This is a genomic window from uncultured Aquimarina sp., assembly GCF_947496855.1.
GTDB lineage: Bacteria > Bacteroidota > Bacteroidia > Flavobacteriales > Flavobacteriaceae > Aquimarina.
In genome coordinates, this window is the sequence record NZ_CANMED010000009.1 from 1 (window position 1) to 57,671 (window position 57,671).

44 protein-coding genes (1 of these 44 running past the window's edge) are annotated in these 57,671 nt (G+C 32.2%); 17 read left to right on the plus strand and 27 right to left on the minus strand.

Going from position 1 to position 57,671, the window contains the following annotated elements; genetic code table 11:
- Positions 1-225: 225 nt before the first annotated feature.
- The 16 genes from Q0921_RS23600 to xerA all read right to left on the minus strand — a co-directional run bounded on the left by Q0921_RS23600 (position 226) and on the right by xerA (position 14,344).
- Entirely contained in the window at positions 226-900 is a 675-nt protein-coding gene (locus Q0921_RS23600; protein ID WP_299261419.1) for a hypothetical protein, read from the minus strand.
- A gap of 230 nt (positions 901-1,130) precedes the next feature.
- The gene (locus Q0921_RS23605) at positions 1,131-1,649 is read right to left on the minus strand and encodes a gliding motility-associated C-terminal domain-containing protein (protein WP_299261421.1); all 519 of its coding nucleotides are present in this window, start codon (positions 1,647-1,649) and stop codon (positions 1,131-1,133) included.
- Between the two features lie 172 nt (positions 1,650-1,821).
- Positions 1,822-2,298 carry a hypothetical protein gene (locus tag Q0921_RS23610; protein WP_299261422.1) on the minus strand — a complete coding sequence of 159 codons (477 nt, stop codon included), beginning with the start codon at positions 2,296-2,298 and terminating at the stop codon, positions 1,822-1,824.
- Between the two features lie 84 nt (positions 2,299-2,382).
- Positions 2,383-3,078, minus strand: coding sequence for a hypothetical protein (locus Q0921_RS23615; RefSeq protein WP_299261423.1), 696 nt, complete (start codon positions 3,076-3,078; stop codon positions 2,383-2,385).
- A 222-nt stretch (positions 3,079-3,300) separates the two neighbouring features.
- Positions 3,301-4,587, minus strand: coding sequence for a hypothetical protein (locus tag Q0921_RS23620; protein WP_299261424.1), 1,287 nt, complete (start codon positions 4,585-4,587; stop codon positions 3,301-3,303).
- Positions 4,588-4,793: 206 nt separating this feature from the next.
- Positions 4,794-5,243 (minus strand): hypothetical protein, encoded by a 450-nt coding sequence (locus tag Q0921_RS23625; protein ID WP_299261426.1) that lies wholly within the window; start codon positions 5,241-5,243, stop codon positions 4,794-4,796.
- Between the two features lie 219 nt (positions 5,244-5,462).
- Positions 5,463-6,257, minus strand: coding sequence for a hypothetical protein (locus Q0921_RS23630; RefSeq protein WP_299261428.1), 795 nt, complete (start codon positions 6,255-6,257; stop codon positions 5,463-5,465).
- Positions 6,258-6,471: 214 nt separating this feature from the next.
- Positions 6,472-6,864, minus strand: coding sequence for a hypothetical protein (locus Q0921_RS23635; protein WP_299261430.1), 393 nt, complete (start codon positions 6,862-6,864; stop codon positions 6,472-6,474).
- Positions 6,857-7,321: a hypothetical protein gene (locus tag Q0921_RS23640; protein ID WP_299261432.1), complete on the minus strand. Its 465-nt coding sequence runs from the start codon at positions 7,319-7,321 to the stop codon at positions 6,857-6,859. The genes Q0921_RS23635 and Q0921_RS23640 overlap by 8 nt, the downstream gene beginning before the upstream one ends.
- A 217-nt stretch (positions 7,322-7,538) precedes the next feature.
- Complete coding sequence (locus Q0921_RS23645; RefSeq protein ID WP_299261434.1) at positions 7,539-8,132, minus strand: hypothetical protein; 594 nt, start codon at positions 8,130-8,132, stop codon at positions 7,539-7,541.
- Positions 8,133-8,328: 196 nt separating this feature from the next.
- Positions 8,329-9,024, minus strand: coding sequence for a CPBP family glutamic-type intramembrane protease (locus Q0921_RS23650; RefSeq protein WP_299261436.1), 696 nt, complete (start codon positions 9,022-9,024; stop codon positions 8,329-8,331).
- Positions 9,025-9,401: 377 nt separating this feature from the next.
- Positions 9,402-9,986, minus strand: a complete 585-nt coding sequence (locus Q0921_RS23655) for an isoprenylcysteine carboxylmethyltransferase family protein (protein WP_299261438.1) — start codon at positions 9,984-9,986, stop codon at positions 9,402-9,404.
- Positions 9,987-10,039: 53 nt separating this feature from the next.
- Positions 10,040-10,456: a Fur family transcriptional regulator gene (locus tag Q0921_RS23660; RefSeq protein ID WP_013994522.1), complete on the minus strand. Its 417-nt coding sequence runs from the start codon at positions 10,454-10,456 to the stop codon at positions 10,040-10,042.
- 2 nt (positions 10,457-10,458) lie between these two features.
- Complete coding sequence (locus Q0921_RS23665) at positions 10,459-12,621, minus strand: TonB-dependent receptor (RefSeq protein ID WP_299261446.1); 2,163 nt, start codon at positions 12,619-12,621, stop codon at positions 10,459-10,461.
- A 76-nt stretch (positions 12,622-12,697) separates the two neighbouring features.
- On the minus strand, positions 12,698-13,015 hold the full coding sequence (locus tag Q0921_RS23670) for a DUF6660 family protein (RefSeq protein WP_299261448.1): 318 nt from the start codon (positions 13,013-13,015) through the stop codon (positions 12,698-12,700).
- A gap of 252 nt (positions 13,016-13,267) precedes the next feature.
- Positions 13,268-14,344, minus strand: coding sequence for a site-specific tyrosine recombinase/integron integrase (gene xerA, locus Q0921_RS23675; RefSeq protein ID WP_299261567.1), 1,077 nt, complete (start codon positions 14,342-14,344; stop codon positions 13,268-13,270).
- Between the two features lie 187 nt (positions 14,345-14,531).
- Between xerA and Q0921_RS23680 the strand changes: the two genes are divergently transcribed.
- The gene (locus Q0921_RS23680; protein WP_299261450.1) at positions 14,532-14,909 is read left to right on the plus strand and encodes a hypothetical protein; all 378 of its coding nucleotides are present in this window, start codon (positions 14,532-14,534) and stop codon (positions 14,907-14,909) included.
- Between the two features lie 103 nt (positions 14,910-15,012).
- Here Q0921_RS23680 and recG read toward each other — a convergent pair whose 3' ends face one another.
- Positions 15,013-17,115, minus strand: coding sequence for an ATP-dependent DNA helicase RecG (recG, locus tag Q0921_RS23685; RefSeq protein WP_299261452.1), 2,103 nt, complete (start codon positions 17,113-17,115; stop codon positions 15,013-15,015).
- A gap of 102 nt (positions 17,116-17,217) precedes the next feature.
- On the opposite strand from recG, the gene Q0921_RS23690 reads away from it, so the two are divergent.
- Both Q0921_RS23690 and Q0921_RS23695 read left to right on the plus strand, forming a co-directional pair.
- Positions 17,218-19,338: a M1 family metallopeptidase gene (locus tag Q0921_RS23690; RefSeq protein ID WP_299261454.1), complete on the plus strand. Its 2,121-nt coding sequence runs from the start codon at positions 17,218-17,220 to the stop codon at positions 19,336-19,338.
- 8 nt (positions 19,339-19,346) lie between these two features.
- Positions 19,347-20,270, plus strand: a complete 924-nt coding sequence (locus Q0921_RS23695; protein WP_299261456.1) for a patatin-like phospholipase family protein — start codon at positions 19,347-19,349, stop codon at positions 20,268-20,270.
- A gap of 130 nt (positions 20,271-20,400) precedes the next feature.
- On the opposite strand, the gene Q0921_RS23700 is transcribed toward Q0921_RS23695, so the two are convergent.
- The 8 genes from Q0921_RS23700 to Q0921_RS23735 all read right to left on the minus strand — a co-directional run bounded on the left by Q0921_RS23700 (position 20,401) and on the right by Q0921_RS23735 (position 33,099).
- Complete coding sequence (locus Q0921_RS23700) at positions 20,401-23,265, minus strand: PKD domain-containing protein (RefSeq protein WP_299261458.1); 2,865 nt, start codon at positions 23,263-23,265, stop codon at positions 20,401-20,403.
- Between the two features lie 737 nt (positions 23,266-24,002).
- A complete protein-coding gene (locus tag Q0921_RS23705) occupies positions 24,003-24,521 on the minus strand; it encodes a hypothetical protein (protein ID WP_299261460.1) in 519 nt (172 codons plus the stop codon).
- Positions 24,522-26,105, minus strand: a complete 1,584-nt coding sequence (locus Q0921_RS23710; protein ID WP_299261461.1) for an FMN-binding glutamate synthase family protein — start codon at positions 26,103-26,105, stop codon at positions 24,522-24,524.
- 11 nt (positions 26,106-26,116) lie between these two features.
- Complete coding sequence (locus Q0921_RS23715) at positions 26,117-27,400, minus strand: amidohydrolase (RefSeq protein WP_299261462.1); 1,284 nt, start codon at positions 27,398-27,400, stop codon at positions 26,117-26,119.
- Positions 27,401-27,413: 13 nt separating this feature from the next.
- On the minus strand, positions 27,414-27,950 hold the full coding sequence (locus Q0921_RS23720) for a DsrE family protein (protein WP_299261463.1): 537 nt from the start codon (positions 27,948-27,950) through the stop codon (positions 27,414-27,416).
- Positions 27,951-28,084: 134 nt separating this feature from the next.
- Positions 28,085-30,460 carry a PKD domain-containing protein gene (locus tag Q0921_RS23725; RefSeq protein WP_299261464.1) on the minus strand — a complete coding sequence of 792 codons (2,376 nt, stop codon included), beginning with the start codon at positions 30,458-30,460 and terminating at the stop codon, positions 28,085-28,087.
- Positions 30,461-30,646: 186 nt separating this feature from the next.
- The gene (locus tag Q0921_RS23730; RefSeq protein WP_299261466.1) at positions 30,647-30,934 is read right to left on the minus strand and encodes a hypothetical protein; all 288 of its coding nucleotides are present in this window, start codon (positions 30,932-30,934) and stop codon (positions 30,647-30,649) included.
- 239 nt (positions 30,935-31,173) lie between these two features.
- Positions 31,174-33,099, minus strand: coding sequence for a family 1 glycosylhydrolase (locus tag Q0921_RS23735; RefSeq protein ID WP_299261468.1), 1,926 nt, complete (start codon positions 33,097-33,099; stop codon positions 31,174-31,176).
- A 612-nt stretch (positions 33,100-33,711) separates the two neighbouring features.
- Between Q0921_RS23735 and Q0921_RS23740 the strand changes: the two genes are divergently transcribed.
- The 12 genes from Q0921_RS23740 (at position 33,712) to Q0921_RS23795 (ending at position 52,780) form a co-directional block, all read left to right on the plus strand.
- Complete coding sequence (locus Q0921_RS23740) at positions 33,712-36,042, plus strand: ATP-dependent helicase (RefSeq protein ID WP_299261470.1); 2,331 nt, start codon at positions 33,712-33,714, stop codon at positions 36,040-36,042.
- Positions 36,043-36,504: 462 nt separating this feature from the next.
- The gene (locus Q0921_RS23745; RefSeq protein ID WP_299261472.1) at positions 36,505-39,882 is read left to right on the plus strand and encodes a starch-binding protein; all 3,378 of its coding nucleotides are present in this window, start codon (positions 36,505-36,507) and stop codon (positions 39,880-39,882) included.
- 74 nt (positions 39,883-39,956) lie between these two features.
- Positions 39,957-40,412 carry a methyltransferase gene (locus Q0921_RS23750; protein WP_299261474.1) on the plus strand — a complete coding sequence of 152 codons (456 nt, stop codon included), beginning with the start codon at positions 39,957-39,959 and terminating at the stop codon, positions 40,410-40,412.
- 770 nt (positions 40,413-41,182) lie between these two features.
- On the plus strand, positions 41,183-42,973 hold the full coding sequence (locus Q0921_RS23755) for a type VI secretion system Vgr family protein (RefSeq protein WP_299261476.1): 1,791 nt from the start codon (positions 41,183-41,185) through the stop codon (positions 42,971-42,973).
- 25 nt (positions 42,974-42,998) lie between these two features.
- On the plus strand, positions 42,999-43,793 hold the full coding sequence (locus tag Q0921_RS23760; RefSeq protein WP_299261478.1) for a hypothetical protein: 795 nt from the start codon (positions 42,999-43,001) through the stop codon (positions 43,791-43,793).
- A gap of 2 nt (positions 43,794-43,795) precedes the next feature.
- Positions 43,796-45,508 carry a DUF4280 domain-containing protein gene (locus tag Q0921_RS23765; protein WP_299261480.1) on the plus strand — a complete coding sequence of 571 codons (1,713 nt, stop codon included), beginning with the start codon at positions 43,796-43,798 and terminating at the stop codon, positions 45,506-45,508.
- 36 nt (positions 45,509-45,544) lie between these two features.
- A complete protein-coding gene (locus Q0921_RS23770; protein WP_299261482.1) occupies positions 45,545-46,777 on the plus strand; it encodes a DUF3289 family protein in 1,233 nt (410 codons plus the stop codon).
- Between the two features lie 116 nt (positions 46,778-46,893).
- Positions 46,894-48,465 carry a TIGR02594 family protein gene (locus Q0921_RS23775; protein ID WP_299261484.1) on the plus strand — a complete coding sequence of 524 codons (1,572 nt, stop codon included), beginning with the start codon at positions 46,894-46,896 and terminating at the stop codon, positions 48,463-48,465.
- Positions 48,466-48,467: 2 nt separating this feature from the next.
- Entirely contained in the window at positions 48,468-48,992 is a 525-nt protein-coding gene (locus Q0921_RS23780; RefSeq protein ID WP_299261486.1) for a hypothetical protein, read from the plus strand.
- 321 nt (positions 48,993-49,313) lie between these two features.
- Positions 49,314-50,915 carry a hypothetical protein gene (locus Q0921_RS23785; protein ID WP_299261488.1) on the plus strand — a complete coding sequence of 534 codons (1,602 nt, stop codon included), beginning with the start codon at positions 49,314-49,316 and terminating at the stop codon, positions 50,913-50,915.
- Positions 50,905-51,333: a hypothetical protein gene (locus tag Q0921_RS23790; RefSeq protein ID WP_299261490.1), complete on the plus strand. Its 429-nt coding sequence runs from the start codon at positions 50,905-50,907 to the stop codon at positions 51,331-51,333. Before Q0921_RS23785 ends, Q0921_RS23790 begins: the two co-directional genes overlap by 11 nt.
- Before the next feature lie 133 nt (positions 51,334-51,466).
- On the plus strand, positions 51,467-52,780 hold the full coding sequence (locus Q0921_RS23795; RefSeq protein WP_299261492.1) for a hypothetical protein: 1,314 nt from the start codon (positions 51,467-51,469) through the stop codon (positions 52,778-52,780).
- 22 nt (positions 52,781-52,802) lie between these two features.
- On the opposite strand, the gene Q0921_RS23800 is transcribed toward Q0921_RS23795, so the two are convergent.
- Both Q0921_RS23800 and Q0921_RS23805 read right to left on the minus strand, forming a co-directional pair.
- Positions 52,803-53,456 carry a response regulator transcription factor gene (locus Q0921_RS23800; RefSeq protein ID WP_299261494.1) on the minus strand — a complete coding sequence of 218 codons (654 nt, stop codon included), beginning with the start codon at positions 53,454-53,456 and terminating at the stop codon, positions 52,803-52,805.
- Positions 53,440-55,356, minus strand: a complete 1,917-nt coding sequence (locus Q0921_RS23805; protein WP_299261496.1) for a sensor histidine kinase — start codon at positions 55,354-55,356, stop codon at positions 53,440-53,442. The genes Q0921_RS23800 and Q0921_RS23805 overlap by 17 nt, the downstream gene beginning before the upstream one ends.
- A gap of 314 nt (positions 55,357-55,670) precedes the next feature.
- Between Q0921_RS23805 and Q0921_RS23810 the strand changes: the two genes are divergently transcribed.
- Positions 55,671-56,972 carry a cytochrome ubiquinol oxidase subunit I gene (locus Q0921_RS23810; protein WP_299261498.1) on the plus strand — a complete coding sequence of 434 codons (1,302 nt, stop codon included), beginning with the start codon at positions 55,671-55,673 and terminating at the stop codon, positions 56,970-56,972.
- 3 nt (positions 56,973-56,975) lie between these two features.
- A protein-coding gene (locus Q0921_RS23815; RefSeq protein WP_299261500.1) for a cytochrome d ubiquinol oxidase subunit II crosses the window boundary here: on the plus strand, positions 56,976-57,671 show its 5' portion. The gene runs 342 nt beyond the window's last position; 696 of the gene's 1,038 nt are visible here — the first part of the coding sequence; the start codon lies at positions 56,976-56,978; its stop codon lies beyond the right edge, outside the window.

Below are 57,671 nucleotides of genomic sequence, written 5' to 3' on the forward strand. Positions count from 1 at the left end.
CATACTTGCTTAATATCCCGTAATTTATCCGAACTGATTTTTATGTATGGTAACGTTTAATATATGTGTCGTAGCAGATCAAAATGTTACCCTAATATCGATAAAAACTACGCATTGGTTGCTAACTTTTCCTTTTTGCAAGCATTGCGCCTTCATAAATATACAAGAACCATTCGATTCATCACTTAGCTGCTATGATCACATATATGTTGTTGTAAGCAGTTTTTAATTATAATAATGTATCCAATTACTTTCATAATTATCGTCAAAATTCTGTTTTGAGTCTATTTTAATTTCAATGTTTTCTCTTTTCCAGTAATTGAACTCATCGTATTCTTTTAGTAGGTCAAAATATTTGTCCTCAATTAACTTAAATTTAGTTGAATTTTTGATTTTATTCTTTTGTTTGTCTTTATAAACGAATAAAGTTGCATTTTCGAAACAGCGAGAAATTTTCCAAATTTCAGGAAGTTCTAATTCCTTATATATGTTTTCAATCCTTTTTTCAGGGATTAATAAGTTAACTTCTTCTTTAGCAAGTGGTTCAAAAGCAAAACAAACAACAAAAATATCATCTATTTTAGGGATTCTTTTAATAACTTTTAAGGAGTTTCTGATTTGAGTATATTTTTCTGCAATCTCCTTCTGTCTTATGTCAGGAACACCAGAAAGCCAATGCTCGCTCATTTTAAATTTCTGTTCTTCTTTGAGAGTTTCCACATTTACAGCAATTCTGATCCCGTTGTCATCCTCATTAAACTTTTCTTGAATATCAAGAACATTTACATTGTACTTTTCAGAAATCCATTTTGCAAGATTCTCAAATTTTTCATCAATTCTACTTTTTCCTTGCTTTATAAGTTTTGTCTTTTTGTATTCTATATCAAATGAAAATATCATTTTAATTAAGGTTAAATTGCTTACAACGTCTCTGTATATGAGCTGTGCGGGCGAAAATGGCTATTGCCATTCGGTTGAGCACGAGCTGATTTTTACAAATTCCGCTTTTTATTTTTTGTTTATATCAAAAGTCGGATTTGTAAAAATTCGACGACTCCCAAATATACCTTAACTTTTAATTAAGCGACAACTCCCGCATTGCTTATATACTTTGTTGCCCACAGTTTATCTCAGATTATTATTGGGTCAAAACTTCCATCTTCTAAGCAATCGTTGAAACTCATTCCATCAGCTTGACTTCCTTCACGAATGAAACAAACATAGCCATTCATTAAAAAAGTATTCTCATTCTCAACAACTATTTTATATCTATATGAGCCAAAAGGTAGTAGAGAGTTATCATTTTGATTTATACCATCGAAACCTGATTGTGTTCCAGGATATTCAGAAACAACATTATCATCTAAATCAAAAATTGTCACGAGACTATTTGGATAATTTCCAAGGTTATTGATTCTGAAAGTGTCATTAAATCCATCTTGATTCGGTGTGAATATTTCAATAGGTTCAATAATCCCCAAAGTTGATTGGTCTAAATTATCAATATTCGATGATTCAAAAGGATTTGTTCCGCAACAAAGAAAAGTTTCAGTTTCGGGTTCAGATGTAGATTCATCATCGTTATTACATCCACTTAGAAATAAAATTGAGCAAATTAAAGATAATAAAATAGTAGTTTTTTTAATCATAGTTTTGTTTTTTAAAATTGTGGGCAACGTTGTTGTATATGGTTTGTTGCGTGGTTTAAGCACCTAATTTAGCAAAAAAAACCGACCAAGAAAGTCCGCGAGGGCTTTCGTAAGTAGGCAATAAGCAAGCAATAAATTATATACGGTGTTGTAAAATCGTTTTCTATTCAATTCAATTTTCCAATATTATAGTTTCATCGTATATTTTCATATTCAAAAGTCCTATCGTTCCACAATTCGGTTTAATGTACTTTTTCGTATTCGGAATTCCGTGTTTATCTTTTTCCCAACTCGTATTGAATTTAAATTTCAAAGTGTCTAATTTCACGTCAATAATTTTTGATTGATGATTTACGATTTCCCATTCGTAATTTTCATTTTTCCAACAAATTCCGATTTCGTCTCCAATAAGAGGAATTCCACTTTTGTCAATTTTTATATATTCCGTTTTCGGAACAGAATTATGTTCTCCATTTATAAAATACCTCATTTCTCCTTGCGTAATGATAGTCACGCATTGTTTTTTGTCAGCAGAATAAATTTTAAAATTCGTTCTATTTGTATGGTCTCCAAACGCAATAAGAAAAACAGTTATTCCAACTACGAACATAACTACTGCTACTAAAATTATTTTCAATATAAATTTCAAATTCGAGGTTTTCGTAAATGTTTTACAACGTCTATTGTATGTTGCGTTTGCTTCCCGAAGGGAGCATATGCAATATACAAATTGTTAGCTGTTTTTGTTTTTTCCGATTATTAACATTATGTCAGCTATTGGGTAAGCCAAAGCGATAACTATTCCTAATATTCCATATAAAGTTTTCCCCTCAGGCAAAAATCCAGTTATTGAAAACCATAAAATCAGTAGGCAAAAAGGATAGAGAAGTAGTCTTGTCAAAACCTTTGTAAAAGTCCACTCTTTAACTTTTTCTGTTTTTAATTCCGTTTTTGGGTTATTTATTAGTTCAGGATTATTTTCTCGTTCGATGTTTTCTATGGAATCTTTTAGTTCGTCAGTCAAAAGTTTCGTCTCATATTTTTTAGATTTAGACAAAACTAAATGTAATAAAAGTCCGATTATGGAAATTCCAACTGTTCCAATAATTGCCATTTTAAAATTAGTAGTTAGAAACAAACCTGAAATGATTACAATTATAAATCCGACTGTAATTTTATTAAGTAGTTTATGATAAGGGTTTTTCTCCGTTTTAATTCCATTAAGTTTTCCGTTCTGGTGAAAAGTCAGGCGAAAAATGGGATATGCTCCTCTTAGAAATTGAGCAGATCTCCAAATTAAAAGTTCATTTGGTTTTATTTCTCCGCTGTATTTTGTTGTGTTATAAAAAAATGCATCATTCCAATGATTTTTAAGATTACTTTTTTTGTTCTGAACTATCAATTTTTCGATGTCTTTTCTATCTGCCACAAAGTTGGATTTAAATTACAGCTAACGGCTAGTATAAGGAACGTAGGGCAGTTGATAAGCACTTACGTTTCGGTTTATTACTTAGCTAAATATAAATATTTTGCTTTTATCTTTTCTATTATAAACTCCAAATTTTATATTTAGCGGACTTTGTTAATAATCACAGACCTTTCGGTTTAGAACAAACGCCCTATGTTTTTTATACCTTGTTAGCAATAGTTTTTAAGTTTCAAAAAACATAAATGAACTATAGTCATAGTCAGGGTTTAATTCATCAACCTTTTCTTTAATTAAACGGTTACTCCATTTTGCATAGCGTCTACCGTGTACTTGTCCATTATTATTTATTTCCTTTATTAGTTCAGTTAATTCTAGTATTGTGAATTCTGATAATAATGGTTGAATAAGATTATCAAACCTTGAATCAGCTTGGTCATAATTTCTACTCTTACCATACATCATAATTACAATTTCTTTTGATTGATTTAAAAGCCCTTGACCTTTATAAATATTAAAAAGTTTAATTATGGTTTCAGTCTTAATTAGCACATTAAAATCATCATTATTTTTACCCTTTAAATACGTTAAGTGTTTAGATAAAGTTTCATTTAAAAACCAAGCTAAGAAAACATAGTTTTCGTCCTGATTAATTTTGCTCTTAATTAAGGTTTTTGAGCTTTCATTTAGATTGTCTATTATTCTAGGATTATTATTTAAGAATCTTAAGATTAAATCGAAAAAATCTAAATTTAAATTATTACTAAAATACTGATTGTCGTCCTTAACGAATTGAATTAATTCATCATAATTTCTTTTTAAAATTATGTTTAGTGCTTTAAAATTTATTTCTCTATTTTCATCACATTGTATATTATCTGATTTAAAGACTATTTTCCATAATGAACGAAAAATTTCTTTTTCAATTGCCGGATTTAAATTTTCTAAATACTTAGACTTTAAATGAGTTTCAATGTCTTTTTCTGTAATAAGAATATCTTTAATTTCGGATAAGTTTGTTAAAAACTCATTAAATATTTTTTTAGATAAAAGAGCAGGTTTAGTTAGTAACCCTTCAAGTATATTAATAATATGGGCTCTAACTGTTTCTTGGTTAGGGCTATATAGTTTGTAATCTTGAAGCATTACTGGATGAGCACATAAATGTCTATGTTTTTGAAGGTGTAAGATATTTTCATAGTCAGAATGCTCGAATATATTTGTTTTCTCTTTGATTAGTTCCACCAATTTATTTTCCCATTGAGATGATGTTGGATTTCGTTTTTGTAATTCCTCTATCTCACTAAGAATTGATTTTGCACTTTCATCATTAAATTGGTCTTTTAATTCTTGTAATTTGAATACTAAATCACAAATAACAATAGAGTACAACATTACAATTGCAGAACGGAAATTTTTGGAGTAATATGAGCGAATTACTTCTTCGAAATATTCTTTGCTTTTTGAGTTTTTTATTTGTTCGTGAAGCAAATCTATTGAGTGTATTCTCATTTTAGGTTTTAATTATTGCTAACGTTTAGCTATGCGTAGTGCGGGAGCAAAAAATCACAAGTTTTCGAGCCAGCACTTAGCTAAAGTTTATATTTTTTTCTTTTCTAAAATACTAAATTTAAATCTTTGGTGACAAACCAAATAAGCAACCACTTTTCGGTTAAACCTAAACCCCGCATTATCGCATAGGTGTTGTTGTAATGCGTTTATTTTGCAAGTTCAATCTTACATTCATTTCTAAGACAAAATTCTCCATTTAGCTTACTCAAAATCAAGTCCGCAAATGTCAAATCTTTTTTCTCATTCGTTCTATCATAGAGCATGTTGTCAATTCGGTAATATGTATTGAACGAAATATACTTTATAATCAAGCTGTTTATTATCAATAATGGCAATTTTAACAGTCCTAAAATCAGGTTTTTGAATCCAATGAATTCTCCCTCAGAATCGAAATGTTTATCATATTCGAACTTTTCAAAATTCAAGTTGTACTTTTCAACAAACTCTATCAGTAAGAAATAATTGTCATCTCCCCACAATTTTAAGTCATCAACAATTTTAGTATTCAGGCTATTTATTTTCTCTCCAGAAGCGTGTTCAAGAAATTTTTTAACCTCCAAATAAGCATCTTTTATTTCAGTGTATTTAAATTTCATATTTACGATTTTGGTAATGCATTACAACGTTAAATGTAAACGCTGTGCGATGAAGAAAGTCAGCGACTTTCGGAATAGGCATAAGGCGTTATACTTTTTAGTGTTTTAAATTAATTCAATTGTAAAATAATAAAATTTATGGCGCCGACCTCACAAATACAAAACTCCCTTTGATCAAAACACTAAAAAAGCATTGCGTTTACATAGTGTTACCAATAGTTATTTCTTATAAAGAGTTTCTATTTTTTTAATAAACATCAGCTCATAATCTTTTAAGGTCAATTTTTTAATATAATCAAGTTCATTTTCAGAATGGCCAAAAAATAATCTTCCAGTGGCTATAGAGTTTTTGATACTATCAAATTTAATAACAGTGCTATCTGTTATTGAGTCTCTATCTATTTTGACTTTACATAAAGCATATGCATTCTTATCAGGGATTTCCATTTTAAAACTATAATTATTTCTATTATAGCTTTGTAAGTTGAACTTTTTTATAATAGTATCTTTGTGTATATCAGTTTTAAGCTCTAATTGAGATTTAAGATTTACGCTTGTTTGTATTCTTGGAAGGCTTGTAGCAATAAATGAAAATGATGTAATTCCAATTAAGATTGGTTTAGGAATTAATTTAATTTTTTTGATTGATATTTTATCATTTATCAAATAAGCGTAAGAAATAGGTAGAATACCTAAAGCTATTAAATCAGAATAATCAACTACTCTAGACAATCCCAATCCTATCTCATTAGAAAAGTCTATAAAAAATTGAGAAAAAGAGCTTTTCCAAAAAATGAATAAGATTCCAGTTAAAATATAAATCGGTTTATAATTTTTTTTGAATAAATGACTGAAGAAATAAGGAAAAGCAAAAAGCCCAGTAAAATCAGATAGTTTTCCCGTCAATAAACTTGGATAATGATATTTAAGGTAAAAATCATTAATTAAAAGAAAAGCGATTGAAATCAAAAATAACTTTCTGTAAACCCAATCATTATTTTCTTTTTTATGCATATTAAATTATTGGTAACGTCTCGGCTATGGTTAGTACGGGAATTAAAAGCGATTAATTTCCGATTAAGCACTTAGCCAAAACTTTTTATTTTGTTTTATTTTTTTGTTCATAAAGCCAAATCAAAAAGATTTGGCGGACTTGGTTAAAAGCTCTAAACTTTGGGTTAAGTACCAAAACCCTTATTAACTATAGCCATTGTTGTGCGTTCGTTTTTTATTCTTTTCCGAACATATTTTCATATTCCTTTACGTGATGTGGAAACTCCTCTTCATAAAAAGGATAACTGATTCCTAAAATTGAAATTTCATATCCATCTTCTTTCATTCCTGTAATTGCATTTCCAGCAACTCCTTTTATTTCCATTCCGTCTTGTCTAAATACTTTTAATTCCGACATTACTTGAGTGTCAATAAATTCATATCCTGGGTCGTCAGTATTTATCACGATATTGTTTTTTAAGCAATAATCTTTGAAGAATTCGTAAGGCGATTCAATTCCGTCAAATTCAATCAGTCCAAATACTACTCCCATAGGTGCATCAGCTTTTTCTAATTCAGTTGTTCCGATTAGAAGTCCATTTAGAAGTATGTTGTATATTTTATTCAATTACTTTTTTGATTTTACTATTCATATATAGTTTTTCGACAACCAACTTTAATTTCTGCCAATCCATTTCAGCAACTTCACTTTTGTATTTATCGACTGATTGCATATAAGACAAAAGAAACCAAGAATCGATATGTCCAAATTCAGGCGGATTACTTAGAACAACTTCCACTTGTTTTTGATGTTTTTTATTGTAGAATCCACATTCTCCACCGTGAAAGCTATAATTCCATCTATTCGAAAGTTCTCCTCTTCTCGGTATATTTTTATTGCGACTAGATATTAATTTTTCATAGTCTTCTTTAACTTCAATATTTAAACCATATTTTTCTCCAAGTCTAAACATAAGTTCTTTTCCCTCTTGACGATAATCAATTATTGCTTCTTGAAAAATATCAAGATTGATATCATTACTTTCTTCTTTTTTGAGAAGATTATGAATCCATTTTTTAATCATTGATTACTGTTCAATTTTGGTTCTCGTAAATGACGCACAACGTTAAATATATGTGTCGTAGCAGGGCAAAATGTTACCCTAATTTACGATTTTCTGCGCAGGGATTGCTATATTTTTCCTTTTGCAAGCCCTGAGCCATCTCAAACAAACAAAGACCATCAAATCCAGCCGGACCTGCTATGATCTCATATATCGTGTTGTGGTGTCGTTTTTTAATTTATTCCATTATTTTTAATTCGGCGAATACCTTTTGAGTTCCGTGAATTTTTTTTCCGTATTTAATGTCAATATAATAGTCTATTTTATATTCATTCAGAACCTCATCTATTTTATCTTTATTACTTTTAACTAGATCAAATTCTTGTTTGTATTCCCTAAGCATTTTATATGCAATCCCAAATGGCAATAGTCCAATACCCATAATTGTGATATGGAAATAATCAATATAAAAGGTATGATCTATATCATCTAAAACGTACATTCCTAATAAGTAACCATAAATAATAAATGCAAGACCTATCAAAATAAAAATTCCTGAATATAGATATTTTAAGTTTTTCCTTTTTTTAACCTTATCATATTCGATATTAACAGACTTCAACTTGTTCTCAAACTTTTCATTCAGTTCGATTTTAGTGCAGGTTTTATTAAATTCAGGTTTTCGGTCCGTCAACCCGCAAGTTGTGCCAAATTTTAAACTTGTCTTTTGATTGTCACACAAATTACAATGTCTTGCTAAATCCATTAAATATTTAGTTCTATTTTTAGGGTATTTTTCGTTTTCGGTTAATTCTGGTTCAATGCACCACAACGTTTAGTATATGGCAAGTTGGGTAGAAAATAAGCGATTACTTTCGGTTTAGCCACAAGCCAAATCTTTTGTATTTTGTTTTAATTTTTCTCTTTTAATACCAAATCAAAAGATTTGGCGACTTTGCAAATAGACAACAACCTTTTAATTAAGCACTAATCGCCCAATTTGCTATATATAGTGTTGTAGCACGTTTTTATTCCGTTATTAATGATATCAAAGGTATAATTCCATTGTTAAAACTATGTATGCAAATTGCTAAAATTATTCCAGAATTTAATCTCGCATAGCTATAAATAAATCCAGCTACAAGATGCGGTAATATTACTATTGGCGAGAAAATCAATAATTCAGTTGTTATTTCATAATTTGCTAAATGTGGTAAACTAAATATTAAGAGTAATCCATAGAATATTTTTCGTCTATTCATTTTCCAAAATTTAGAAAACAAGTCAACAAATTTTTGATTTAAACTTAAATATAAAGCAACACCAATTCCTAAAGCAATTAATATGCAATATAGCCTGTCAAGTTCCGATAGATTCTTTAAAGTGAAATAAGATATTCCGATTATAGTTATTGTTAAATTCCTTTTTGAAAATAATAACCCAATTCTGTATGTGAACTCTTCTATAATTGGTGCAATAATTGCAATCATTAAAATTTTCAAGATTGGACTATAACTTCTTATTTTTTCTCCAGTAATGTGCATTGGCATTTCAAAAACCCCATAATAATCTAAAAAATAAGATATTCCGAAACAAAGAGCTTTCAGAAGTATCAAAATCAGATACAATTTTAATCCAAGAAATATAGTATCTCTTAAATTCCGTTTCTCTTTTGGTAAAAATCCAGATTTAATTAAAATCCAAATATTTTTAAATTCATTCAAATGTTTGTGGTTTTCTCAAATGTGCTACAACGTCTCCGTATATGAAACGTAGCGTGTAAAAAGACACTATCGTTTCGGATTTAACACGAGCCGAATTTTTATTTTTTCTATTTATCTTTTAATTTCTAAATATACAAAAATAAAAATTTGGTGGACTTAATAAAGAAGTAAAAACCTCTTGGAAAGCCTGTAATAGCTATGTTTTATATACATTGTTGTGCATAGTGCTTTTCACGTTCAGCTTGGTTTTCCGATGTTTGTTATTTAGTTCAAATGTGAGCGTTGGCAAGACATACTCTTTTACAGTTTTGGTGAAGCTTGGATGATGCGACTGGAAATGTGTATGGCTTTAAGCGTTGGCAATTTTACGTTAATTATTAAATCCATCGTCTTACTTTTTTTGCGTATTCTATATATTCATTTCCGAATTCACGTTTTAAAAATTCTTCTTCCAATCGTATTTGTGTATTTATACTTAAAGTAGATAATGAAATTATTAGTAATGTAAATGCATTAGGAATTACAAGGAATAACCCAATATTCGTAATCATTATTCCTAAAAATATAGGATTTCTTGAAATTGAAAATACTCCTTTTGTTACCAATTTGGTTTTGTTGTTTTCATCAATTCCGATTCTCCAAGAATTTGCCATTTGGCTTTGAGAAAACCAAACAAAAATCAGCGATACCAACAAAAGTACCCAACCAATTTTCTGTAAAGTTTGATTTTCCAAATACCAAAAAGGAAGTAAATATTCATACCATTCTTCTTTGAAAGCATAGATTCCCACAACAATTAGCTCAAGAACTGAGATAAATATAAAAACCTTACCATTATAGTCGTGTGCATTATCTGTTTTTTCAAATGTGAATGGATTTATTCCAGTTTTTTTCCAAAGTAATACAGACCTTAAAACAAAGACCAATAAAAAATACAATATGAGATAAGCGAATAATAACATAGTTTCTAATTTTATGTAAAAATGCTATAATAACCAATGCAATGGAAGTGCATTTATTGTCCGCTACATTTATCGCAAATTCCTTTTACAACCAAGTTTACGTTTTCTGAAACAAATCCATCAGGCACTTTTATTTGAGGAATTTTATGTTCTGTTAAACAAATGGTTTCGTTACAGTTATTACAATGAAAATGTAAATGCAAATCGGTTTCAATCTCACAATTACAACCTTTTTCACACAAAGCATATTTCGTAATTCCTGTGCCATCGTCTATTTGATGCACAATTTCTTTTTCTTCAAATGTTTTAATAGTTCTGTATAATGTTGTCCTATCTGCTTTCTCAAAAGCATTTTCTATATCGCTTAATGTAACTGCAACTTGTTTTTCGGCAAGGAATTTATAAATTAATAAACGCATTGCAGTTACTCTAATATTTTTTGACTCTAAAAATTCTTCAATTGTTTTCATAGTTAATGATGCTCTTCGTTTCCAAACGGTTTAATAATAATTCCAACGCTAAAAATAAAACCGTCTGTTGGTGCATAGATTTCGGGAAATTCTGGATTTTCGTGTGGTGGCAAAACTAAAGGCGAAAACCTACTTTGTCTTCTGTCTGTGAAATTTTCAAAATTCACGAATGCACTACCAAATTTAAAGTTTCTCATTAACAGTAAACCCATTGTTACAAAATCTGTAGTTTCTGTTCCGTTTGATAAAAACTGTTTTCCTGTATAAAATGTTTCGTAGCCAATTCTCCATTTATCAGATTCGTACATCAATACACTTCCTGCGTTATGTTTTGCGGTTAGTGGTTTTTGTGGATTTCCTGCTAAATAGTTCAATTTAGTGTCAATAAGTGCATAATTTAAAAACCATCTAAAATCTTTATAAGTAAACTTTATATTTGTTTCTGCTCCTTTGCTTAAAATTTCATCAGTTGCATTTTCAAATGCAAACAAACCGTTATTTGTACTATTCAATAACAATCCGTTGTTAATTGCTGTAACATAAAAAAGTTGATTAATAGAAAAACCAATGTTTTCAAATAAACGAGTTTGGTAATTGAAATCAAGATTTACACCATAGGAACGTTCTGCTTTTAATGAAGATTTATCAATGCCGAGTACATTTTCAAAGTTTATAAATTCAGCCTCTTCTGTAAAAATATCTGGAATTTTGTAACCTAAACCACCACCAATTCTGCTTGAAAATCCGTTATCATTTTTATAAAGCAATGAAATTTTTGGAAGTGGAAAAAAGCCAAAATCAGTATTGTAATCTGCTCGTAATCCAGTTTCTAAAATCCAATTCTCGGAAAGGTCATAAATATTGTTAGCAAACATTCCGTAAGTGATGTCTTTTTGGTCACGTTGTAAAGTTGCATTATCATTTTCGTCAAAGTTTGAAGTATATAAATTTGCTCCAAAAATCCAATCTGCTTTTGAAGTCTCTCTTTGATAAGAGATTTCCGTAAATGTGTTGGTTTGTTTACCATCAAAATTGAAATCTGGAATCGTTAAATTTCTATCGAAAAAGGATACACTATTTTTAACGTTCAAAGAACTAATAGAATCTATTTGAGTTTTGTAAACTGCTTGACTACTCAATCTTTTTGAAATGTTTTCCTCTGTATATTGATGAATTCCATTTTCGCCACTTTCTATTTTTGTAATGTCTCCACCAATTCTATCGTCATAAGTTCCGTTTAGACCAAACCAAAACGTAGTTTTGACAGAAGGATAATAAAAGAATTTTGGATTAAATGAAATAGATTTAGTTTTTGGTAAATTACTAAAACCATCATCTTCTGGGTCATAAGCTTTTTGATAGTGACCAGAACCGTAAAGCGAAATACCAAACTTTTCATTCCGTTTACTGTAAAATACATTTGCAGTACTTCCCAACGCTTGTGTTTGCGTAAGCATAATATCTAAAGCAGGTTCTTCGTCAGGTGTTTTCGATACCATATTTATTAAACCTGCAATTGCTCCACCACCATAAAGTGTAGATGAACTTCCTTTAATAATTTCAAATTGTTGCAAATCTAAAGGTGGAATTTGTAAAATACTCAAACCACTTGAAAAGCCTCCATAAAGTGGAAATCCATCTCTTAAAAGTTGTGTGTAACGACCATCAAGACCTTGAATTCTAATGTTTGTACTTCCACTACTTAAAGATGTTTGTTGCATTTGTATTCCTGTACTTTCACGAAGCACCATCGAAATATTTGTTGGATTCATAATTGCTTTTTCTCCCAATTCCTCAACTCCAATAAACTCGATTCTTGTTGGAATTTTTTTTACAGTTCTTGTACTTCTTGAAGATTGTAATACAACTTCGTCCAATTCGTTTCCTCCACTTTTTAATTTGAAAATCAAGTCTGAATTACTTGGGATTTGAATAGTTGTTTTAAGAGTTTCAAAGCCTAAAAAAGAAACTATGATAATATGTTCGCCATTCGGAATTTCGTTAAAAGTTGCAATTCCGTCAAAATCGGTTACTGCTCCTTTTTCTAATTCCTCAAAATATAATGTTGCTCCAAATAATGGCTCGTTTTCGGATTCTGAAATTACTTTTATTTGTATATCAGATGTTTGTGCTTTAGCAGAAAAGCACGTTATAATTGTGAGCATTGCGCTCAATATATATTTATTCATTGAAAATGTAAATATTAATTAACTTTAAAATTTTGACTTTTAGTCGATATTTTTAGCTAATTAATTGTGGCGGTTGCCAGATATTGGAATGAAAGTTAAATCTGTAGATTGATTGATAGACAGATAATATTTCTGTAGAGATTTGATTGTTAATACCTAATTCAAAAGTTTGAATTGGTTCATATGTAATTGCGATTCCACAACAATTACAAATACAAGTTATTGGACAAGTATCATCACTATCATTTTGATGATTATGTTCAGCAGATATTTCTTCTTGGTGTTGGTCTTCGGCATTATTTCCGTCTGAACAAGGTTTGATTGACAAACCAAGAATTAATAATGATAGTATGATAGTTATAAATTTCATTGGCACAAAGATAAATAAATTTCAATGCAATGGTGTTGCAAAGTTTTTTATTCCGATTGTCAAGAACGGATTTAGCGTTGGCAAAGAAACAGCTCTTTTGTTTTTTTAAGCGTTGGCTTTTCGTGTTGGCAAAAAAATAAATGTGCTGTTTGCGCGTTGGCTTTTTTAGTTCAAATGTTGGTGTTTAGCACGATTTCCGCATTATGCACAACAATGTTATAACAGCTATTGCTGTTATATCTCTTTTATCACCTACAAATCTAGAGGATTTTTAATCATTCTAAAAGTATTTGTAGCAACATGAGTATAAATTTCGGTTGTTTTACTAGAACTATGCCCTAATAATGATTGTATGTAACGAAGGTCAGTCCCGTTCTCTAGTAAATGCGTAGCAAAACTATGCCTTAACGTATGTGGGGTGATCCTCTTTGTGATTTTAGATTTTTTAGCGGCTTTTTCGATGATTGCTTTTACACTACTTGCACTGTATGGATTTTCTTTTGGCCCCTCAAATAGATAATGTTTAGGTTGGTATTGTTTGAAATAATTTCTTAGATCTTTTAATACGTTGGTAGATAATAATGTATACCTATCTTTGTTACCTTTTGCATTGACAACCCTGATTACCATTCGCTTGCTATCGATATCTGATATTTTTAAATTGAGTAACTCAGCTCTACGTAATCCGGCAGAATATAAAAGGCTAACAATACATTTGTGTTTTAGGTTATTGGTATTATTGATGATCGATAAGATTTCCTCCTTACATAATACAATAGGAAGTTTTTGCTGTTTTCTAGGTCGTTCTATGGCATAAAACCTATTTGGCATGTTAAGAACAATCTCGTAATAAAACTTTATGCTATTTATGGTCAGATTGATATAAGAATTTGATTTTTTTTCACTTATTAATTTTCTAAGATACCTTCTTATTTCTAGTTCACCAATGCTTAAAAGTTCAATGTCTTTATAATAATTTATAAAAGCTTCAAAAGCATTCACATAAGATCTTACCGTATTTTGAGAATAACGCTTTAATAATAGTTTTTGCAAATATTCTTCAGGACAAACTCTGTAGGTGTTTTTTAGCCTTCTACTCTTAAGTGATTGAAGATTAGCAATTGGGTTAGAATGGTTAATAACCTTATCGCTATAAAAATAATTACAATTGAGCCAAGCCACACCTCTAAACTTCTCAAAAATTAAATCTATGTTTTTTTGATTATTAATGATATAAGGCATTTTGAAATGATTACTCCACCTAGGATTAGGTAATTCTTTGATTAAAGCCTGGATTATTTTATCCGGATAAAACTGCAAACCAATCATTTTTTGTTGATCGATCATTAAGTGCTTCAAAGTAATATTTTTACTAATATGCTTCATGTGTTCCAAAGATGTATTGTTTTATAATCAATTACAATATAAGACATCGAATTAAACGTTTATTAAACGTTTAATTCGATGGATAGGTAACATTTATAGGTTTAAAGACACTATCTTACAAAGAGGTGTTATGGAACGACAGTGTACTTATTGTAAAGAACAAATTGAGGGAAGGGCAGGTAAAAAATTTTGTTCTTCTTATTGTAGATCGGCTTTTTATTATCAACAAAATAAAGAGAAAGAACATTCCTTGTTTAAAAAAATAGATCAACAGCTTAAGACTAATCGTAAGATTCTTAAAAATTATAATCGAGCAGGACTTGTTACTATTCGCAAAGAAAAATTAATAAAAGAAGGTTTTGACCCAAAGTATTTTACGCATTATTGGAAAAATAGTAAAGGACAAGTTTACTTATTCTGTTATGAATATGGGTTTCTCACTGTAAATGAGAGGCAAAAAGGAAAATATGTATTGATTAAGTGGCAGGAGTATATGAATAGGTATTGATTGCGTCAGGGATAGAAGTGACATCCTTTTTTAGTGAAATGCATTGAGGTTTTCGAAGTGGATTTGGCTAAAAAAGATATAACGTATAGCCCGCCAGGACGTCCTAACTAATATAATTCCAGATATTTTTGTGTTTAGCAAGTTGCTGGTAGGTAAACAGTAATACCTTGTTTTTTTCAAGAGCTAGAGACGGGTCTTCTTTTAGAATTTTCATGGCATAATACCTGGCTGTTTTTAGGATATCGTTATCACGCACAATATCTGCAATTTTTAGATTAAGAACTCCACTTTGTTGAGTTCCCATAATATCTCCTGGTCCACGCAATTTTAAATCTACTTCTGCAATTTCAAAACCATCGTTAGTTCTAACCATAGTTTCTAATCTTGTTTTACTATCCGATGATAATTTATGACTGGTCATTAGGATGCAAAAACTTTGCTCTGCACCGCGGCCTACACGACCTCGTAACTGGTGTAGTTGCGATAATCCAAAACGTTCTGCACTCTCTATAATCATAACACTGGCATTGGGTACATTAACACCTACTTCTATAACCGTAGTGGCTACCATAATATTGGTTTCACCCTTCACAAAACGTTCCATTTCATAATCCTTATCCGCGGGTTTCATCTTGCCGTGTACAATGGATATCTGGTAATCTGGAGTAGGGAAGGAGCGAGCAATACTTTCGTACCCATCCATTAAATCTTTATAGTCCAAAGCTTCAGATTCCTGAATCAATGGATATACAACATAGATTTGTCTTCCTTTTTGTATCTCGTCTGCTATAAACTTAAACACTTTGAGACGATTACTATCATATCGATGTACGGTTTTTATTGATTTTCTTCCAGGGGGCAACTCATCAATTACCGAAATATCTAGATCCCCGTACAGGCTCATAGCTAATGTTCTAGGGATGGGTGTTGCCGTCATCACCAGAATATGCGGTGGATAGGTGTTTTTATGCCAAAGTTTGGAACGTTGTGCTACCCCAAATCGATGTTGCTCATCAATAATTGCTAAACCTAGATTTTTAAACTGTACTTTATCTTCCAGTACGGCATGAGTACCAATGAGAATATGTAATGTTCCATCCTCTAGTGCTTGGTGAATTTCTCTACGCTGCTTGGTTTTAGAACTACCCATCAATAATTTTACATTAATACCTAAGTCTTTGGTTAATTCTAAAATTCCTTGATAATGTTGATTAGCTAAAATAGCAGTTGGAGCCATTAAACATGCCTGGAAACCATTATCTATAGCCAAGAGCATGGTCATTAATCCGACAATTGTTTTTCCAGATCCTACATCTCCTTGCAGCAAGCGATTCATCTGTGCACTGCTACCAATATCTTTACGAACTTCTTTGATTACTCTTTTTTGAGCATTTGTCAATTCAAAAGGTAAGTGGTTGTTATAAAAATTGGTAAAATGTTCTCCAACTTCGGTAAAAGGAAATCCTTTAATCTTATGCTTACGAATTAGTTTTTTAGTAATTAATTGTAGTTGAACATAAAACAATTCTTCAAACTTCAATCTATATTGTGCCTTAGCCAGTAATTCTTGATTTTTTGGAAAATGGATATTTAGTATTGCTTCACTTTTATGAATTAGTTTTAATTCAGATCTTATTTCTTCAGAAAGCGTATCATAAAATCGCGCTTTAGTGTCCAAAAATAATTGTTGCATCATCTTACTTACTACCCGATTGGTAATACCTTTATTGGATAGTTTTTCTGTAGAAGGATATACCGGTTGCATCATCACCTTTAAGTTCTTCTCATGTTCTGCAAGTAATTCCATCTCTGGATGTGGCATACTAAAACCATTGTAGTATTTGGTCTTACCAAAAATGACATAAGGTGTATTTAGTTTTAAATTTTCTTTGATCCATTTATGACCTCTGAACCATACCAGTTCCATTTCGCCAGTATCATCCATAAATTTGGCAACTAAACGTTTCCCACGTTTTTGTTCAACCATTTTGATGTTTACAATTTTACCAACCATTTGTACTTCTGCCGAAGTGCGCTGTAGTTCATTAATCTTGTAATAATTGGTTTTATCAATATATCTATTCGGAAATAAATTAACTAAATCCTGATACGTATGAATACCTAATTCTGTTCGTAACAAATCTGCACGAGAAGGCCCAACACCTTTTAGATAATCGATAGGAGTTTGTAAAATATTCGGATTCATTAGAGCGAAGATACTATTAATCATAAAAATGTTCAATGCTAAAGTTGTCACATTACAATACTAAAATCGTTATTTTGGCAGAACATTTGATTATTGATCTATATGCGATTTATTTTATATATAATTATAAGCTTTATTTCTTTTGGTGTCACTGCTCAGCAGGTGGATGCTAACCTTCCTAAGAATGATAAAAAAGAGCAATCTTCTGTAGATTTTTTAACTGGGAAAGTACATATTTTTCTAGAGGCTAATTTAAAAAAAGTAGAAGGGAAAGTAACCTATGTTTTTAAAGTACTTCGACCTACACAATCCATAAATATTGATGCACAGAAAATGCAAATCATGGATGTGTTGCTAGATGGTGAGAAAGCAGCGGTACAATATGACAACAAAAAGATACAAATTACTTCTGATTTTCAATTAGATTCCGAGCATCGTATAGAAATTCAATATATAGCAGCTCCTAAAAAAGCATTGTATTTTCTTAAGGATTATCAGGGAAATGATCAGATCTGGACACAAGGGCAAGGAAAGTATACTTCTAATTGGTTACCGAGTTTTGACGATATGAATGAGAAGATCGAATTTGATATAACGATCAATTATGATGCGGATTATGAGGTTATAGCTAACGGTAAATTACTTAACAAACAAACGGTAAATGATTCTATCCAGCGATGGGAGTATGATATGGAGCAACCGATGAGCAGTTATTTGCTGGCGTTGGCTATAGGGAAATATGAGAAAGTGGTAGAGACTTCTGAAAGTGGTATTCCATTAGAAATGTATTATTATCCTAATGATAAGGATAAGTTCGAACCTACCTATAAACACAGTAAACAGCTATTTGATTTTCTGGAAAAAGAGATTGGTTATGCCTTTCCATGGCAAAATTATAAGCAGATTCCGGTAAAAGATTTTTTATATGCCGGAATGGAAAATACCGGAACGACCATTTTTTCTGATGCTTTTGTAGTAGATAACATTGGCTTTACTGATCGTAATTATATTAATGTGAATGCTCATGAATTAGCACATCAATGGTTTGGGGATTTAGTAACAGAAACAGAGGGGAAACATCATTGGTTACAAGAAGGTTTTGCTACCTATTACGCCTTGCTGGCGGAGAAAGAAATTTTTGGAGAAGAATATTTTCAATATAAATTATATGAAAGTGCAGAACAACTAACAGAACAGTCTAAGGCAACCGATGCTACCTCTTTACTAAACCCTAAAGCAAGTTCTCTTACTTTTTACCAGCGTGGTGCCTGGGCGTTACACGCTTTAAAAAATCTGATAGGAGATGCTAATTTTAAGCTAACCATTACTAACTATTTAGAGAAATATAAATTTAAAAATGTAAGGACATCAGATTTTATTGCTGTCGCAGAAGAGGTGAGTACTCAAGATTTATCAGAGTACCAGAAAATATGGTTAGAAGCTATAGAGTTTCCATCTCAAGAGGCATTAGATATATTGACTGCTTCATCATTTATCAAACAATATTTAGGCCTTGCTGGGGAGCGTACACAACCTTTAATAGGGAAATGGGGTACATTGGCTACAGCTTTGGATTTTCCTATCAATGAGTATATAGGACAAGAAGTTATTTATCAGTTGGAAGGCGAAACATCCCAAGAGGCTATCGCTTTATTTACCAAAGCTTTTGAAACAAATAATATATATGTGCGACAAGCAATTGCCAACACAATGAACACTATTCCTAAAAGTTTACAAAAACAATACGAGTCTTTGTTAGCAGATAAATCTTATGCTACTATAGAACCAGCATTGTATCATCTATGGGCTAATTTTCCTTCAAAAAGAAATGAGTACCTAGAAGTAACCAAAGATGTCATTGGGTTTCATGATAAAAATGTACGAATACTTTGGTTAGTCTTAGCCCTTAGTACACCAGAATATCAGAAAGAAAAGCATCAGCAATTTTATGCCGAATTATCTGAATATGCTGCTCCAGTACATCATTTTAGTACCCGTGAGAATGCATTTACATATCTAGAAAGTCTTAAAGCTTTTTCTGATAAATCTCTTGTGGATCTGTTAGATGGCGCAGTGCATCATAATTGGAGATTTAGAAATTTTTGTAGAAAAGTACTAGATAACCTATTGAAGGATCCTAAGATTCAAAAGAAATATGTAGATTTAAAGGATAATTTGCCAAAGAGGCAATTAGATTTTTTAGAAAAGAAATTAACCCCATAAATTAAGATATGCGTGCATTAGTAATTTCCGGAGGAGGAAGTAAAGGAGCTTATGCAGGTGGTGTGGCTCAATATTTAATGCAGGAAGAAGGAAGGAAGTATGATCTTTTTTTAGGCACATCTACTGGTAGTTTATTGATACCTCAATTAGCTTTAGGAAACGTGGATAAGGTGTATGATATCTACACCAATGTTAATCAGAATACCATCTTTAGTGTCAACCCTTTTAGAACCAGGAAAAAAGGAAACCGTGAGTTCGTGTCTATCAATTTTTTTAATACAATAATGCAATTTCTGAAGCGTAAAAGAACCTTTGGAGAAAGTAAAAATCTACGGAAAAATATTCGTAGAAATTTTACTGAAATAGAATTCGAATTGGCTAAGAAAAAAGTTAAAGATATTGTAGTAACGGTTTCTAATTTAACAAAAAATACTACAGAGTATAAGTCAATTAATGATTTTTCTTATGAAGATTTCTGCGATTGGATCTGGATTTCTTGTAATTATGTTCCTTTTATGAGTTTAGTAACTAAAAACGGTTGTGAATATGCTGATGGAGGTTTCGGGTCTATGGTACCTATTAGAGAAGCAATCAAAAGAGGAGCTACAGAGATAGATGCAGTCATTCTGGAATCCGAGAATATGGAACATAATAAAGTATTAGGAAAGAATCCTTTTTCCTTAATGGTCAATCTCTTTAGTTTTATGTTTGATCAGGTAGAGGGCCATGATACCGTGGTAGGCAAATTAGCTGCTAAGAATAAGAATGTAGTGCTTAATTTATATTATACCCCATCTAAACTTACAGAAAATTCACTGGTTTTTAATAAAAAGCTAATGCGTAGTTGGTGGCAACAAGGTTTTGAGTATGCTGCTGATAAAGCAAAACAGGCCGAAGATAATAAGTTGAAGGATATTAATATGGCTGGATAATCCTTTTATTTATATTCTGAATGTAAATAAGTCATACTAACTATATCTATTTAAATTCACAATAAGATATAGTGAAATCTAGATACACTTAGTATGACTGAATTACAATAATATTGAATATATCAGGCTCTTAATTTGCTGTTTTAATAAATCGATCTACTAATTTATTATTAATAAGTAAAAAATATAATCCTTCTGGAAGAGAACTAGTATTTAAAGTCTCAGGAATATCGGATCGATTCATAATAGTTTGTCCTAAACTATTCACGATTTTTAGAGAATACTTATCTTCTAATTTAGATACCCCATCTATATACAATATCTCTGTGGTTGGATTAGGGTATAAGATGATTTGATTTTCTGGAGATTGAACATCTATAATGGATAGCGATTGAATCTCAACATTTTCAGAAAGAGTACTACATCCAGCATCATTGAATACCTCTAAGGTATAAGTCCCTGTTTCTTCTGCTAAATAACTAGAAGAAGTAGCACCTTCTATCGCTTGATTATTAAAATACCATTGGTATGATGTGTAATTTTCTACTACAGAAATTTCATTTGTATCGTCATTTATATTGATTGTTGGCGATGCCGGAGCATCTGAGATATTTACTTCTATTACTGCACGTTCTGTAGTCTGGCATCCACCCAAAGTAGAAATTTCCCAATTGTACAGATAGTAATAAAACCCTTCTGGGGCAGTAGTAGCAGAACTTCTTTTAATATTAATCACATTTTCTACTATATATGGATAGTTGATATTATTATTGCTTCTGAAAAGATTAGCTTCTTCAAGAAAACCTATTTCTAAATCTGTTCCTGCAGGAATATTCATGTTGATCTCAATAATATTTTCTCCATCAGGAATATTTATAGTTTTAGTTTCTAGTATAGTTCCTGTTGCATCAATAAGTTGTAGTGTTCTGTTCCCAGATCCTTCTGCTACTACTTTCGCTTTTTTAAGAATAATAGGCTGATCTGTATCAAATACTAGATTAAACCCTCCTTGATGAATATCTCCAGAATTAGAAGGTATGTCTTGTATTCCTGTTACTGCAGATATAATTGGTTCATTAGTTCCAGCAACATAAAATGTTTGGTCTTGTGTAAGATTAGAAACATCTAAATCAGCACCTGTAGCAATAGCTGTATTACTATCTACAGAATCATACCATATATAACCAGAACTACCCGATGCGGTTATCGTAGACGTATCTCCAGGGCATATGGCTTGGTTCATGTTTTCTGGTAAGGTGGCAATATTAATCGTGATCAAATTATCTTTAGTATTGGTATCTTCTCCTATTGTATTAGTTGCCGTTAATGATACTGTATATGTACCATTTGCTGCATAGGTATGTGTCGGATTCAGCTCTGTAGAAGTGGTTCCATCTCCAAAATCCCAAGCAACAGAAGTAATTGTATTTATAGATGTATTTCTAAAACTTACTTGATCACAATCTGTAGATGACTCAAAATTAGCAATAGGGGGTTGATTATTGTTTCCGGGAGTATATGATCCTGAGATTTCATAAAAACCAACTGATGAATAATCAGAGTACCCATTAGAAACGTTTCCTTCTCCAACACCATCGATTTCTATAAAATAAGTTCCACCAGCCAATGTAGTATTAATGCTAGCACTAAGATTATTAGTTGGATTAGAGATGGCAAGTTCTTCTCCTGTACCACTAATTATTCTTGCTTGAATATTTAGGTTTGGGTAAAATGGATCAGGATCAATAGTAAAATCCACTTCGCCACCAGCAGTGATAAAAGAAAATAAATCTTTATCTTCTTTAGTAGAAATTAAAGCCTCATGCAATGATGGATTAACTATTCCATCTGCACTAACTTGTATAGGTGTAGCTTGTGCTATATCATCCGAATGGTCATCTTCTTTGTATCCAAAACCATTTCTATTTCCAGATATGATTGCCATATCATCTTCTTGTGTAATGGCATTATCATATTCTCCTTTACTCCATTGCCCAATCGGTTTACTAGCACTCCATCCCATAATTGGACTCCATTCTCCGTGGCCAGCATAATATTGGTTTCCAGGTACTCCGTCGTGTGATAATCCTAAAGTATGACCTACTTCATGTGATCCTGTTTCTCCGGCTGATCTGGTTCCATTATTATATACCCAACATGGATTATCTATATTAGTATTAGAAAAAGAATTAAGATATGCTACACCTCCAGATCCTGGAGCTGCATCTGTGGTCGGTGTGAAAATACACATCATCCTTTGATTAATTGGAGTATTTTCGAAAGTAGCTCTATCTGTGGTAATGTTAATATCAAAAGGTCTGAAATCTTCTGCCATGATTCGCCATATCTCTGTGATTTTAGCATCACTATAACCCGTCGGTTGTGCATTAATCGTTCCTCCATTAACCCACCAAGTATCGGTAACCGTTTCACCATCAAAATCTAAATATACTGTATATGAAGATCCAGGAAGACTGGATAATAAGGGAGCTCTCATAGAAGCCTTATTCGTAGCTATTTCTTTTGAAGTTACCTTTTTGAAATCTATACAAAGAACTTTATGAATATCGATTTTTTGAATGAGAACAGCGTTCAAATCATCTGAGTAGTACCGATACGCTATTTTGTCTTTGTATAATATGATGTGACCAGAAAGGATATTATTTTGTTTTGTAATATGAAATGTAGAAGTATCATCATTATTTACACTTCCAATAATAGAGTACGTATCTGTGTTTCCTTCTTTTTTAGTGATTTTTCCTTCATAGGATATATCTTTTGAAACGTTAAGAGTAATTATATCAGATTTTTTGTTCCAAAATGTTTGAGTAAAATTTTTTTCATTACCCAAGTTATATGATTTATTTTCTTGAGAGAATGTATTATTGTAATAAAAGATGAATATTATTAATAGACTAAGTATTCTTAGACTATTGCATTCCTTTTGTTTAGAATAACATTGGGTTTTTGTTTTTAAGAGCGCAATTTTTTTCATTTGACTAGATATTGAGTTTATTGATAATGGTTTGATTCACTTATACAAATGACTTGCTAATCAAGAAAACATAGTTTTCCTGATACTTATGAATACCCACGTGTAAAAGGAGGAAGATCGATGAAAATTTTCCAATAATATATTCTGGTTTTGGAAAGTTCGATTAGAAGGTTGTCTGGAGTCTTCTAAACAAATTCATCAAACACACGAGTATGTAATGTTGTTTTACAAAGTAAAACATATGTTTGATAACAAAAAAAAAAGACTTTTATTATTTATACTGAAATCATTATTACAAAAAAAGAATCTCTTTTTTATTTAAGAATCAAATTACACACATTTTGTAGATGTATATTGTTTTGTTTTTGAGGTATTTATATTTTTTTTCTTTGGTAGAGAGGATACATTTTTGACAAAGAAATTCTTACGAAAAAGACCTGAAGAATAAGATTTGATCTAGGTCTATATAGGTTAAGTATTTAAGAAAGTTCTGTTATGTATACGGTCCTTATTTTTCTTAAATAGTTTGTCCAAACGTAATGAGATTATTATCTGGGTTAAATATCCAAAATTTCTTCTCCTTACAAGATTTATGTTTTAATTTACCGTTAGGGTGGATGCTTACATTACTACTTAATAATTTTTGGTACAGTTGGTCTACGTTATTTTTTTTAATATAAACCTGTCCATAATTTTCTTTGTTTGATAGAAAACTAGGCGTTAAATCTTTAATACTATTAAAACAAATCCTCCACTTCACTTTTAATAGCGGCTAAGGCTGTATCACTTGGCGCACCTTTTTCTACGATTGTGGTTAGAATCATTTCTCTCATTTTATCTGCAGAATCAACCTCTTCTTTTAATACCGTTTTTCTGATTAATGCAATAGTACCATTTTTTGCAGCTTTTACAATATTCCAGCATTCATCAGATATATATATCTGTTGCGTAAGATTATGATCAAATTCTTGTTCGATTGTGTTTATAAGCAAAACTTCGTAACTTTTTTTGTCATTCGAGAGAGGAGGAGTTCTAAGTAACAACTTACCTGGAGAAATTCGCTCAAGAAATAACGCCATACGTTCATATGCTTGTAATCTTAAAGGAAGTGATTGTTTCTGATTTTCTTTGTGCAAAAGGAACCTCCGCCTTTTTTCTTCATTATCTGTATGTGCTTTAAAATAGTATACTGCTAATAATGTGATAAAAAGCGATGGTATCAAAGAGATTAATAATGGTATAATTTCTAATTTCATTTATTTTAATTTATTTATTGTCAAGTTTTTTTTCTGTCCGCCTAGATAAGAACAGTTCTTTAAATCCTGTGTACAAGTATATGCTACTGGTGTTTTACTGTATTTAAAAGAATCCTCTAGTGTTTTGGTGAGTTCACCATCATCTACGTTTACATCAATATCTTTCATAGTAAATTGAGAAGGGTGTTCATATCCAGCTGCATGAGTAATTTCTATAAGTTCTTTTCGGAAAGATTTAAAATATTGAGCCAATCGATCAGATTTAAGAGGGACATTAATTCCTTTTTGTAACCACTTACTTTGTGTAGCAATACCACTTGGACATCTATTGGTATGGCATATCTGAGCTTGTATGCAACCAATGCTCATCATCGCTTCACGAGCAACATTGATGCAGTCTACACCCATTGCAAAAGCCATAGCAGCTTTTGCAGGAAATCCTAGTTTTCCACTACCAACAAAAACGACTCTATCGGTAAGGTTATGTTTTTGGAATATTTTATAAATCGCACTGAAGCCATAGATCCAAGGTAAGGATACATGATCAGCAAAGCTTGGCGGCGCGGCGCCAGTTCCACCTTCACCACCATCAATGGTTATGAAATCAGGACCTCGGTTAGATTTAACCATTAATTCTGCAAGTAATTCCCATTGTTCAGTTTTTCCAATAGCAGCCTTTATACCTACAGGTAACCCGGTTTCGGAAGCAATATCTTCTATCAGTTGTAGTAATTCAGGAACATCCTTAAAGGCTTTGTGACTAGAGGGAGATAATACATCTTTTCCTACTTCTACACCTCTTATTTTTGCTATTTGAGGAGTGATTTTAGCGCCTGGTAATACTCCACCTTTACCTGGTTTTGCACCTTGAGAGAGTTTGATTTCGATGGCTCTAATAAATGGATTGTTTTCGACTAAAGCTTTCATCTTCTCCATAGAAAAGTTACCATCATCAGTACGAACACCAAAATAACCTGTTCCGAAATGAAAAACTACATCACCACCATTGCTATGATATGGAGATAACCCTCCTTCTCCTGTATTATGGTAAGCATCAGCTTTTTTTACTCCTACATTTAAGGAATCTACAGCACGAGCAGAAAGAGATCCAAAACTCATGGCAGAAACGTTAATAGCGGAAGCAGGTCTATACGGTTTTTTACGCTGATTGTATTCGCCCATCACCTTGGCACAAGGCAAGAAAGTTTTATCAAGTTTATTAGGATGATCTGAATCCATTTTGAAAGGAATCATACAGTTTTTTATGAAAATATGTTGGTGCTGATAGATATCCCTATCGGTTCCAAATCCTTCGTAGTTATTTTCATTTTTTGAAGAAGCATACACCCATCCTCTTTCAATTCTATTAAATGGAAGTTCTTCTCGGTTATTAGCCACAAAATATTGTCTCATTTCTGGTCCGATACTTTCTAAAAGATATCGTAGATGTCCAACAATAGGAAAATTATGACTTACCGTATGCTTTTTGTTAAAGAACATATCTCTTATAGCAACCAATGCTAGCACGATCAATATCCATATCCACCAAGATATGGAGCCAAGGAAATTTAAGACGGTATCCATTATAAATTATATTATTGAGCGTTTAAATAATCTAATGCCAGTTGCGACATTACTTTTACTCCTAGTACTAATCCACCTTCATCAATGTAAAAATCGGGTGTATGATGAGAAGGAGCTTTTTCTGTGGTAGGAGATTTTCCTCCTAAAAAGAAATAGAACCCAGGTACTACTTCCTGAAAATACGAGAAATCTTCTCCTCCTGTAGTCGCTTTTGACAAAACTACATTTTCTTTTCCAGCAATTCCTTCTATCGTAGGTAGCATTTGTTTAACGAGAGATGGATCATTATAGGTAATTGAAGTGTTATTCTGAAATGCTATAGTAGCGTTTCCACCATAAGCTTTTGCAATTGCAGGAACCATTTCATTCATACGCCGAATAATTTTTTTTCGCATTTTTGAATCAAGAGTTCTTACAGTTCCAATCATCTCTGCACTTTCTGGTATGATATTAAATCGTACACCACTTGTAATTTTACCAACAGTAATAACAGCAGCTTCGTCGACTAGCGGTGCTTCTCTACTAATAATAGTTTGTAAGCCATCAATTATTTTTGCAGAGATTAAAATAGGGTCAACACCTGTCCAAGGCGCGGATCCATGAGTTTGCTTTCCTTTTACGTCGATTACAAAACGTTCTACGGCGGCCATAGTTCCACCTGGTTTATAACGAATCATACCTACTGGAGTTCCAGAATTGATATGCAGCCCAAAAATAGCATCCACATCCGGGTTTTTAAGCACACCTTCTTTGATCATCAATTTTGCTCCACCTTCTTCTCCAGGAGGTGGTCCTTCTTCTGCCGGTTGAAAAATAAACTTAACTGTACCGGATATTTTTTCTTTATTCTTATTTAAAACTTCAGCAACTCCCATAAGTATGGCAATATGTGTATCATGCCCACAAGCGTGACTAACTCCAACTTCTGTATTAAGAAATTTTGTTTTTACAGTTGATTTAAAAGGTACATCAGCTCTCTCGGTAACCGGAAGCGCATCAATATCTGCTCTTAAAGCTACTACTTTTCCTTCTTTACCACCTTTCAAAATACCTACAACTCCAGTTTTAGCTACATTTTCTGTTACTTCAAAACCTAGGGATTTCAGATGTTTAGAAATCTTTTTGGCCGTTTCAAATTCACGATTAGAGAGTTCGGGATTCTGATGAAAATCTCTTCGCCATTCGATAACCTTACTTTCTATCTTTTCTGACATTGAGTTTACATCAGCATCAATTTTTTGAGCTTGTAGAATAGAACATACTAAAAGAAAAGCGATTAATATATTGTTTTTCATAGGGTGAGTTGAGTTAAAAATTAATGAGTTTGTAGTTTTTGTTTTGTAATTGTACCAAAGCGGTCATTGCAGATAATGTAAACTTTATGTTAGGATGGACATCAGACTTAGAGATGTTTCTATATGCAGCTGTCTGCCCGCACAAAATAATCTGAACTCCTTTTTTGGTAAGCGCTGATATTAAAGGATCGTTTGGATTGTTCAAACCGAACTTTGTTTTATAATTTTTGTTGTTTAAAATATCATTAGCTGCACTTCCATGAATAACAAGTGCTACTTTCAGATTATCTAATGGAACCCCTGCGTTATCATGCATATTAAGGTATCTGGCAGCAGTATTAATAAGTGGATTGACCTTAGTACTATCTCCAAAGGATCGACCGACATCAAATACGGCCTTTAATTCGATCGTTTTATTTGTTTTAAAATCAGGATTATCAACTTCGTATGTTTTACCAAATTCGGTAATGACACTTCCTGGTTTGGATTCTTTTTGACAAAAAAGTATTCCCGGGAGTAGCGCGAGGAGAATTAAAAATGTGTGTTTCAATCTGTTTTTTTTGGTTTCTAAAGATATTCAAAAATATATTACAGGAAAGTTAAAATGTGCTTTTGATCTCTGTTTAAAGAAAAAAGCATATTTCAGAATTAAAGAAATATGCTTTTAATAAGGTTAAAAAGGACTTATAGTTTGACAAATTTACCAACAGATTTGTTATTTATTAAAATCACATAAAGTCCACTAGATAATTTAGTTAAGTCTACTTCAGGTTCTATAAGAGAATTGACAACTACTTGTCCAGAAGTATTTACTATTCTTATATCTTTTTCATTTATGGTGAGCCCATCAATTTTTAATATGTCTCTAGTAGGGTTAGGGTAGAATTTAAAAACACTGGTTCCTTGACTTAAATTAAGTTGAGATAAATCAACAGAAAATGCTGAGGAAATTGCGTTACATCCTGTTTCGTTAAAAACTTCGACACTATAATTTCCTATTTGATCAGGTACATATTGAGAATTATTAGCATCAGTAATAGGTTCTTCGTTAAAATACCATTGATACGCTGCGTATGTAGCGTCTGTTGTAAGATTTCTAGTGTCAGGAATAGTTATTGTAGGAGATTGTGGATTTTCTTCTACCGTAATATTGATTACAGTTCTCGTATTTGTTGTACAGTTATCAAAAGAACCGGTTACATAATATGTCTGGCTGGATTGTAGCGCAGGTGATTCAAAAGTAGCTCCGGTATATAGTAAAGTGCCCCCTGTCGGTTCATTATACCACTCAAATTCACTGTTTCCTGTAACGGTTAATGAAGTAGATTCTCCAATACAAATACTTTCATCTGCTCCAACTGGTTGCTGAGGAATATTTACGGTAATAAAATCATCGCGTTGCCTTGTGTCTTCTCCAGCACTATTAGAAGTAGTAAGGGAAATACTATACGTACCACTTCCGTTATATGTATGTGTTGGATTTTGTTCTGCAGAGGTAGTTCCGTCTCCAAAATTCCATAAATAAGAATTTACATTATTGATAGTTGTGCTATTAAAATTCACCGTAGCACAATTAGTAGCCGCTTCAAAATTTGCTATAGGAGGTTGGTTGTTATTACCAGGGATGTACTTACCAGAAATATAATAATTACCTATTGATGAATAATCCGAATATCCACTACTTAAATTTCCTTCTCCTACGCCATCAATTTCTATAAAATAAGTTCCAAAACTGAGATCTAAATCGAAACCAGCATTGAGTCCGGAAGGATCAGAAATAGCAATTTCTTCACCAATTCCATTCAGAATTCTAGCTTGTACATTAAGATTAGGATGATCTGGACTAGGATTAAAACTAAAAGAGACGTTACCTGTTTCAATTACAAATGAAAATACATCTTTATCGTCACTATTATGTATAAAACCAAAATTTTGATCTGCATTAACATTTCCATCTGTATCCACTAAAATTGGAGTAGCTTCTGTAATAAGATCTTTATGGTCATCATCTCTAAAACCAACGCCGTTTTGTGCTCCAGCTATAATTTCTATGTCATCTTGTTGTTGAGTAGCATTATCATACTCTCCTTTACTCCAGTGGCCTAACGTTTTGTTAGCACTCCATCCCATAATTGGTGACCATTGACCATGTCCAGCATAATATTCTTCTCCAGGCCTGCCATCGTGGCTAAGTCTTAAAGTATGTCCGACCTCGTGAGATCCTGTTTCTCCAGCAGCTCTGGTAGATAAATTATAAACCCAACATGGATTATCAGTACGGGTAGAAGAAAAGGAGCCTAAATAAGCCACACCACCAGCTGTAGGCGCTGCATCTTTGGTAGGAGTAAAAATGCACATCATTCTACGATTTTGTGGAGCAGCATCATATAAATCTCTTCTTGTAGTAACGTTTAAGTTAAAAGCTCTAAAATCTTCAGCCATTATTTTCCAAACATCTATGATTTTTTGATCAGAAAAATTTGGAGATTGTGCATTAATAGTGCCGCCACTAACCCAACTTGTGCCGGATACAACTTCTCCATCAAAATCTAAATATATAATTCCTGATGCTCCCGGAAGGCTTTCTAATTGAGGAGCCATTTTAGAAAACGCACCAATTACATCTTGGTTATTGTCTTCTTCAGTTTTTTCAAAATCTAAACAAACTAAAGAGTTAATATCAACTTCTTTAATGTATATTTTTCCTAGGTCATTTGTGAAAATTTTATAACCGGTTTTTTCATTTCTAAGTACTAAAGTCCCTTCTATTTGATTTTTGCTTTTAAATAGAGTAAAAGTAGATAGCTTTTGATTATTTACACTACCAATAAAAGTTGTTAAATCGTTTTTTACTTTTTCTACCTGCACGTTTAATGAAAGTGAAGTGTTCTTCTTAGATAGGTTTAACAATAACTCTTTAGAATTGTTAATGGTAAGGTTTTCAACGAAACTATCTGAATTTTCGGCTATTAATTGAGTCTTATCGTTCTGCGAGTGTACAACTACTACATCCACTAAAAACAAGAGTAGCATTAAATTTTTACAGTAGGTCTTGATCATTTTTGAATTTTTCGGGTAAATTTAATTTTAAATAGGTTTATTATTCTGAATAACATTGATTTAAATATATCAATTATTTCATAACAGGGTAAAAATAGGTTTATTGTATTTAATAAATTAAATAAAAACTCTCAATACATCATTAAGAAGATATTGAGAGCTTTCTGGGCAATAACACTTAAATTTTTATGAGATACTTATAATTCTTTCTAATGGAATAATAGTTGACTGTTTAAGGATTACTTCTTTGTCGGTAATTCCCCAGATAGTAGTTTCTACCTTTTTTAGTCCTTTATCATCAACAAATACAATTTTTACTTTATGCCGTTCTAAGTTGCCGAGAGATAACGCTCTTTGTAATTCTAAAATTCGATCGATTTGATCTTTTCTTTTATTAAGTACATCTTCTTTTGGAAAGGTTAAAAATTTGATTTGCTCTTTTTCAATGGGCTGGATGTTTAGGTTTGGGGACATAAGAAAAAAATTAGGTTAAATTTTGGGGTTAAAATAACTTCTTTAATATCTTAAAGATCTTTAAATATATGTATTTTATCTTGTAAAAACGTATTTCAACGATGTTTTATTGAAAAAAGTTATTAACAAAGTAAGAATAATCTAATTTTTTAAAAAAAGAAAAAGCCAGCTGTAAAATAATATTATTACCGCTAGCTTTTTCTATTCGTGTGTTCAACTCTTCTTTATGTACAATAAATTTATTGCTTTATAATCTTCACTATTTTCGAAGAATTATCTTTTCGGTTTATCTGTAAGAAGTACATACCTGAGGATATATTTCCAGTATGTATAGTTATAGGATCTTCATTGGTGTATTTTTGACTAAAAACTTTTCTTCCGTGAATATCTATTAGGTTAATACTACTTGTCTCTCCGATTGTGTTATAATTAATATTTAATTCTTTATTAAATGGGATAGGATACGCTTTAAAATTTTCTGCAGTATTAAAACCGTAGTCATTAGTACCTAGTGTATTTATAGAAGCAGTCATTTTATCTACATTAAAACTACCTGATTCTACATTAAATCGTAAGATATGTTCACCTTCGGTTAGGGGGATTTCGGTTACTAAGGTATTCTGGAAATTAGACCAACCGCCAGTTGAAGCAAAGTTGATAAGTCCAGAAATGTCGACACCATCAAGTTCTAAACTACCTTCTCCTCCAAAATCGGTATCAGCAGCTGTAGAAAATGTAAAATCATAAGATCCTGAATCGGACACATTTATCGTATACTCTAACCATTCTCCAGGACTTAGCCATCCGATAATTAATGAGCCAGATTCTTCTAATACAATATCTGTAGCATCGCAATCTCTATAAGTGGATCCTCCGTTATTAGATGTATCATCATCTTGATACGCAACACCTTCACCGCCAATATCATAATTTTCAAACTCTATAATACCAGGTATTGTAATAGGTGTTCCATTAAAAGGAGCTTGTGCTACTGTTGCGCCGCCACAGCCTCCATTATCCTCTCCTACGGTGATACCTTGTAATCCATTAAGAAGTCCAGTAAACGAAGGTTTCGGTTGGTAGTTGTTATCATAAATTAAAGCACTACCACAGCCATCAAAAAAACCTGGTACCCATGAAGAAGCATCTGTAAATCCCCATAAAGTTAATCCTGTACATCCATCTTTTGCTAATGCCATTGCAGCTATTCTTTGATAAGAATCCTTTTGTGCTTGTAATTCTTCTTCAGATGCCGGTTGACCATTATTACAAATTCTGATATCCAGTTCGGTAATATTACAAATTAGTCCTAGATCGATTGCAAAATCCATAGTTTGGCTTACTTGATCTGTAAAACTGTCTCCAATCCCGTTTTCAAAATGGCTTTGTAAACCCAGCGCATCAATTGGAATACCTCTTTCTATCATACCTTGTATCATAGTTCTCATAAAAGCATTCTTAGAATTGGGATCTGTATTAAACGTTTCTATAGAGTAATCATTATAAAATAATACAACATCTGGATCAACAGATTTAGCTACAATAAAGCAATGATCAATAAAATCCTGAATATTGCCCACATTGGCATACCAAGTTCCTGAGCGAAACCCAGCACTATTATCATTGATAATTTCATTAAAAACATCCCATTCATCTATTTTTCCTTTAGTATATGTCATTACTGTAGTAATATAGGATTCAGCAAAATCAAATATTTGTTGTTTTGTCCATCCCGCAGCATCATCCCTAAGCCATTGAGGTGCTTGGCTATACCACATCAGGGCATGACCTCTTTTTACGGTAATTCCATTAGCATCTGCAAAATTGATCATACGATCTAGTTTATCAGTATTAATATCTGTCAAAGTAATGTTGAATGGATTATTAGCAGCAGAACCTTTTAGTAGGTTCTCCATTTTATGATCATTCTCAGCAACAATTGAGTTGAACTGTTCTACAATAGTAGTTTGGTATGCACCAGAAGGAGTCGTATTATTACCATTAAAAAAGCTACCATTAACAATGGTACCAATATATTTTCCTGCTGGGACTTCGTCTTTTAACACTTGCCCATTGATACTCCAAGAAGAAATAAGAATAAGTATAAATGAAAAAATGAATGCATTGTTTTTAATGAATAGGTTGATTTGGGAATGTGAATTCATGTTTAAATTTTAGTTTTTTGTGTGAGTTGTAAAATGTTGTTAATTGTGTGGTTAAATTTACAAAAAGTCTATATCCGTTGTTTCTTCATCCAACTAACAATACATAAACTGTTAGGATATTGCGGGTGTTGATATTCTATAAATTGGCAAGAAAAATATGTTAAGATGTATCCGAATTAGGCGCTGATCAAGTATTAGAAGCTAAAAGCGTTTTATTATGAAAAACTTTGAAATACCTTCAATAATTACGAAACCTTTTAAGTAAAAAATGTTTCACTTGATTTGTGGATTAAAAATTGATCACAAGGCTTTATAAAGTAATTCAATCAGAAGCCCATGCTTTAAAATGTGGTTAACTATTTGAAGTAGAGTTTAACGAGTTGTTTTAATATTGTGTAATTCTCTAAATTACTTGTTTTGGATGTAATAAATTAAGTGCATTTCTGATATATTATAAAAGAAGAAGTTTTTATTTCTTCTCAAGAATTAGAGAAATACTACTTAAATATCTAAAAGAGTGTGGTTCATCACTTGTTTACAACTAAAAGACTCTCGGCTTCCATAAATGTCATTCTTTCCTTAAATTTCCAGTCTCAAAAAAACACAGAAAACTTGGAAGAATATTTAGTTGGATTGAATGATGCACAACGAGCTCCTGTATTACAGAAAGATGGAGCTATGATTGTGATTGCAGGTGCGGGTTCTGGAAAAACAAGAGTGCTTACATATAGAATTGCCTATCTTATGAATCAGGGAGTGGATTCATTTAATATTTTATCATTAACATTTACGAATAAAGCAGCGCGAGAAATGAAAAAGCGTATTGCTGATATTGTAGGTGCTAGTGAGGCAAAGAATCTTTGGATGGGAACGTTTCATTCTATTTTTGCCAAAATCTTAAGGATTGAAGCTGACAAATTAGGATATCCTTCTAATTTTACAATATATGATACACAAGATTCTCAGCGATTAATTTCTTCGGTAATTAAGGAGATGGGGTTGGACAAGGATATCTACAAGTATAAACAGGTTCAATCACGTATTTCTTCTTATAAGAATAATTTGATTACTGTAAAAGCATATTTTCAAAATGCTGAATTAGTAGAGGCCGATGCTATGGCAAAAAGACCGCGTATGGGAGAAATCTATCAGCATTATGTTGATCGTTGCTTTAAGGCTGGAGCAATGGATTTTGATGATTTATTACTTAAAACTAATGAGTTATTAAATCGTTTTCCGGAAGTATTGGCTAAATATCAAAATCGTTTTAGATATATTTTAGTAGATGAGTACCAAGATACAAATCATTCTCAGTATCTAATAGTAAAGGCATTATCAGATAAGTTTCAAAATATATGTGTGGTAGGGGATGATGCGCAAAGTATTTATGCCTTCCGTGGAGCGAATATTAATAACATCCTTAATTTTCAAAAGGATTATGAAAATGTACAGCAATATCGCTTAGAACAAAATTACAGATCTACTAAAAATATTGTAGAAGCTGCGAACTCTATTATAGATAAAAATAAAACAAAGCTCGATAAGGTAGTTTGGACGGCTAATGATCCTGGTCCTAAAATTTTCGTAAATCGATTATTAACAGATGGTGATGAAGGGCGATATGTAGCGAGTTCTATTTTTGAGAATCAAATGCAACACCAGTTGACTAATGGTCAGTTTGCTATTCTCTATAGAACAAATGCACAGTCCCGTGCGATGGAGGATGCCCTTCGGAAAAGAGATATTAAATATAGAATTTATGGAGGATTGTCTTTCTATCAAAGAAAGGAGATAAAGGATGTTTTAGCATATCTTAGATTAATCATCAATCCAAAAGATGAAGAAGCACTAAAAAGAGTAATTAATTACCCTGCTCGAGGAATTGGTAGTACTACAATAGATAAACTAGTGGTAGCAGCTAATCATTATGATCGATCTATCTTCGAAATCATTGAAAACCTGGATAGAATTAATCTAAAAATTAATAGCGGAACAAAGACCAGGTTAGAAAACTTCATGAATATGATCAAGAGTTTTCAAGTTACCAATCAAACTTCTGATGCTTTTGTATTATCAGAAATGGTTGCTAAAAACACTGGCTTACTTCAGGAACTTAAAAAAGATGGAACCCCTGAAGGGATCGCTCGTATTGAAAATATAGAGGAGTTATTGAATGGTATTCGAGACTTTGTAGAAGAGCAAAAAGAATTAGCTGATGAGACAGGGTCACTGGCGGAGTTTTTAGAAGATGTAGCATTGGCAACAGATTTAGATCAGGATACAGGGGATGATGATAGAGTAGCTCTGATGACAATACATCTAGCAAAAGGACTAGAATTTCCTTACGTATATATTGTTGGTATGGAGGAAGATTTATTTCCTTCCGGAATGAGTATGAATACCAGATCAGAATTGGAAGAGGAGCGAAGATTATTTTACGTAGCTTTAACCAGAGCAGAGAAACAAGCATACCTGACTTATACACAATCTCGTTATCGATGGGGTAAACTTGTGGATGCAGAACCTAGTCGTTTTATCGAAGAAATAGATCCTCAATACATAGAATATATTACTCCAATTGATACTTACCGCTATAAACCATTAGTAGATACTGATATTTTTGGAGATGTAGATAAAAGCAAATTAAGACTTAAAAAGCCTTTGTCTGGATCACCACCAGTTTCTCATAAACCTTCTGAAGAGCAATTGCGTAAGCTACGTAAACTAAGACCGATTTCTAATGATACTACAAGTACTCCTAAAACGAATCTTTTTGATGGAGATTTAGTGCCTGGAACCATAGTAGAACACATGCGTTTTGGAAAAGGAAAAATTCTTCAGTTAGAAGGTGTAGGTCAAGATAAAAAAGCAGAGATTAACTTTGAAAATGGAGGAATTAAAAAGCTATTACTAAGATTTGCAAAGCTGAAAGTGATCGGGTAAGCTTTATTCAGAATTTTGTTTTCTATGATTACCACTGATGGCTTTTGTTCTCATTGTTATTAGATTAAACATGATTTTTTGGAATATTTTTCTATTATTTATTTAGTAGTAACGACTGATTTTTTGTAATAAATTTTTCGAATATGCTAAATATGGATTTCTAATTTGTATAATTTCAGAAAAACTTGTGTGTTTTTTAAAAGAATATAAAATACTGGTTTTTTAAAATTAGAAATGAATAATACATCAAATTTTACGCTAATTTTTTATCTATTCTTTATTTTTTTAACCTTTTCTAAGTAAATTATCAACACTCAAACGTTTTCGCATAAAATCGATTCTTCGATTATTATATTTTTCCATTTTTTTTTAGAAATATTTATTACAACGTTTGAGTAATTTTCTAAAAAACAAAAAGATTTCTCAAATCGTCTTTTATTAACACACAAACCAAACTTAATTATGAAAAAATTACTCTATTTAGGGGTATTATTGTGCTTATGTATGCCTAAAGTCGGTATTGCACAATCGGAAAGAAATCTCCCTTTCTCTTGGGATAATCTTACGGTTTATTTCCTTATTACGGATCGTTTTAACAACGGTGATACTACTAATGATTCTAATTTTGATCGTTTTCAGGATAGTAGAAATAATGAACTTGATTTCCACGGAGGGGATATTGCAGGAGTTACACAAAAACTTGAGGAAGGATATTTTGATGAGTTAGGGGTTAGTGCTATTTGGGTAACACCAGTAGTAGAAAATAGACACGGGTTCAATAATCCTCCCGCCAATGACCCTGCTTTTAGAGACTATCCTTATCACGGATATCACACGAATGATTGGACAGCTTTTGATCCTAATTTTACTAGTGCCGAAGATTTTGAAAGGTTTATTGATACAGCTCATGATCACGGTATAAGAGTATTACTGGATATCGTTATGAATCATTCAGGATATAGAACTTTTAAGAATGTAAATGGTCAGTTAGAGTTTGTTGATGAAGATTATCCATCGGATTGGGTGAGATTACAATGTGGAACTGATAATGGAGAACTTCCTTGCGATGACCTGACTACACCACTTTTTGGTTTACCGGACGTAAGAACGGAATCATTTAATACAGTAAATCTTCCGCAATGGTTATTAGATAAATGGGATACAGAAGGAAGAAAGCAACAAGAATTAGACGAACTGAATGCGTATTTTGCAAGAACAGGAAAACCAAGAACACCAAGATATTACTTGATCAAATGGTTAACAGATTGGGTTAGAGAATATGGAATTGATGGTTTCCGTGTAGATACAGAACGTCATGTAAGCCCAGATGTTTGGAAAGAACTAAAAGAAGAAGCAGTTCTAGCGTTAAGAGAATGGAAGCAAAATAATCCCACCAAAAAACCGGATGATCTCGATTTTTATATGACGGGAGAAGATTCTTCTCTGAATATTAAGAATGATGCGAATGACCCTTTACCAGAAGATTTTACTATTAGTAAATTCAATAGTATGATCAATTTTCGTTCACCAAAAGAAGCGTATACAGATTTAGCTCAGGAAGAAATATTTAGCTCTTTTGCAGCTAAGCTCAATCAAGATGGAGGATTTAATACTCCTGGAGAGTATAATATGATTAGTTACCTTAGATCTCACGATTTTAGTGAATTCTATACAGGTAATATGTTTGAAGGAGCAGTGAAGTTATTACTATCTCCAGGTGGCGCACAAATTTATTATGGAGACGAATCTGGGCGTCAATTTTTTGATGCTACTACATATGTTGATGCTGGGTATCGTTCTGATATGAACTGGGACTCTATAGATGATGCTATGTTATTACATTGGAGAAAGCTTGGGACGTTTAGAAGAGAACATACCTCTATAGGAGCTGGATCTCATCAGAAATTAAGTGATGCTCCATATATTTTTAAACGGGAATATAATCGTAATGGACAAAATGACAAAGCTTTAGTATTCCAAGGTCAGGATAATGATTTTGCGGGAGCACTAGATGTTTTCGGAATGTGGCCTGATGGAACGTTGCTTAAAGATTACTTTTCTGATGCTACGGCAACAGTGTCTGGAGGAACTGTAACTTTTGGAACTACTTTCGGAATTGTTTTAGTAGGCGAGCCTTTTGATCTTTCGAATTCTGTAACACTTTCTGTAAATCCGCCATCAGGATTTTATACAGATGCTGTAACTGTAGAAATGACTGCGTCTACAACTGCAGAAGGAGCTGCAGTAGATATTTTTTATACGACAGATGGTTCTGATCCTTCAGTTTCCAGTACTCAGTATGTAACTCCTTTCAGTGTAACCACTACAACCTCAATAAAAGCAATAGCTTTTGATTCAGAAGGTAATGAATCCAACATAGTGCCAATAGATTATGTAATAGGTGATGGATCTCCATTTGATGTATATTTCAAAAAACCAGCGAGCTGGTCATCAACTAATATTTATTTGTTTAATCAAAATACAGGCGATGCATTACCAGGACTTCCTGCTTGGCCAGGAGCTGTTATGGATAATGTAGCTGGAACTCCTTGGTTTACATATAACATTGATCAAACGGTACAGGTCGGTATTGTGTTTAATGATAATGGAGGAGATCAAACAGACGATCTAACAAGAATAACAGAAGGTTGGTATGATAACCAATGGTTTGATAGTTGTCCAAGTGACTGCCCTACAGATCAAGAACCTCCAGTATTGACAGTTTTACCAGATTCAGGGACATTTAATGGAAGTGTAGAAGTAAACATGAGTGCTACTAATTCTGGAGTTATATACTATACTTTAGACGGTTCTGATCCAGATGCATCAAGTACATTGTATTCTGGTGCGTTTACAATATCCTCTATTGGCGTTACAGAAGTAAATGCAATAGCTATAAATAGTGTGGGGAATTCTGATGTAATCAACAGAGAGTATGCTATCGAAGATACAATAGGATATACGGTTAACTTTAGAAAACCAGATGGTTGGAATACAGCTTATGTTTATTTATATGATAAAAATACAGATGCTGCAATTCCAGGATTTTCCGCTTGGCCAGGAGTTCAAATGTCGCAATTAAGTACTTCACCTTGGTTTACATATGACATTGATGAATCAGTTGAGGTAGGAATTGTTTTTAGTGATAATGGAGGATCACAGACAGATGATTTATTTAGAACTGCAGATGGATGGTATAATAACGGCTGGACGAGTACTTGTCCAGGAGAATGCCCAGGAATTATTCTTGATACTTCTTATGATGTGTACTTTAAAAAACCTTCTTCTTGGAATACAGCGTTTATTTATATATATGATAAAAATACCAATGCTGCAATCCCAGGAGCTCCGGCTTGGCCTGGTGCAGAGATGAACACTGTTAATGGTTCACCTTGGTACTCTTATGTAATAGATGAATCTGTTGAGGTGGGAATTGTTTTTAATGATAACGGAGGAACACAGACTGATGATGTATTTAGAACAACCAATGGATGGTATGATAACCAATGGTTTGATAATTGCCCAAGTGATTGCTCATCGATAAATGATATAAAAGGTTCTTTTTCTAATAAAGCTCCTGTAAGTGAAGCTTTAGAAGTGATTAAAGCTTGGCCAAATCCTTTTAATCAATCATTGACATTATCTTTTACAGGAAACCTGAAAGATAATCATGTAAGGATAGAAATGTTTGACCTAGCAGGTAAGAGAACGAACACAACGCTTGTAAAGGATATCAAAATGAATACAATAACTATGAATACAGCCAATCTTCCAAAAGGAATTTATCTTCTAAAGATAGTTTCTGATAGAAATGTAAAGGTTATGAAAATGGTTAAGTAAACAATTATTTTGCTGAAGTAAGAAACCTGTTGAGGAAGTGATTATCCTTGGCAGGTTTTTTTTATTTTTGGATTATGCAAAATGACAAAAAAGGGGTTACGTATGTGTTGATTCAATTTATACTGTTTGTGTTGTATGTGCTTCCAATATATGAATTGAGAATTTTTTGCTTTTCATTAATTAGGTATCTATCTTTAATAGTAACAATACTTGGGGGGATCATAATTTTTGGATCAATTTTCCGATTGCGCAATCAATTATCTCCTTTTCCTGCTCCTTTGCAGGATGGAATTTTAATACAGAATGGATTCTTTAGATTTTCCAGGCATCCTATTTATTCTGGAATACTAATAAGTTGTTTCTTTTATGCTTTATATAGTTGTTCTGGATTCAAAATTATAATTTCTATTGGATTACTCATCTTGTTTTATTTTAAAAGCTCTTATGAAGAAAAATTACTTTCAAGAAAATATGTAGAATACAATGAATATAAGAAGAGAGTTGGACGGTTTTTTCCAAAGGTTTTTTGAGAGAGTAACGCTTTCAGTTTCAATTGAGATACCTCTTATTAATTCTATATAAATTATCAATGAAATATTAAGTTATTTTTACTTAAAAATCACAGAAAAGAATCTTAATGCTTGTTGTAAGATGATTTTGTGAATACTTTAATTATTTATAATTATTTGATTATCAATATTTTAATTGGTTTTCTTTCTAAGAATGAAAGTTTGGCACGCGTTTTGAAAATTACTAAACAACTGATCGGGCAATTATAGATATCAGTTAAAAATGTTTATTAATTTAAAAAAGGAAATCATGACAAATTTTATTTCATTTAAAATCAACTGGAACGTTTTAAGAAAGTTTTTACAAGAATTACCAGCGGCTAGTAGCCACGCGATTCACAGATAGACTTTCATAAACCTAAACCCCAACAGAATGTTTACAAAATACTTTTAATGACCGGATATAGATTCTAATTTATGTCCGGTTTTTTCTTTCCATTAATGTTCAATCGAGATAATTCATGTCTGATTTCTTCCCAGCTAACTCGAGAATTTTATGGCTAACCCTTATTTTTTTTGGTAACGAACCATTGCTAGTTGTAGTGGTTTTCAGGGGTGTATTTCCACTGAATATCTGGTTGATTTGGAGTTGTTAGTTTTCTAAATTTGAAATAACCAATACAGAATTATTGTTTATTCTAAGAACTAATTTTAATATTATTAAATGTTTAGTTAAAGAGTAGGGATTTGTTTTTGTAAATGGGTACACAAATTAATTTTAAAACTCAACAATGGCACTTCAATCTAATATTCAATTGTTTATTGGTGGAGTTTCTATAAAGGCATTTAAGGAACTTACACTTAAGCAAGAAATTGACAATCATCACACGCTCGAGATATTATGTCGTAGAGACGTTTTAGAAAAAATTTCTGATCTAAACGAGGAAAAAAGCAACGACTTTTTAGGGCAGACTATTATTCTTTCTATAACATCCTTAGATACTTTAGATATCTATAAAGAGCTGAAATTTAATGGCGTAGTCACAGAAGTAAAGGTGACTAATGGTTTTCATCAATCTATGGGAGATTCCATTTTGATTAAAGCTAAGAGTAATTCAATACTAACCGATGATGGTCCACACTATGCATCTTTTAGTGATAAAAATTTAGAATCAATTCTTACCAGTGTTTTTCAAAAGTATGATCGTTCAAAGCTAAGTACCACAGTATCTACAAGGTCTAATGATGATTTGCATTATTGTGTTCAAAATGGAGAAAGTAGTTTTGAGTTTGCAAGTAGGTTATCCGCCCAATATGGAGAGTGGTTTTATTACGATGGAGAGAGTTTAGTGTTTGGGAGACCTTTAGATTCGGAAGAAACTACATTAACGTATGGTTTTGATTTACAAGAATTCTCTAGAAGTTTACATCCAAGATCTAATAGCTATTCTTTTTTTACAAATGATTATTTGAATAATGAAAAGCACGAGGTTACCACTTCAGAAATTGCTAGTTCAATAAACGGGCATAATGGATACGCTTCCAATAAAAGCAAAGACATGTTTCCTCATAAAACTCAGGTTTTTCTAAATACATATAATGATACACAAACGAAGCAAAGACTCAGTAATCTAGTAAAAGAACAAAAAAAAGCTGAAGAAATTAAACAAGTAGTTATTACAGGTAAGAGTGATAACCCAGGAGTTAGTTTAGGAAAAAAAGTAAAAATAAAGGAGAAGAATAATGATCAAGGTATTTATAGAATTACTAAAATAAAGCATGCAGCAACGGAAAATGGTAAGTACGTAAACCATTTTGAAGGAATCGCAGTAGATCAAGATGTATATCCTAATACGAATATTTTTAAGACTCCTAAAAGTGAAACTCAAGTGGCAACTGTTACTGCTAATGATGATCCCGATGGTATTGGTAGAATAAAAGTTCAGTTAGATTGGCAAAAACCGTTAGGAGTTTATACTCCTTGGCTTCGGGTAATGACTCCACATTCTGGTGGAGATAAAGGATTTCATTTTATTCCGGAAGTAGGCGAAGAAGTACTTATTGGGTTTGAGGGAGGAAATGCAGAAAGGCCTTTTGTTATGGGAGCACTTTATAATGGTTCTTCAAATCCAGCCGAATGGAAAACAGACAAGAATAATGTGAAGGCAATAAGAACCAGAAGTGGTCATACTATTGAGCTTAACGATACGGATAAAGCAGAATTTATTACGATTAAAGATAAAAATGAAAATCTAATTCATATAGATACAGCCAATAACAACATTACGATCACTGCATTAGAGACGATGACGCTAAATGCAAAGAATTTTGAAATGAATGTTCAAGAAGATGCTAATTTTAATATAGGTAGAGATACTACGATTTATACCGAAAATAATTTTAATACCTCTTCATCTAATCATACAAATACTGTGGAAAATAAAATGAAAACTACCATAGGAGGTGATTTAATTCAGAATAGTGGTAATGCAGAAATCCAAAGTAAAAGAAATATGAAGATTGCATGTGGAGCAACGGCTTCTTTTCAAGGAGGCGGAAATGTAAAAATCAGTAAAGGCTAAACGTATCTTAATAACACACAACTCAATGATTCCAAGTAAATATACATTTAGAACAAAAGAAATTCAACTAAATATTCCAAGAGAAGGAACACATAAGTATTTGATAGAGAGCACAAATTTCATCAATTATTCAGGAGAGATACGCTGTTCGCATAGGAAAGAAGTCTCTTTTTCGATTCAATATAATGAAGATCAACCTTATGTCCGTTTTGTTCAAATTGAAATCGAAAATGATAGTTTTCAGTTCTCTGATGGGTCCTTTGCAATGCAAGATATTATAAAAAGAACGGCTTCAGTTTATAAAAAACTTAATTTACGAGTATCTTATCAAGGAGCGATAGTAGCGATAGATAATATAGAAGAATTACAAGGAAACTGGAATGAAGTAAAAATGTATTTTAGAAGCAAGTATAAAGGAAATCAAGTACAACGCTTTATTTTAAAAACTGACGCTATATTAAATTCAGAAGAAGAGACTATTAAAGATATCTCTCTATATCATAATTTTGGAGGATTAATAAAATCAATGTATCAGAAATATAGTTCTGACTCATGTAGCAGCACATCCCAGTGTTTGTCTACAAAGTATGGCAAAATTACTACTAATGAAGACGTTTTATTACAATCGGCAAAAGAAACAGAAGATATTCAGTTGCAATTACAGTCACATTATCCCAAAAATAAAGAATATGTTTCAGTAAACGGAACTTATAATTTCAAAGGTATACTCGAGTCCTGGTTACAAAGAGCTGTAATTTCTAGTATAGAAAAATATGGCAGACAAGAATATCATAATACGGTTAGTATAATTCAACTATAATAATGGCTGGACAATTTGTAAAAAATGGGGCTACCTTAAAATGCCCTTTATGTTCTGGTAGTGGTACATTGGTAGTATCACATACAGAGGTTCAGTTACAAGATACACCTTGTGCAACAAATGGAGATAGGAGTAAATCAAATCTAGTTTTTGGAGGAGTTTGTAAAAAATGGAGAAAAAGTCCACCGCCTTGCGCAAGCGTAATTGCACCGACTCAATGGAAGGGAGTGGCAACAGATGTAGAAATTGATGGAGAATTTATGTTAGTAGAAGACTCCACGATTACTTGCAGTACTGGAAGCGTCGATATTGGTATTGATGATACCGCTCAGATGGATGTTCCTACAGATTTACCAGATACCGAGAATGCCGTATTAAAACAGTTTTTGGTGAATGTAAGAAGACCGGATGATTACAAAGGAGAATATGGATTTGATTGGTTGCGTGATGAGTATATCTACCCAATAGAAACTATAGGGTATGATAATGCCGGATCTCCTTTTTCTGGACCTTTGAACCAACAATTACCGCTATGTAAAAATGTAGACGATCTAAAGAACGAATATAAAACAAAAGATGTAGTGAATCCTATCACTCCTTATGGAGTCGAGTATTATCCAGCATGGTTATCCATTTTTCCTGATGCTTCATATAACGGAGTGAATCAGGTCGAGTTAAATATAGAAATAGAAGAGATAGAACCATTGGTTGGTGATGCAACTGAAATTATTTTTGAATCCGCTAATGATTCGCTTATAGTCACTCCATCGCAAATAAGCTTAAGTGAACTTTTAGGAGAAAAGCAAACTAAGGATTTAGGTGTTACGACAAAAGAGTTTTACGTAACTGAAAAAATGATCACTGTAAAATGTGAAGGGAATGCTCTGGAAAATCACGAAGAAATTAAAATTTATGCAGAGTTAGATGGAGAAAAAGAAGAAGTAGGTAAACTGATGGTCTATAATAATAGTGCTATTGCTAATGCTAATGTTATAGCAGTGAATGTTATTATAGATGGAAATCCTGCAATTTTGAATTCTAATTATAAGACAGCTATTAAATATGAATCTACAGTTCAGTCCTTAATACATACAGAAGTTATTGATGATGGTTTTAATATTGATAGTTTACCTGATACCGATCCAGATGTAAAAAAGTTTAAAGATGATTTTATCACGAAAAATTTGGATATAGGACCTCAATTTGATTCGGTAAATGGATTTTTAAATGATTTGGTTAGGTTATACGATAAATATGGACATTATAAACCCGTAACTGGTATCGAAGAATTTGGCCATAATAAAACGTTCTTGTTTTATACAAATGTTACAGGAATTCTAGAAAGACAAGGCCTACCTCCTATACAATGGAGAGGACTTGCCAGCGCAGATCAAACAGATATATCCAATGTAAAATGGGGAAATGCATGTATTATTTTTGGAGGCGGATTGTCAGAAATTCATAATGTTCCTCACGAAATAGGGCATTCTTTTTCATTACCGCATTCTTTTGAAGAAGAATTTAACACGCCTTTATTTTTCTATAGAGGATTTACAGATAACTATATGGATTATCCAACTCAATTCGAACCAGATCTTAACAAGGAGCCATTAGATAATAGATTTAGAGGTAATATGCATTCTTTCTTTAAATGGCAATGGGATATTATGAGAGAAGATAAAAGTTTGGTTTACGAGAATACTGATATAGAATAAAAATTTTAGACAAAATACTTTTAAAACTTATGAATTATGTCTGGACAATTTGTGAAAAACGGAGCTACTTTAAGTTGTCCGCTCTGTTCTAGTGATGGAGTACTTATTGTATCACATACCGAAGTACAATTACAAGATACCCCTTGTGCCACTAATGGCGACAAGAGTAAGACTAATCTCGTTTTTGGAGGCGTTTGTAAGAAATGGAGAAAAAGTCCACCGCCTTGTGCAAGTGTGATTGCTCCAACTCAATGGAAAGGAGTGGCCACCAATCTGGAAATTGATGGAGAGTTTATGTTGTTAGAAGACTCTACAATTACTTGTAGTACGGGAGGAGTCGATATTGCTATAGAAGATACAGCACAGACGGATGTTCCCACGGATTTACCAGAATCCATGTTACAAGATGTAGAAGTACCGTTTTATGTAGAGCGTTATAGAATACCTGGATTAAATGAAGATGGAAATGCAATAGCAAATGATATGGCATATGGTTTTGGAGAACCTAGCACTTTGATATATTCAGAAGAAGAAATACAAACTTATTCGCAGCAATATGAACAAGCCGGGTTTAATAATGCTGATCATATAAAATTTGCTAACGGAGATAGGATCACTGACAAAGCAATATATAAGACTGAAGAAATAACTGAATTACGACCTATCTTATTTAATCTTACTAGGTTGAATTTTGATTTTATGCTCTTTGATGATTTTAGAATCATGGCTTATCAACTTTCTTCTGGAGCATTAAGAGAAAATATAGCATCCATGATCGATAAATTTCAAAATAACGAAGGAGGTATTTATGAAAATAACGATCTAAATCAGGCAGCTATTGAAAGCTCTGCAACAAAACGGTTTTGTGAGGCTTTAGAAAATGATATCACGCAAAGAATACAAAATAGAGGAGGAAATATTTCAGCAGCAGAAGATACATCTATAAGATGGCAAAGAAGACAAGGTGCTTCTCCTTCGTTTGCTAGAGGAGAAGATAACAATCTTTTTAGAGGGTTAACTATTGCAGTGAATGATATTTGGAGTTATGAGGTAAGTATCATTGAATATACTAGAAAAGGAAATGGCTATGATATTAAGTATGAAGTGATTTATTGGGATCATTTTGGACTAGATCTACCCGATATGCAAAAATTTTACTCGCTAGGAGCTGGATTTAGAGGCTGGTTTTTCTTACAACATGTGAGAGGCTACAAACCCTTTTTGACAAAGATTACTTTTGAAAAAGAGTTTTTTGTACCTACTTCTTAATTCGTAAACACGGTTTGAAAAATTTATGGAACACAGAACAAAATAGCTAAAGCTTTAAAAAAACATCTATTAAGTTTTTATAGATAAAGAAATTTAATATTAAATCATAAGAAATTATGGGTGAACATATTCAAGAAGCAATTAATGCAGCACGACAATTGATAGAGGCTCGTTCTAAAAGAATTGAAGAACTGAATAGGAATTGGGCTGATTATACAAATCAAACAACTTTTGCTACGAATGAAGCAGAAGAAGCTCTGCAGGATGCTTATTTTGCTGAGAGAAAAGAAGAAGAAATACCAATAGAGGGTGCTACAGTAGAAGTTAGAAGAGAAACATACGTTGCAAGTCCGGGGTATTATATTTCTACTTTTGCCACAGAGCACGGTGTTGATGATTGGAGAGATCTAGCCGATGCTAATAAGGATGTTTTACCTGATCCCAATAATCCACCAGCAGAGGTAGAATTGATAATTCCAAATTCAGAAGAAGTCCCGACAGAAATAGTTGTAAGTTATGTGCCAGTCAAGTCAATAACTTTGGGCAGTGATACTTATATTGTAGCAAAAGGTTTTGCATTACAAGGTAAAGAAGCAACAATTCAGGTTTTTGAAAAAAGTCCTTTTTTATTGATGGAAGCTGAAGATATTCCTTTGACATTTTTAGAATATGGATCTTTGGATCCAGAAGGAGATGACTTGATCAATGAAAACCAAACAGAATTTAAAGCTCAATTTAATGATCAGGGAGAAGCAATTGTAAAAATACAACTAAGACCAAAAAAGGAAGATCCAGATACAGTTTATTTAGAATGGCAGGAGAAATTTATACCCAAAGAACCCGAAGAAGGAATGACATTGCCGCCTCCGACTCAAGAAGAAATACAAATAATTGAGCCAGAACAACCATTAACTTTCGGAAATGGTACTCCTGGAGAAGATGTATTATCTCCTACGAATCAATCAGCGAATTTTCCTCTTCCTGGGGCAAAACCGTCATTACCTCCAATTATAGATTTTTTATGGTTAAAAGTAGAAGTAGCTGGAGATAATGGCACTTATGAAAGACGTTTTCCTGAAGAAAGAGGAGAATATTTTAGATTAGAAGTTAATAAACGTGCTCCTTGGATGGAAATTGCTATTAGAGAAGCAAAAAAGGCGAGAGGCATAGTAGAAGGAATAGAACCAATGTATACTATGGCCAAAAATTACTTGCGTTTTGTAGGAAATCCTTTTGAACCAACAAGTTCGAGAAATGGACCCTGGTGTGCTGCTTTTATGAATTGGTGTATGGAAGAAAGTGGTTATAATTATGCATTAAGCGCTAGTTCTTTAGCCCCAATCCATGAAAATTTTGATAAAAATTTCAAACAAATAAAAGTGCCTGTTTATGGATGCATAGTAGTATATGCGAACATTAGTCAATGGAGAGGTCATACAGGTTTTTTATTTGGAATGGCAACTAATGGCGATTACATCCTTTTAGGAGGAAATCAAGATAATTCTATAAAACTAGCTCCTTACGGAGAATCAATAGGAAGTAAAAGACTTTATGGATTTTATGTCCCAGCTGACTATGAGTTAGGGTTCAATGATCAATTAACGGATAATGACAGAAATATAGACATTTCAAGAATACATACGGAATGGGGGATAATCCCGTCTGAAGATAAACAGGAGGTAGAATGATTATGAAAAATAAATTATACTTGTTTTATTTTTTGATCATAAAATTGTTAGTTAGTTCCTGCACTAACGTAACTATTAATTCGATCATCAGTGAAAAAAGGACAATAAAAAAAGGAAGTATTAAAAATTATCAAAGCTGTATTAAATTTTCAGATAGCTTAAAGGTTAATGAATTTGTTGTTAATTATATTAATCATATTTATAGTAATGATCTAATCGCTTTATCTGAAAAGAATAGTTATCCTTTAAAATTTATAGGTTCTAAAGTTGATAGTAAAGAAGAGTTTTTATTAAAATTCAAAAACTCAAAATTTAACCTTAATTCCATATTCAATATTGAAGTGTTTAATGAAAAAGATATCTTAATAGATTCTATAAGCTCTAAAAATACCGAAATTCTTTATAAAGATGATTTAAAAAACAAAAACTGTAAGGAAGTATTTATAGGCTTTAAAACTGGGTTATACTTAAAAATTAATAAGAGTAATAGTAAATATAAAATAATGGTAATAGATTTTGCTGGGTAAATAACTTTCATAAACTTGAATTAGCTCATTTATATGAAAGAGGAGATATTTATTAAAGAACAAAATACTAAATAAAAAAATATTTACAGTGGATTTAATGGAAGTGCTAAGAAGTTATGATCCAGTGAGAATGGAAAACAATCTTCTTTTAGTTCCTGTTAAGGCAAATGACCAAGAAATAGAATCAACGACTCTTTACAGATTTAAAGTTAATGAAAATCGTCTAGAATTGAAATCTGTAAATTGTATAGGATGATTAGAAATAAATGGCGTCTAAATTTATGAATTATTACATTTATTTGTAATAAAAAGAATATTAGAATGAGTGGACATAAAGAAGGAATTAATGCAGCACAACAATTGATAGAAGCTCGTTCTAAAAGAATTGAGGAGATTAATCGTAATTGGGCTGATTATGCGAATCAAACAACTTTTGCTACCAATGAATCTGAAGAAGGTTTAATTGATGCTTACTTTGCAAAAAATAACGTTGAAGAGGTTAGTGTTTCTAGTGGGAACTCTTCATATCCTATAAGAAACCCTATTAACTTAGTTGATGAAAATGGAATAATGGATGAAGGAGAAATAGATCCTAACCTAAGAACTAAAAGTATAGATACCGTAGCCCAAGAAATTTTATCTGTAATTGAGAGGGATTCTTTATTAGCAGAAGGCTATCATACTAACGTTGAAGCAATACGTACAAATCTTGAGTATAGAATATATAGGGAACCTAATAATGTTGTGGAATTTGAAATTTTTAAGAAAGAAGAAAGAGTTTCTTATGAAAAAAAAGATAATGGAATATTAGGTGAGGATTCTTATATCCTAGTTAAAGGATTTGCCTTAAAAGATAAAGAAGCCACTGTAGAAATTTTTGAAAGGAGCCCATTTTTATTAATGGAGGATGAAATTCCGCTTACAGTTATTCAGTATGATACTATAGGAGCAGAAGAACCAAATGAGAATACAAATAAAACCGAACTAAAAGCTATTTTTAACGATCAAGGAGAAGCTGTAGTAAAGATTAAATTTCGTCCCAAAGTAGATGATCCCGATACAGTTTTTGAAGAATGGAAAGAAAAGTTTAAACCTAAAGAACCCATTAGTCTTCCTCCTCCTTCTGTAGAAGAAATGCAACAAATAACTCCATCCGTTCCACTAACTTTTGGATCAGATGTGTCACAAATTGGGTCAGAGGTATCTACTAATCCTGAGGATTATCCCTTACCCACTAATCAAAAACCAGAATTACCTCCGATTATAGATTTTTTATGGTTAAAAGTAAAAGTAAGTGGAGATAAACAGGATTATGAAGAGGAGTTTCTAAATGAGAGTGAACGTTCTTATTTTAGATTAGAAAGAAATCAATCCTGGGCACATAGTCAATTTGGTAATCTGATTGCTAGATTCGAATCAAGAGACGATTATAATCTATGTAATAGGACATTTCCTCCTCCGCTAAGAGAAGTTAGAGATGTGAATGTTGTGGGAACTCCTATTAGTGAGATTCAAAGACGTCAGAGTAGGGCAGTTCGAACTTTATTTGCTGTGGGAAGGTATCAGGTTATACCTAAAACAATGAATGAGGCAGTTGCTGCTTTAAATCTTGATGTAAGTAAAAATTTTGATGAAGAAACACAAGATAGAGTTTTCAATGAATTTTTAATTGACATAAAAAGACCACCTATTATTGCATATCTAGAAGGGGATGGTGATTTGGGAGAAGCAATGTACTCAGCAGCAAAGGAGTGGGCAAGTATCGGTGTAGAAATCGGGCGCCGTATTAGCAATGATAGATTTGGTAATCGTAGAGTTTCACAAAATGGAGAGTCTTATTATGCAGGTGACGGCTTGAATAGAGCACATATAACTCCCGAAGAGATAAGAGAAGCTTTAATAAATTCTAAAAATGGTCTATAATATTTTCTTAATTGTTATTAGAACAATAATCTCTTGTTCCACATTATTTGGATGTAAAAGTATTATTGATAATCAAAAAAATGATAGTGAAAATCAATTAATATACAAGAATGTAGAAAAATCAGATAAACAAAGGTCTTTTACTCTTAGTTGCGGGTCAGGTTGTGCAATGACCTATCAGGAAATAGATATTGTAACCAACAAATTTTCACATAGAGTTAAGTTAAATGTTAGCATGTATATAGATGAGGAACTGACGGAAGAATATATTTTAACTTACATTATAGATTGCCAAGGTATTGTTGGAACATCAATGATGCTTGAAAATGATACTGAAAACATTCTTTTTAGCGATTCGGAACAGAGTAAGAATGTATTCCAAAAATATGCAAATCAAGTTTGTTCAGATCAAAGATAATCTAATGGTCATATCAAATAAAAGTGGTTTTCAGGGTATACTTTCTATGGAAATCATGGATGTATTCGCGGGTCTTATTTTCTACTTTTGATTAAGAGATAACACAAATATAAAACTCATAAAACCAAAACCAATGAAAGGCTTATTAACCCATAAAAACCTGCTTCTAGTAATATGCAGTTTGATCATATTTTCTTGTTCTAAAGAAATAGATGGATCAGATGTTACACTTTTAAATTCTGAAAATGAGATATTACAATTCACCTTTCTTTCACAAGAAAATGGAGAATTAGATATTGATGTTACAGCTAGAATTGATCAGGAAGATAAAGTAGTGTCTGTCGTGTTACCGTTTGGCACACCGATTAGAGCATTGAAGCCCAGTATTGAAATTTCTGAAACAGCTTCCATCGTTCAGGATATAGATGTTTCTTTCGACTTTTCTACTCCAATAATATACAGTATTATGGCAGAGGATGGTACAGTTTCGAATTATACAGTAAGAGTACGAGTAGTGGCAAGTACGGAGCGAGAAATTTTACTCACGATTTTTGAGCAAAATCCTGATAATACGTTAGGCTGGAATATTAATAGCGAAGACATTACTACCTGGGAAGGTGTGATTTTTATTGATGGTAAAGTGGTTGCATTAGAATTAGATGATAAAGGACTTACCATATTACCACCAGAGATCTGTGATTTGTTTTACCTAAAAACACTGTCTTTAGAAAGCAATATGATTTCGGAAATCCCAAGGCAAATCGCAGATTTGTCAAATAACCTAAGGACACTCAATCTTGGAGGGAATCAGATAGAAATAATTCCACAAGAATTTTTTAGTTTGAGGAAGTTAACTGACTTACGAATGTATACAAACTTGTTGATAGAAATACCTTCTGATATTAATAAGCTTACAGGGCTTAGGTATTTGAGTCTTTCTAATAATTCTTTAAAAACACTACCCTCAGAGTTGTTTGAACTCTCTGAGTTAAATGCACTATTTATTAATAACGTTGAATTATTAGAAATACCTGAAGCAATAACTAATTTATCTCAATTAACCAGTTTAGGAATTTCCTCTAACTTATTAGGTTCAATCCCTGATCATGTTTTAGAGATGGAGACATTAACTAGATTAGATGTCTATAATGCTGGTATAATTGCGATTCCTGATGACATAACAAAACTCACTAATCTAAAACGACTTCAATTGTCTGGAAATAATTTAGTCGAAATAAATGAGAATATAGGGGACTTGTTTCTCTTAGAAAATCTATTATTAAAAACAAATACAATCGAAGAAATCCCCGTTAAACTTAGTAATTTGATAAACTTGCAAGTATTGGATATTTCAGAAAATAACATTGTTTCTATGCCAAATGCGGTATGTGACTTAGTTAATACGGGAACAGAGATTGTAGTTGATATGGGAGTAGGATGTATTTAGAAAGTTAGTTTGTATTAATCTATTAATCTACTAATCCTAATTTAATAGCGTGTTTCGCCAAACCAACTACATTTTTTACATTTAACTTAGAAATCAAACTTGTACGATATCCTTCAATGGTATATTTACTTAAGAAAAGTTTATCTGCGATCTCTTGTGTAGTATATTCTTTAGCAATTAATTGAAGTATTTCTTTTTCTCGCTTGCTTAGATTTACCTCATTATTTTGCTTTTGCTCAAAGATACTTTTTGTGTATGCTTCTTTTATGCTATCCGCAAAATAATTAGAACCATTTAAAATTGTTTCGATAGCTTTTAACAGTTCTTCTTTTTTAGCATTTTTTGGTATGTATCCGTTTACGTCAGATTGTGTTAGTTCAAAGATTTTTTGAGGTTCTGATAACATACTAACTATTAGTGTTTTTATACGAGGATGATGTTCTTTTATGTGGAGGTTAAGAGCAACTCCATCCATTTTAGGCATATTAATATCTAGAATTGCTAAATCAATTTGATCCGATGCGTTTATGTCCAAATATTTTTTAAGATCAAAACCATTACTTGCTGTATAAACAATTTCATAATCGGATTCGTGTGATATGATACTTAACAGGCCATCTAAGAACATTTTGTGGTCATCAGCTACCACTAACTTGTATTTATATTTTTTTGTCATTTAATATAGTTGGTATTTCAATACGTATCGCGGTTCCTCTATTAATTGCAGAATCGATATCTATTTTTGCTTTTAATAACGTTAATCGTTTTTTGATATTTTGTAATCCGATACCATTTCTTTCTTTTTTAACATCAAAACCAATACCATCGTCTTCAAAAATAATTTCAATAGAATCGCTGTAAGCATTAAGACATATCTCTATTACTTTTGCTTTAGCATGTTTTAAAGCATTTGTAATTAGTTCCTGGATAATTCTAAAAATTTCAACTTTCTGATTATCATCAATGGTATTAATTTTTTCTATTGGATGTGGTATAAATGTAATGTCTGGATCTGTGACTTTTTCTATCGTGTCTATATATTCACTTATATAATTGGCAAACGCTGTCTGACTGATCTTTTTTGGAATAAGGTTATGAGATATTTCACGTACCTGCTGATAAGTGTTATCCAGTTGATTGATAATTGCATTCTGAAACTCTTCGCCTTTTTTTATGTCAATCATTTGTAGCTTTATTGCCGCAAGATTTCCGCCTATACTATCGTGTAATTCTCGGGAAATTCTATTTCGTTCCTCGTTTTGGGCAATTACGTAAGTGTTCGCAAGTTTTAGTTCTTGCTCTTTGAGAAAAGAAGTAGTTTTCTGTCTATTAATTTCTTCTTTTTGTGCATTGTATTTAGTTTTCACTTGTAATTTTTGGTAATACACGAGTAGCAAGCCAATTATGGGTATTAGAACAATAATAAAACCAATAATGTAAAATCTTTTTAATAAACGTTGTCTTTTAATTTCGGCTTCGTTTACAAGCTGATCTTCTTTTAACAGTAAAATCTCCTTTTCTTTTGTAGCCGTTTCATATTTGACTTCAAGTTCAGTAATCTCCTTTTTTTGCTTTCTATTATTTAAAGAATCCTTAAAGATATGATATTGAACCAGTGCGTTATTTGCCGATTTATGATCATTTGCTTCTTTATAAACAATAGCTAAATTATCATAAATGTTTCTCTGTATTTCTAAATTAGAAATTTCTTTGGCTTTTGCTATTGTACTTGTAAGCATTTGTATAGCTTCAGAATGGTTTCCTAAAACCCCTATAACAAGTGCTTTATGAGTAATTGCATTTAAGCTTTTGCCTACAAATCCATGCTTATCAGCAATCTGTTTACTTTTCTCGTAATAATCGATCGCTTGATCATACTTTTTGTTTTCGTACAAGATGGATCCTAAATTAAGGGCTATCGTAGCGGAAACCTTTGGATCTTTTTCTGGCGGCATCATTTCAAATGCTATACGAAAGTATTTTTCAGCATTTTCAAAATCTTCCTGAAAGAAATATATAGCACCAATGTTTACATAATTACCATAAATTGCTTGCTCACTTTGGGCATTAGCAATACTTTCTTGTAAAAATCGAATACCTTTTTCATATTCTTTTTTATTAGCATATAGTAAACCTAAGTCGGACTTAACCTTAGTTACCATATCTCTGTAATGTATCTCTTCCGAAATTTTTAGACTTCTGTATAGTAATTCTAATGCATCATCTATTTTACCACTTACCCTATAACTTGATCCTAATAAGCGATAAGCCTTGGCTAAGTACTTTTTATTTCTGAGATGAATCAGGGAAGCTCTAGTATAATACATGGATGAGTCTACAACACCAATAGAGTTGAAGTAACTTCCTAAAAATAGTTTTGCCTTTGCTTTTATAGAATCTTGATATTTTTCACTCTTAGAAATTTTGGATAAAACAGTATATGAATAATTTGGATTAGTATCCAAAGAGTCAATTGCCTTATCAATTTTTGTAATTGCAGATTCCTGTCCGAAGCAGAAAAAAGTGCCCCAAAAAGCTATAAGTATTAGTGTTTTTCTATGGTGTTTGTAATCCATATTAGCTTGTGCAAATATAATAAGTTGGTCTCTTTGCTAAGGTAAAGATTCGAAGGTTAAGTTTTATTAACTAAGCTTATATTTAATAAAACTTAACATCTTAATACTTTTGAAAATTGACGGTTTATGTATCTTTTAGGTACATATAATAACGCACATTTCCGGTATTAATTATTTGTTTCTCATTTGTTCTAAACTATTTTTTAAAAAGCCAATTATAAAAGAAAAGACACGTCGTTTTTCTTCTTAAAATGGTCTTTGAGTTGTATCTTTATAGAGTAATTAAAATAATATTCTTTCTCTAAATATTTTCTATGGAAAACCTTGATGCAGCAAGACTCCAAATGGCATTTACTTTAATATTTCACATTGTTTTTGCTTGTATTGGTATGGTGATGCCTTTTTTTATGGTAGTTTCACATTATAAATGGCTAAAAACCAAAGATCAACTCTATTTAACACTAACGAAAGCTTGGCAAAAAGGAGTTGCCATCTTTTTTGTAACCGGTGCCGTTTCCGGTACAGCTTTATCGTTTGAATTGGGATTATTGTGGCCTGAATTCATGAAACACGCAGGACCTATTATTGGAATGCCTTTTTCACTAGAAGGAGCAGCATTTTTTGTGGAGGCAATTGCATTGGGATTCTATCTGTATGGTTGGAATAAATTACCGGAAAAATTTCATTGGTTTACAGGAGTTATTATTGGATTGTCTGGGGTAGCCTCAGGGATTTTGGTGGTGGCCGCAAATGGATGGATGAATTCACCAAGTGGTTTTGATTATATTGATGGACAGTTTCTTAATATTGATCCGATAAAAGCTATGCTAAATCCAGCTTGGTTCACGCAAGCATTACACATGACCTTAGCAGCATTTACTGCTACAGGATTTGCAGTAGCAGGAATCCATGCATATCAGGTATTTAAGGGAAGAAGGGTAAAATTACATACCAAGGCATTTAAAATTGCGATTACCTTTGGAGCGATTGCAGCCATTCTGCAACCCATTAGCGGTGATATCTCTGCAAAGGATATAGCAGAACGACAACCTGTAAAACTTGCTGCAATGGAAGCACATTATAATACAGAAAAAGGAGCACCATTATATATTGGAGGTATTGTAAATGGGGAGACGCAAGAAGTGAAATATAAGCTGGCCATTCCCGGAATGTTATCGTTTTTAGCATTTGGTGATTTTGATGCTGAGGTAAAAGGCTTGAATGATTTTCCTGAGGATGAAAGACCTAATGTCCCAATCGTCCATTATGCTTTTCAGACAATGGTAGGTATTGGAGGCATATTGATGTTAGCGGGACTTTTATATTTCATTTCTTTAAAAAAGAAGAAATGGTTTGCTAACAATAAGTATTGGCTACTTTTTGTAGTATTAGCTCCTCTTGGGTTTATAGCATTAGAAGCAGGGTGGATTGTAACAGAAGTTGGAAGACAGCCTTGGATCATTCATAAAATAATGCGAACCAAAGATGCAGTGACACCAATGCCTGGAATTGTATTTAGTTTTTATACTTATGTGGTAGTATATGTTACCCTCTCTATTGCTGTAACATGGTTAATGATTCGACAGATTAAAGTTCTTAATGCCAAAAATAATTAGTTTATGCTATACGTTGTATTATTCTTTTTGATATTTTCTATGTACTTATATGTAGTTCTGGGAGGAGCGGATTATGGCGCTGGTATTGTAGAGTTATTTTCATCAGAAGAGAATCAGAAAATAACAAAAAAAACGATCTATAGAGTTATGGGACCTGTATGGGAAGCAAATCATATATGGATTATTATTTTGATCGTAATCTTATGGATTGCTTTCCCTGCGTATTATAATATATTGGTAGTGAATCTTCATATTCCATTAACTATAATTTTACTCGGAGTGACGCTTAGAGGAGTAGCTTTTGTTTTTAGACACTATGATGCGGTGATTGATAATTCTCAGAAATTGTATGATGCCATGTTTAAAATATCAAGTCTGATTACACCAATATTTTTAGGAATGGTTTTCGGAGGATTAATTAGCGGAGAGATTAAGCTTACAGAAGATGTAAGTACTTTAACGTTTTATGAAGCATTTGTAAGACCTTGGTGTAATATTTTTAGCATACTAGTTGGGTTATTTTTTGCAGCTCTTTGTGCCTTTTTATCTTCAGTGTTACTTATTGGTGAATCTACACCGGGAAAAGAAAATATTTATGTTAGAAAAGCTACGATTGCAACTATTGTAGTTTTTGTAATGGGTTTATTAACTTTTAGCTATGGATATGCAAATGAATCAGCCTTTGTAAATGGGTTTATT

Excerpts from the sequence above, each read along its gene's own strand:
- Q0921_RS23670 (WP_299261448.1), bottom strand. The coding sequence starts at position 13,015 with ATGAAATTTATAACTATCATACTATCATTATTAATTCTTGGTTTGTCA.
- Q0921_RS23705 (WP_299261460.1), bottom strand. The coding sequence starts at position 24,521 with ATGAAATTAGAAATTATACCATTATTAATCTCTTTGATACCATCGCTT.
- Q0921_RS23600 (WP_299261419.1), bottom strand. The coding sequence starts at position 900 with ATGATATTTTCATTTGATATAGAATACAAAAAGACAAAACTTATAAAG.
- Q0921_RS23795 (WP_299261492.1), top strand. The coding sequence starts at position 51,467 with ATGAAAGGCTTATTAACCCATAAAAACCTGCTTCTAGTAATATGCAGT.
- Q0921_RS23735 (WP_299261468.1), bottom strand. The coding sequence starts at position 33,099 with ATGAATTCACATTCCCAAATCAACCTATTCATTAAAAACAATGCATTC.
- Q0921_RS23745 (WP_299261472.1), top strand. The coding sequence starts at position 36,505 with ATGAAAAAATTACTCTATTTAGGGGTATTATTGTGCTTATGTATGCCT.
- Q0921_RS23810 (WP_299261498.1), top strand. The coding sequence starts at position 55,671 with ATGGAAAACCTTGATGCAGCAAGACTCCAAATGGCATTTACTTTAATA.
- Q0921_RS23805 (WP_299261496.1), bottom strand. The coding sequence starts at position 55,356 with ATGGATTACAAACACCATAGAAAAACACTAATACTTATAGCTTTTTGG.
- Q0921_RS23680 (WP_299261450.1), top strand. The coding sequence starts at position 14,532 with ATGGAACGACAGTGTACTTATTGTAAAGAACAAATTGAGGGAAGGGCA.
- Q0921_RS23790 (WP_299261490.1), top strand. The coding sequence starts at position 50,905 with ATGGTCTATAATATTTTCTTAATTGTTATTAGAACAATAATCTCTTGT.
- Q0921_RS23660 (WP_013994522.1), bottom strand. The coding sequence starts at position 10,456 with ATGAAAACAATTGAAGAATTTTTAGAGTCAAAAAATATTAGAGTAACT.
- Q0921_RS23665 (WP_299261446.1), bottom strand. The coding sequence starts at position 12,621 with ATGCTCACAATTATAACGTGCTTTTCTGCTAAAGCACAAACATCTGAT.
- Q0921_RS23725 (WP_299261464.1), bottom strand. The coding sequence starts at position 30,460 with ATGATCAAGACCTACTGTAAAAATTTAATGCTACTCTTGTTTTTAGTG.
- Q0921_RS23760 (WP_299261478.1), top strand. The coding sequence starts at position 42,999 with ATGATTCCAAGTAAATATACATTTAGAACAAAAGAAATTCAACTAAAT.
- Q0921_RS23625 (WP_299261426.1), bottom strand. The coding sequence starts at position 5,243 with ATGAAATTTAAATACACTGAAATAAAAGATGCTTATTTGGAGGTTAAA.
- Q0921_RS23755 (WP_299261476.1), top strand. The coding sequence starts at position 41,183 with ATGGCACTTCAATCTAATATTCAATTGTTTATTGGTGGAGTTTCTATA.
- Q0921_RS23630 (WP_299261428.1), bottom strand. The coding sequence starts at position 6,257 with ATGCATAAAAAAGAAAATAATGATTGGGTTTACAGAAAGTTATTTTTG.
- Q0921_RS23750 (WP_299261474.1), top strand. The coding sequence starts at position 39,957 with ATGCAAAATGACAAAAAAGGGGTTACGTATGTGTTGATTCAATTTATA.
- Q0921_RS23620 (WP_299261424.1), bottom strand. The coding sequence starts at position 4,587 with ATGAGAATACACTCAATAGATTTGCTTCACGAACAAATAAAAAACTCA.
- Q0921_RS23700 (WP_299261458.1), bottom strand. The coding sequence starts at position 23,265 with ATGAAAAAAATTGCGCTCTTAAAAACAAAAACCCAATGTTATTCTAAA.
- Q0921_RS23785 (WP_299261488.1), top strand. The coding sequence starts at position 49,314 with ATGAGTGGACATAAAGAAGGAATTAATGCAGCACAACAATTGATAGAA.
- Q0921_RS23775 (WP_299261484.1), top strand. The coding sequence starts at position 46,894 with ATGGGTGAACATATTCAAGAAGCAATTAATGCAGCACGACAATTGATA.
- recG (WP_299261452.1), bottom strand. The coding sequence starts at position 17,115 with ATGAATCCGAATATTTTACAAACTCCTATCGATTATCTAAAAGGTGTT.
- Q0921_RS23605 (WP_299261421.1), bottom strand. The coding sequence starts at position 1,649 with ATGATTAAAAAAACTACTATTTTATTATCTTTAATTTGCTCAATTTTA.
- Q0921_RS23695 (WP_299261456.1), top strand. The coding sequence starts at position 19,347 with ATGCGTGCATTAGTAATTTCCGGAGGAGGAAGTAAAGGAGCTTATGCA.
- Q0921_RS23655 (WP_299261438.1), bottom strand. The coding sequence starts at position 9,986 with ATGTTATTATTCGCTTATCTCATATTGTATTTTTTATTGGTCTTTGTT.
- Q0921_RS23765 (WP_299261480.1), top strand. The coding sequence starts at position 43,796 with ATGGCTGGACAATTTGTAAAAAATGGGGCTACCTTAAAATGCCCTTTA.
- Q0921_RS23710 (WP_299261461.1), bottom strand. The coding sequence starts at position 26,105 with ATGGATACCGTCTTAAATTTCCTTGGCTCCATATCTTGGTGGATATGG.
- Q0921_RS23690 (WP_299261454.1), top strand. The coding sequence starts at position 17,218 with ATGCGATTTATTTTATATATAATTATAAGCTTTATTTCTTTTGGTGTC.
- Q0921_RS23715 (WP_299261462.1), bottom strand. The coding sequence starts at position 27,400 with ATGAAAAACAATATATTAATCGCTTTTCTTTTAGTATGTTCTATTCTA.
- Q0921_RS23800 (WP_299261494.1), bottom strand. The coding sequence starts at position 53,456 with ATGACAAAAAAATATAAATACAAGTTAGTGGTAGCTGATGACCACAAA.
- Q0921_RS23770 (WP_299261482.1), top strand. The coding sequence starts at position 45,545 with ATGTCTGGACAATTTGTGAAAAACGGAGCTACTTTAAGTTGTCCGCTC.
- xerA (WP_299261567.1), bottom strand. The coding sequence starts at position 14,344 with ATGATTGGTTTGCAGTTTTATCCGGATAAAATAATCCAGGCTTTAATC.
- Q0921_RS23640 (WP_299261432.1), bottom strand. The coding sequence starts at position 7,321 with ATGATTAAAAAATGGATTCATAATCTTCTCAAAAAAGAAGAAAGTAAT.
- Q0921_RS23730 (WP_299261466.1), bottom strand. The coding sequence starts at position 30,934 with ATGTCCCCAAACCTAAACATCCAGCCCATTGAAAAAGAGCAAATCAAA.
- Q0921_RS23780 (WP_299261486.1), top strand. The coding sequence starts at position 48,468 with ATGAAAAATAAATTATACTTGTTTTATTTTTTGATCATAAAATTGTTA.